The sequence below is a fragment of the Amycolatopsis sp. NPDC058340 genome (assembly GCF_042723975.1).
Classification (GTDB): domain Bacteria; phylum Actinomycetota; class Actinomycetes; order Mycobacteriales; family Pseudonocardiaceae; genus Amycolatopsis.
Genome location: NZ_JBHXIB010000014.1, coordinates 127,944 through 172,864 on the forward strand (window position 1 = coordinate 127,944; position 44,921 = coordinate 172,864).

Annotated in this window: 45 protein-coding genes; 22 read left to right on the forward strand and 23 right to left on the reverse strand. The window is 68.7% G+C overall.

Going from position 1 to position 44,921, the window contains the following annotated elements:
• Positions 1 to 118: 118 nt before the first annotated feature.
• A complete protein-coding gene (locus ACFWIW_RS18855; RefSeq protein ID WP_378369592.1) occupies positions 119 to 928 on the reverse strand; it encodes an SGNH/GDSL hydrolase family protein in 810 nt (269 codons plus the stop codon).
• Positions 929 to 1,079: 151 nt separating this feature from the next.
• Between ACFWIW_RS18855 and ACFWIW_RS18860 the strand changes: the two genes are divergently transcribed.
• Both ACFWIW_RS18860 and ACFWIW_RS18865 read left to right on the forward strand, forming a co-directional pair.
• Positions 1,080 to 1,670, forward strand: coding sequence for a TetR/AcrR family transcriptional regulator (locus ACFWIW_RS18860; RefSeq protein WP_378369593.1), 591 nt, complete (start codon positions 1,080 to 1,082; stop codon positions 1,668 to 1,670).
• 57 nt (positions 1,671 to 1,727) lie between these two features.
• Positions 1,728 to 2,225, forward strand: a complete 498-nt coding sequence (locus ACFWIW_RS18865) for a hypothetical protein (protein ID WP_016337027.1) — start codon at positions 1,728 to 1,730, stop codon at positions 2,223 to 2,225.
• A 36-nt stretch (positions 2,226 to 2,261) separates the two neighbouring features.
• Here ACFWIW_RS18865 and ACFWIW_RS18870 read toward each other — a convergent pair whose 3' ends face one another.
• The 3 genes from ACFWIW_RS18870 to ACFWIW_RS18880 all read right to left on the reverse strand — a co-directional run bounded on the left by ACFWIW_RS18870 (position 2,262) and on the right by ACFWIW_RS18880 (position 5,144).
• Positions 2,262 to 3,368 (reverse strand): homoserine O-acetyltransferase, encoded by a 1,107-nt coding sequence (locus ACFWIW_RS18870; protein WP_378369594.1) that lies wholly within the window; start codon positions 3,366 to 3,368, stop codon positions 2,262 to 2,264.
• Positions 3,365 to 4,666 (reverse strand): bifunctional o-acetylhomoserine/o-acetylserine sulfhydrylase, encoded by a 1,302-nt coding sequence (locus tag ACFWIW_RS18875; RefSeq protein ID WP_378369595.1) that lies wholly within the window; start codon positions 4,664 to 4,666, stop codon positions 3,365 to 3,367. The genes ACFWIW_RS18870 and ACFWIW_RS18875 overlap by 4 nt, the downstream gene beginning before the upstream one ends.
• Before the next feature lie 79 nt (positions 4,667 to 4,745).
• The gene (locus tag ACFWIW_RS18880) at positions 4,746 to 5,144 is read right to left on the reverse strand and encodes a VOC family protein (RefSeq protein ID WP_378369596.1); all 399 of its coding nucleotides are present in this window, start codon (positions 5,142 to 5,144) and stop codon (positions 4,746 to 4,748) included.
• 57 nt (positions 5,145 to 5,201) lie between these two features.
• Here ACFWIW_RS18880 and ACFWIW_RS18885 point away from each other — a divergent pair, with 57 nt between their 5' ends.
• Genes ACFWIW_RS18885 through ACFWIW_RS18895 form a run of 3 tightly spaced genes read left to right on the forward strand, consistent with a single transcriptional unit; the run spans position 5,202 to position 7,576 of the window.
• The gene (locus ACFWIW_RS18885; RefSeq protein ID WP_378369597.1) at positions 5,202 to 5,552 is read left to right on the forward strand and encodes a PadR family transcriptional regulator; all 351 of its coding nucleotides are present in this window, start codon (positions 5,202 to 5,204) and stop codon (positions 5,550 to 5,552) included.
• On the forward strand, positions 5,549 to 5,986 hold the full coding sequence (locus ACFWIW_RS18890; protein ID WP_378369598.1) for a VOC family protein: 438 nt from the start codon (positions 5,549 to 5,551) through the stop codon (positions 5,984 to 5,986). Before ACFWIW_RS18885 ends, ACFWIW_RS18890 begins: the two co-directional genes overlap by 4 nt.
• A 36-nt stretch (positions 5,987 to 6,022) precedes the next feature.
• Positions 6,023 to 7,576, forward strand: coding sequence for a PucR family transcriptional regulator (locus tag ACFWIW_RS18895; protein ID WP_378369599.1), 1,554 nt, complete (start codon positions 6,023 to 6,025; stop codon positions 7,574 to 7,576).
• A gap of 110 nt (positions 7,577 to 7,686) precedes the next feature.
• On the opposite strand, the gene ACFWIW_RS18900 is transcribed toward ACFWIW_RS18895, so the two are convergent.
• The 3 genes from ACFWIW_RS18900 to ACFWIW_RS18910 form a co-directional block, all read right to left on the reverse strand.
• On the reverse strand, positions 7,687 to 7,914 hold the full coding sequence (locus tag ACFWIW_RS18900; protein WP_007033850.1) for a hypothetical protein: 228 nt from the start codon (positions 7,912 to 7,914) through the stop codon (positions 7,687 to 7,689).
• A gap of 117 nt (positions 7,915 to 8,031) precedes the next feature.
• Complete coding sequence (locus ACFWIW_RS18905) at positions 8,032 to 8,451, reverse strand: pyridoxamine 5'-phosphate oxidase family protein (RefSeq protein ID WP_378369600.1); 420 nt, start codon at positions 8,449 to 8,451, stop codon at positions 8,032 to 8,034.
• On the reverse strand, positions 8,451 to 9,392 hold the full coding sequence (locus ACFWIW_RS18910; protein WP_378369601.1) for a zinc-binding dehydrogenase: 942 nt from the start codon (positions 9,390 to 9,392) through the stop codon (positions 8,451 to 8,453). Before ACFWIW_RS18910 ends, ACFWIW_RS18905 begins: the two co-directional genes overlap by 1 nt.
• Positions 9,393 to 9,558: 166 nt before the next feature.
• On the opposite strand from ACFWIW_RS18910, the gene ald reads away from it, so the two are divergent.
• The 4 genes from ald to ACFWIW_RS18930 all read left to right on the forward strand — a co-directional run bounded on the left by ald (position 9,559) and on the right by ACFWIW_RS18930 (position 17,156).
• Positions 9,559 to 10,674, forward strand: coding sequence for an alanine dehydrogenase (ald, locus tag ACFWIW_RS18915; protein WP_378369602.1), 1,116 nt, complete (start codon positions 9,559 to 9,561; stop codon positions 10,672 to 10,674).
• A gap of 587 nt (positions 10,675 to 11,261) precedes the next feature.
• Entirely contained in the window at positions 11,262 to 12,425 is a 1,164-nt protein-coding gene (locus ACFWIW_RS18920; protein WP_378369603.1) for an ABC transporter ATP-binding protein, read from the forward strand.
• A complete protein-coding gene (locus ACFWIW_RS18925) occupies positions 12,425 to 13,309 on the forward strand; it encodes an ABC transporter permease subunit (protein ID WP_005150670.1) in 885 nt (294 codons plus the stop codon). The genes ACFWIW_RS18920 and ACFWIW_RS18925 overlap by 1 nt, the downstream gene beginning before the upstream one ends.
• 181 nt (positions 13,310 to 13,490) lie before the next feature.
• Entirely contained in the window at positions 13,491 to 17,156 is a 3,666-nt protein-coding gene (locus ACFWIW_RS18930; protein ID WP_378369604.1) for an ABC transporter ATP-binding protein, read from the forward strand.
• A 241-nt stretch (positions 17,157 to 17,397) separates the two neighbouring features.
• On the opposite strand, the gene ACFWIW_RS18935 is transcribed toward ACFWIW_RS18930, so the two are convergent.
• Positions 17,398 to 17,709, reverse strand: coding sequence for a hypothetical protein (locus tag ACFWIW_RS18935; RefSeq protein ID WP_378369605.1), 312 nt, complete (start codon positions 17,707 to 17,709; stop codon positions 17,398 to 17,400).
• Between the two features lie 74 nt (positions 17,710 to 17,783).
• On the opposite strand from ACFWIW_RS18935, the gene ACFWIW_RS18940 reads away from it, so the two are divergent.
• Positions 17,784 to 18,353: a DUF4291 domain-containing protein gene (locus tag ACFWIW_RS18940; protein WP_378369606.1), complete on the forward strand. Its 570-nt coding sequence runs from the start codon at positions 17,784 to 17,786 to the stop codon at positions 18,351 to 18,353.
• Here ACFWIW_RS18940 and ACFWIW_RS18945 read toward each other — a convergent pair.
• Positions 18,350 to 18,616, reverse strand: coding sequence for a hypothetical protein (locus tag ACFWIW_RS18945; protein ID WP_378369607.1), 267 nt, complete (start codon positions 18,614 to 18,616; stop codon positions 18,350 to 18,352). The two genes, ACFWIW_RS18940 and ACFWIW_RS18945, sit on opposite strands and share 4 nt — an antisense overlap.
• A gap of 372 nt (positions 18,617 to 18,988) precedes the next feature.
• Here ACFWIW_RS18945 and ACFWIW_RS18950 point away from each other — a divergent pair, with 372 nt between their 5' ends.
• Entirely contained in the window at positions 18,989 to 22,720 is a 3,732-nt protein-coding gene (locus tag ACFWIW_RS18950; protein WP_378369608.1) for a multifunctional oxoglutarate decarboxylase/oxoglutarate dehydrogenase thiamine pyrophosphate-binding subunit/dihydrolipoyllysine-residue succinyltransferase subunit, read from the forward strand.
• Between the two features lie 87 nt (positions 22,721 to 22,807).
• On the opposite strand, the gene ACFWIW_RS18955 is transcribed toward ACFWIW_RS18950, so the two are convergent.
• A complete protein-coding gene (locus ACFWIW_RS18955) occupies positions 22,808 to 23,524 on the reverse strand; it encodes a hypothetical protein (protein WP_378369609.1) in 717 nt (238 codons plus the stop codon).
• Between the two features lie 132 nt (positions 23,525 to 23,656).
• Positions 23,657 to 25,219, reverse strand: a complete 1,563-nt coding sequence (locus tag ACFWIW_RS18960) for a S8 family peptidase (protein WP_378369610.1) — start codon at positions 25,217 to 25,219, stop codon at positions 23,657 to 23,659.
• 393 nt (positions 25,220 to 25,612) lie between these two features.
• Between ACFWIW_RS18960 and ACFWIW_RS18965 the strand changes: the two genes are divergently transcribed.
• Complete coding sequence (locus tag ACFWIW_RS18965) at positions 25,613 to 26,128, forward strand: GNAT family N-acetyltransferase (RefSeq protein ID WP_378369611.1); 516 nt, start codon at positions 25,613 to 25,615, stop codon at positions 26,126 to 26,128.
• Between the two features lie 76 nt (positions 26,129 to 26,204).
• Here the strand turns inward: ACFWIW_RS18965 and ACFWIW_RS18970 are convergent, their stop codons facing one another.
• From ACFWIW_RS18970 to ACFWIW_RS18985, 4 genes are read right to left on the reverse strand one after another with little or no spacing between them, the layout of a single operon-like run.
• Positions 26,205 to 27,104 (reverse strand): ABC transporter substrate-binding protein, encoded by a 900-nt coding sequence (locus ACFWIW_RS18970; protein WP_378369612.1) that lies wholly within the window; start codon positions 27,102 to 27,104, stop codon positions 26,205 to 26,207.
• Positions 27,101 to 27,790 carry an ABC transporter permease gene (locus tag ACFWIW_RS18975; protein WP_038508680.1) on the reverse strand — a complete coding sequence of 230 codons (690 nt, stop codon included), beginning with the start codon at positions 27,788 to 27,790 and terminating at the stop codon, positions 27,101 to 27,103. Before ACFWIW_RS18975 ends, ACFWIW_RS18970 begins: the two co-directional genes overlap by 4 nt.
• The gene (locus ACFWIW_RS18980) at positions 27,787 to 28,470 is read right to left on the reverse strand and encodes an ABC transporter permease (RefSeq protein WP_378369613.1); all 684 of its coding nucleotides are present in this window, start codon (positions 28,468 to 28,470) and stop codon (positions 27,787 to 27,789) included. The genes ACFWIW_RS18975 and ACFWIW_RS18980 overlap by 4 nt, the downstream gene beginning before the upstream one ends.
• Entirely contained in the window at positions 28,470 to 29,558 is a 1,089-nt protein-coding gene (locus ACFWIW_RS18985) for an ABC transporter ATP-binding protein (RefSeq protein ID WP_378369614.1), read from the reverse strand. Before ACFWIW_RS18985 ends, ACFWIW_RS18980 begins: the two co-directional genes overlap by 1 nt.
• Positions 29,559 to 29,649: 91 nt before the next feature.
• Between ACFWIW_RS18985 and ACFWIW_RS18990 the strand changes: the two genes are divergently transcribed.
• Together ACFWIW_RS18990 and ACFWIW_RS18995 are read left to right on the forward strand one after the other, a co-directional pair.
• Positions 29,650 to 31,053 (forward strand): bis-aminopropyl spermidine synthase family protein, encoded by a 1,404-nt coding sequence (locus ACFWIW_RS18990; protein WP_378369615.1) that lies wholly within the window; start codon positions 29,650 to 29,652, stop codon positions 31,051 to 31,053.
• 46 nt (positions 31,054 to 31,099) lie between these two features.
• On the forward strand, positions 31,100 to 31,807 hold the full coding sequence (locus tag ACFWIW_RS18995; RefSeq protein WP_378369616.1) for a septum formation family protein: 708 nt from the start codon (positions 31,100 to 31,102) through the stop codon (positions 31,805 to 31,807).
• A 96-nt stretch (positions 31,808 to 31,903) separates the two neighbouring features.
• On the opposite strand, the gene ACFWIW_RS19000 is transcribed toward ACFWIW_RS18995, so the two are convergent.
• A complete protein-coding gene (locus ACFWIW_RS19000; protein ID WP_378369617.1) occupies positions 31,904 to 33,064 on the reverse strand; it encodes an NADP-dependent malic enzyme in 1,161 nt (386 codons plus the stop codon).
• Between the two features lie 396 nt (positions 33,065 to 33,460).
• Here ACFWIW_RS19000 and ACFWIW_RS19005 point away from each other — a divergent pair, with 396 nt between their 5' ends.
• The gene (locus tag ACFWIW_RS19005; RefSeq protein WP_378369618.1) at positions 33,461 to 34,066 is read left to right on the forward strand and encodes a dTDP-4-dehydrorhamnose 3,5-epimerase family protein; all 606 of its coding nucleotides are present in this window, start codon (positions 33,461 to 33,463) and stop codon (positions 34,064 to 34,066) included.
• 1 nt (position 34,067) lies between these two features.
• Here ACFWIW_RS19005 and ACFWIW_RS19010 read toward each other — a convergent pair whose 3' ends face one another.
• Complete coding sequence (locus tag ACFWIW_RS19010) at positions 34,068 to 35,675, reverse strand: GMC oxidoreductase (RefSeq protein ID WP_378369619.1); 1,608 nt, start codon at positions 35,673 to 35,675, stop codon at positions 34,068 to 34,070.
• Between the two features lie 167 nt (positions 35,676 to 35,842).
• Between ACFWIW_RS19010 and ACFWIW_RS19015 the strand changes: the two genes are divergently transcribed.
• A complete protein-coding gene (locus ACFWIW_RS19015) occupies positions 35,843 to 36,514 on the forward strand; it encodes a hypothetical protein (protein WP_378369620.1) in 672 nt (223 codons plus the stop codon).
• 103 nt (positions 36,515 to 36,617) lie between these two features.
• Here the strand turns inward: ACFWIW_RS19015 and ACFWIW_RS19020 are convergent, their stop codons facing one another.
• Positions 36,618 to 36,923, reverse strand: coding sequence for a hypothetical protein (locus ACFWIW_RS19020; protein ID WP_378369621.1), 306 nt, complete (start codon positions 36,921 to 36,923; stop codon positions 36,618 to 36,620).
• A gap of 34 nt (positions 36,924 to 36,957) precedes the next feature.
• Positions 36,958 to 37,428: a hotdog fold domain-containing protein gene (locus ACFWIW_RS19025; protein ID WP_378369622.1), complete on the reverse strand. Its 471-nt coding sequence runs from the start codon at positions 37,426 to 37,428 to the stop codon at positions 36,958 to 36,960.
• 62 nt (positions 37,429 to 37,490) lie between these two features.
• Here ACFWIW_RS19025 and ACFWIW_RS19030 point away from each other — a divergent pair, with 62 nt between their 5' ends.
• Positions 37,491 to 38,084, forward strand: a complete 594-nt coding sequence (locus ACFWIW_RS19030) for an acid phosphatase (protein WP_378369623.1) — start codon at positions 37,491 to 37,493, stop codon at positions 38,082 to 38,084.
• A complete protein-coding gene (locus ACFWIW_RS19035) occupies positions 38,084 to 38,566 on the forward strand; it encodes a GNAT family N-acetyltransferase (RefSeq protein ID WP_240599857.1) in 483 nt (160 codons plus the stop codon). The genes ACFWIW_RS19030 and ACFWIW_RS19035 overlap by 1 nt, the downstream gene beginning before the upstream one ends.
• Positions 38,567 to 38,681: 115 nt before the next feature.
• Here the strand turns inward: ACFWIW_RS19035 and ACFWIW_RS19040 are convergent, their stop codons facing one another.
• On the reverse strand, positions 38,682 to 39,221 hold the full coding sequence (locus ACFWIW_RS19040; protein WP_016337065.1) for a hypothetical protein: 540 nt from the start codon (positions 39,219 to 39,221) through the stop codon (positions 38,682 to 38,684).
• Positions 39,222 to 39,466: 245 nt separating this feature from the next.
• Between ACFWIW_RS19040 and ACFWIW_RS19045 the strand changes: the two genes are divergently transcribed.
• Positions 39,467 to 40,393 carry a diacylglycerol/lipid kinase family protein gene (locus ACFWIW_RS19045; RefSeq protein WP_378369624.1) on the forward strand — a complete coding sequence of 309 codons (927 nt, stop codon included), beginning with the start codon at positions 39,467 to 39,469 and terminating at the stop codon, positions 40,391 to 40,393.
• 273 nt (positions 40,394 to 40,666) lie between these two features.
• Positions 40,667 to 40,921, forward strand: a complete 255-nt coding sequence (locus ACFWIW_RS19050; RefSeq protein WP_007028999.1) for a WhiB family transcriptional regulator — start codon at positions 40,667 to 40,669, stop codon at positions 40,919 to 40,921.
• Between the two features lie 317 nt (positions 40,922 to 41,238).
• Here the strand turns inward: ACFWIW_RS19050 and ACFWIW_RS19055 are convergent, their stop codons facing one another.
• Positions 41,239 to 42,759 (reverse strand): sensor histidine kinase, encoded by a 1,521-nt coding sequence (locus ACFWIW_RS19055; protein WP_378369625.1) that lies wholly within the window; start codon positions 42,757 to 42,759, stop codon positions 41,239 to 41,241.
• Between the two features lie 106 nt (positions 42,760 to 42,865).
• On the opposite strand from ACFWIW_RS19055, the gene ACFWIW_RS19060 reads away from it, so the two are divergent.
• Entirely contained in the window at positions 42,866 to 42,940 is a 75-nt protein-coding gene (locus ACFWIW_RS19060; protein WP_369299112.1) for a 50S ribosomal protein bL37, read from the forward strand.
• A 66-nt stretch (positions 42,941 to 43,006) separates the two neighbouring features.
• Here ACFWIW_RS19060 and rsrA read toward each other — a convergent pair whose 3' ends face one another.
• Both rsrA and ACFWIW_RS19070 read right to left on the reverse strand, forming a co-directional pair.
• Positions 43,007 to 43,330 (reverse strand): mycothiol system anti-sigma-R factor, encoded by a 324-nt coding sequence (rsrA, locus tag ACFWIW_RS19065; RefSeq protein WP_240599854.1) that lies wholly within the window; start codon positions 43,328 to 43,330, stop codon positions 43,007 to 43,009.
• Entirely contained in the window at positions 43,327 to 43,965 is a 639-nt protein-coding gene (locus ACFWIW_RS19070; RefSeq protein WP_026466946.1) for a sigma-70 family RNA polymerase sigma factor, read from the reverse strand. Before ACFWIW_RS19070 ends, rsrA begins: the two co-directional genes overlap by 4 nt.
• 190 nt (positions 43,966 to 44,155) lie before the next feature.
• Here ACFWIW_RS19070 and ybaK point away from each other — a divergent pair, with 190 nt between their 5' ends.
• On the forward strand, positions 44,156 to 44,632 hold the full coding sequence (gene ybaK, locus ACFWIW_RS19075) for a Cys-tRNA(Pro) deacylase (RefSeq protein WP_378369626.1): 477 nt from the start codon (positions 44,156 to 44,158) through the stop codon (positions 44,630 to 44,632).
• Positions 44,633 to 44,921 lie beyond the last annotated feature (289 nt).

Sequence of the window (44,921 nt, forward strand, 5' to 3'; positions counted from 1 at the left end):
ACTCCGGTGAAAATTTAACCCCCAAATATGGTCGATGGCCCCCCCCCCCCCCTCACGCGGTTCACCCCCCCCTCCCACCGGCTGAACCGAGGGAAGGGGGCCTTCACGCGCGAAACGGTCAGCCGATGGCGGAGACCAGCGGGTTGTAATAGCCGCCCCGCTGGCCGGTGGCGGTCGGGTGGTACGAGTTCACGATCGGCCAGGTGAGGCTGTGCAGGTAGTCGTCGGCCGACGAACAGATGTTGTGCCCGGTGAAGGCACCCCGCACGTCGACGAACTTCGCCCCGTTCGCCGCGGCACGGGCCGAGATCACCGACGCCAGCGCGTCGGAACCCGAGTTGATCGCGGTGCGCTTCGTGTCGCTCAGCCCGACCGAGCACGAACCCGGCACCGTGTAGAAGCGCGGGTACCCGAGCACGACCAGCTTCGCGCTGGGCGCCTTCGCCTTGATCTTGCTGTAGACGTTGTTCAGCAGCCCGGGAAGCGTGTTGTTCACGTAGGTCTTCGCGGTGTTGACCCGGTTGATGCAGGTCTGGTCGCTGCCGGTGGTGCAGGTGGTCATGACGTCGGCGAAACCGGCGTCGTTGCCGCCGACCGAGAGCGTCACCAGCGTGGTGCTGGAGGTGACGTTCGCGATCTGGTTGAGGACGTCGCCGGTGCGCGCCCCCGAGCACGCGACGAATTTGAATGTGGTCCCGGCGTGGGCGTTGGCCCACAGCTGGGGATAGGCGTTGGCACTGCGCATGCAGTCGCCCGAGTTCCCGTAACTGCCGGCACCCACGCCGGACGAGTACGAGTCACCGAGCGCCACGTAGTTGGTCGCCGCTTGGGCGGTGCCCGCGAGACCGAAGGTGGCAAGGACAGCGACCCCCAGGGCCGCACCTAAACGAGTGAAGGAAAGAGCTTTGATCCGAGCAGGGACGGCCATGGTCACTCCTTCGTGACAAGTTGACGAGAGACAGCATTACCAGGTGGTAACCCCACGCAAAAGGGTCATTTCCCCAGGTAGCCCACTTGGCTCAGGCTGGAAGTACGGCCGCGTGTTAGCGCTCGCTAACACGCGGCCTTAATATGGCCAGATGCCGGCGAACCCCACCCCACTCGTGAACGGCGAGAAGGCGAACAGGCGCGAACAGATCATGGCCGCCGCCGCCGAGCTCTTCGCCCACCACGGTTTCCACGGCGTCGGCATCGACGACATCGGCGCGGCCGTCGGCATCTCCGGCCCGGCGCTGTACCGGCATTTCCGCAGCAAGGACGCCATCCTCGGCGAGATGCTGAACTCGATCAGCCGCTACCTCCTCGACGGCGGGACGGCAAGGGCGAGCCAGCGGGACGAGCCGGGCGAGGTTCTCGAAGCACTGGTGAATTTTCACGTCGATTTCGCGCTCACGCATCCCGCGCTGATCACCGTCCAGGAACGCAACCTCGCCAATCTCACCGACAGTGACCGCAAGCAGGTCCGCGCCCTGCAGCGCCAGTACGTCGAGGTCTGGGTGCGCGCGATCAGCGACGCCGTCCCCGGGATCGGCGAGCGGCAGGCGCGCTCGGCGGCGCACGCGGTGTTCGGGTTGATCAACTCGACGCCGTACAACCGCCATCTCGGTGACAGCGAACTGGCCGAAATGCTCTGCCGTCTCGCGCTGGGTGCACTGCACTCCGCCAAGTGACCACGACCGGGTTTCGGCCTATCCCCACTTTTCCGTCCTCTGGTGTTTGATAGGCACGTGGAGCCGGACAGGAGCGAGTACGAGCGGAGGCTCGTCGAAAAGGCGCAGCGTGCGCTCGTGGCGATCAGCCTCGGGGAGGACGCCGAGGCGCTCGACGAGCTCATGCCGACCGCCGCCGAGCCGCAGGCCCGCTCCGACGAGACCAAAGAGCTCGTGATGATGCTGTTCGGCGAATGCAGCGCCATGGTGTCGACGCTGGGTGATGGAGGAAGTGCGCCGGTCAAGGTGCAGGTGTTCGACGAGGACGGCGAAGAGGTCTCGATCGACCAGGCGGACCCGCCCGTGCGGACGGCCGTCCGCACACTGCTGGCCGAGGTGCACGGCAACAGCGAGGCCGCGCAGGAACAGGTCGAGATCGCGCTCGCCAACGCCGCGCCGGACGAGGTCGACAGCCTCGTGCTGCAGGCGCTGCGGTGGACGATCCGGCTGTCGGCGGAATGCCTGGACCGGGACCTGCCGGTGGCGCCCTGGATCTCGGACGCGGTCGCGGACTAGGCCACGCCCTGAGCCTCGTGAGTGGTAAGGACGGTTCTAACCGTCCTTACCACTCACGAGCCCCTTCACCAACCGCGCTATCTGCTCGGTCTCGATCAGGAACGAGTCGTGCCCGTAAGGCGACGCGATGACGGCGAACTCCGCCCCGGCGACCCCGTCCGCGATGGCCCGCGACTGGTACAGCGGGTAGAGCCGGTCACTGTCCACCCCGGCCGCGACGGTGCGCGCGGTGATCCGGCCGAGCGCGTTCGCGACGCCGCCCCGCCCGCGACCGACGTCGTGGGTGTTCATCGATTCGGTGAGCACCACGTAGCTGCCCGCGTCGAACCGGCGTGACAGCTTCCCGGCATGATGGTCCAAATAGGACTCGACGGCGAACCGGCCGCCGCGCAGCGGATCTTCACCGTCCTGATGACGATGGCCGAAACGTTGCGCCAGTTCGGCTTCGCTGCGATACGTCGCGTGCGCGATGCGGCGCGCGATGCCGAGCCCGGCGTCCGGTCCGCCGCCGGGGACGTCGTGGTAGTCGCCGCCGTGCCAGCCCGGATCGGAGCGGATGGCGTGCAGTTGCGGTGCGGCCCAGGCGATCTGGTCGGCCGACGCCTGCGCGGTCGACGCGAGGACGAGCAGCGCCGCGACCCGCTCCGGCTCGCCCACCGCCCATTCCAGCGCACGCATCCCGCCCATGGATCCGCCGATCACCGCGGCCCACCGGCCGATGCCGAGCGTGTCGGCGACCGCGGTCTCGGCGGCCACCTGGTCCCGCACCGTCACGGCGGGAAACCTGCTGCCCCAAGGCTTTCCGTCCGGATGCGGTGAAGACGGGCCGGTCGAGCCCTGGCAGCCGCCGAGCACGTTCGGGACCACCACGAAGAACTCGTCCGTGTCGATCGCCTTGCCCGGCCCGATCAGGCCGTCCCACCAGCCGGGGCTGACGTGACCTTCCTCCGCGGGGCCGACGGCGTGACTGTCCCCGGTCAGGGCATGCTCGACGAGAATCGCGTTGGAGGCGCGGGGATTGAGCGTTCCCCAGGTCTCGTAGGCGAGCGTGAAGGGCAGCGTCCCGCCGGTTTCGAGCGCCTGGACGCCGCTGACGAAGCGGCGGCGCCCAGGTGGCTCTCCTTCTCGCCAAGCACCGGTCACAGAGCGGCCTTGGCCGCCCGGAATCCGGCTTCGAGATCGGCCTTGAGGTCCTCGATCCCTTCCAGCCCGACGGCGAGCCGCACGAGACCCGGCGTGACACCGCTCGACAGCTGCTCCTCCGGCGTGAGCTGGCTGTGCGTCGTCGAGGCGGGGTGCACGATCAGGCTGCGCACGTCGCCGATGTTGACCAGCTGGCTGTGCAGTTCCGTACCGTCCACAAAGGCCCGTCCGGCTTCGACCCCGCCGCGCAGATCGAACGACAGCACCGCGCCGGCCCCCTTCGGCAGGTACTTCTTCGCGGCCTCGTGATACGGGCTCGACGGCAGCCCGGCGTAGTAGACCTTCTCGACCTCGTCGCGCTGCTCCAGCCATTCGGCCAGCGCCTGCGCGTTGGACACATGCCGCTCCAACCGCAGCGAAAGTGTCTCGATCCCTTGCAGGATCAGGAAACTGTTCAGTGGCGCGATCGCGGCGCCGGTGTCGCGCAGGATCTGGACGCGGGCCTTGGCGGCGTACGCGCCCGGGCCGAGCGCCTCCCAGTACTTGAGACCGTGGTAGCTCGGGTCGGCCTCGTTGAACCCGGGGAACCGCGCGGGATCCTTGCCGAAATCGAAGGTGCCGCCGTCGACCAGCACCCCGGCGACCGTGGTGCCGTGCCCGCCGAGGTACTTGGTCGCCGAGTGGACCACGATGTCGGCGCCGTGCTCGATCGGGCGCACGAGGTACGGCGTCGGCACGGTGTTGTCCACGACCAGCGGGACACCGGATTCGTGCGCGGCATCCGCGACCGCGCGGATGTCGAGCACGTTGCTGCCCGGATTGGCCAGCGTCTCGGCGAAGAACAGCTTGGTGTCGGGCCGGACGGCGGCCTTCCACTGCTCGATGTCGTCCTGGTCCTCGACGAACGACACCTCGATGCCGAGTTTCGGCAGCGTGTAGTGGAAAAGGTTGTACGTGCCGCCGTACAGCGCCGGGCTGGAGACGAAATGGTCGCCGGCGTTCGCGAGGTTGAGGATGGCCGCCGTCGTGGCCGCGGTCCCGGAGGCGAACGCCAGTGCCGCGACCCCGCCTTCGAGCGCGGCGAGCCGCTGCTCCAGCACGTCCTGTGTGGGGTTGTTGATCCGGGTGTAGATGTTGCCGGGCTCGGCGAGGCTGAAGAGATCGGCGCCGTGCTGGCTGTCGCGGAAGACGTACGAGGTGGTCTGGTAGATCGGGGTCGCCCGCGCGCCGGTGGCGGTGTCCGGCGCCGCACCCGCGTGGATCTGCTTGGTCTCGAACGACCATCCGTCCGCGCTCATCGCGATTCTCCTAGCGGCTCAAGGGGTTTCGGCTGTTGGCACCGAAGCTAGCTCCGCCGGACGGAGCACCCAACCGCTCTCAGGAGGTGGGATTCCTTTCCTGGAGGGCGAACCTGTTGCCCTCCGAATCGGTGAACATCGCCCACCAGCCCCACGGCTGCTTCTCCGGCCTGGCCGGGAACTCGACGCCTTTCGCCGAAAGCTCCTCATACGTCTTTTCGATGTCGTCGGCGTAGAAGAAGAAATTGCCCGTCGGGAGTTCGTCCCGCACTTCGAAGCGCTTGAGGTCCTCCGGCGCGGTGCTCAGGACGAGCGACGTCACCCCATCGGCTGACGTGACCTCGACCCACCGGTTGCCTTTGTCGTCGTACGGCACGTCGGTGGTGATCTCGAATCCGACGACCTCGGACCAGAACCGCTTCGCCCGCTCTTGGTCCCGCACCCCGACCACGATCTTGTGCACGCCACGAATCGCCACGTCCGGCTCCTTTGTATCCATCATGGATATAACGAGATCGGAGTGTATGCTTCGCGGATGGCCGACGGCAACCCGCAGCTCACCCCCGCGGCGTTCCAGACCCTGCTGGCGCTGACGAAGGGGCGCGCACACGGCTACGCGATCATGGGTTTCGTCGACGAGGTGAGCGGCGGCACCGCCCAGCTCGGGCCGGGCACGCTGTACCGGACCCTCGCCCGGCTCGTCGCCGACGGCCTGGTCGAAGAGGCCCCGGACGCGAGCGAAGACCAGCCGCACGACTCGCGCCGCCGCTACTACCGGCTGACCCGCACCGGCCGGGCCGTCGCCGCCCGCGAGGCGGAGTTCCTGAGCAGGCTCGTCGCGGTCGCCGACCAGGCGGGGCTGCTCAAGCGTGCGGAGTCGGCGTGAGCCGGGCGCTCGGCTTGACGCCGCATCTGTTCGTCAAGGACGTCGACGCGTCGCTTTCCTTCTACGGCAAGGCGTTCGGCGCCGTGGAACTGTTCCGCAACGTCCTGCCGAACGGCGTCGTGCTGTTCGTGGAGGTCGCCGTCGGCGACGCGCGGCTGCTGGTGAGCCAGGAGATCCCGCAGCTCGACGCGCTCGCCCCGTCGACGCTGGGCGGCACGCCGATGCTGCTGACCTTGGAGACCGAGGATCCCGACGACCTCTTGCGGCGCGCGGTGTTCGCGGGTGCCCGGGTGGAGGCGCCGGTCGAGGAGATGTTCTTCGGCGAGCGCTACGGCCGGATCGTCGACCCCGACGGCCACCGGTGGGCACTGACCACCAAACGCGAGCGATTCACGCCCGAGGACATCGACGCGCGGACGCCACGCGAGGTCTGACGTGTGCGGCGGTCCCACCTGCTGGACAATCGCCCTATGGTTTCCGTGCGCAGTGTCGTCGACCGGGTGGGGCCGACGCTGCTGCACGCCCTCCAGATCCCCGAGGAGTCCCCCGCCGTCGGGGACGTCGTCATCGCCGAACCCGGCAACACCCTCGCCGCGGGGGACCTCGTCCTCGGCGTCGCGATCACCGAGACCCCGGACGCCGCCGAACTCGTCAAGCTCAGCGCGGCCAAAGGTGCCGCCGCCGTACTGCTGAAACCCCCGCTCGCGGCGAAACCCTCGGTGAAACGGGCGGCGAAATCGGCCGACATCGCGTTGATCGAGGTGCGGTCGGCGACGTCGTGGGCCCAGCTCGTCTGGCTGCTCAGGACGGTCCTCGACGCGCTGGCCGACGAGTCGGACGCGCTGGAGGACGGCGGTGGCCCCGGTTCCGGTGACCTGTTCCGGCTCGCGGACGCGGTCGCTTCGGTGGTCGACGCGCCCGTGACCATCGAGGACACCAACTCGCGGGTGCTCGCGTACTCGGCCCGGCAGGACCTGACCGACTCCGCGCGCGTGTCGACCATCATGGGCCGCCGCATCCCGGACGACGTGCTCGCGCGGTTCCGGTCGCGAGGGGTGTTCCGCGAGCTTTCCCGCGGGCGGCAGACGATCTTCGTGCCCGCGCAACGCGACGGCACCCTGCCCCGGCTCATCGTGCCGATCCGGATGGGCGGCGAACTGCTGGGCTCGATGTGGGCGGTCGTCGCGGGCCCGGTCTCCGACGAACGCGCGGCCGCTTTCGCCGACGCGGCCCCCGTCGTCGCGCTGCACCTGCTGCGCCGGCGCGCGCACACCGATTCGCAACGCCGCGTCTCGGCCGAACTCCTGCGCGCGGTCCTCGAAGGGAAGGCCAGCCCGCGCAAGGCGATCGCGGAACTCGACCTGTCCGAGGAGCCGCATCGCGTGGTCGTCATCGAGGTCTCCGGCGGCGACGGCCGCGACGACGAGGGCCTGCGGCTCGCGCTCCTCGAACGGATCTCGCAGGGGGTCGGCAGGCGGCCGGTGGCCACCGAACTCGGCGGCGTCCTCTACGCGGTCGTCCCGGACGGCGACGGCTGGGAAGAACTCCGGGCGGCCCTCGAAGCCCTGCCGTCGTCGCGGAAGGGCGGGACACCGCGGGCGGCCGCCGGTTCGGCCTGCGAAATCGGCGAGCTCGCGACTTCACGGCTCCAGGCCGACGAGGCGCTGGGCCTGCTTCGCGCGAAGCTCGTCCCTGGCCGCGTCGTGGTCTTCGACGAAGCGTGGACGGCCCTTTCGCTGCATCGCGGCGCGACGGCGGCGAGCACGTCGAAGGTCGCCGAGCTCGGCCCGCTCGGCCTGCTGCGCGCGCACGACGAAGCCCACGAGAGTGGCTACGTCGACACGCTCTACCAGTGGCTGCGGCATCCGGGAGACCCGCGCGCGGCCGCGAAGGAACTCCGGATCCATCCCAACACCCTGCGATACCGGATGCGACGGCTGCTCGACCTCGTCCCGCTGGATCTCGACGATCCCGACGTCCGGCTGGCGCTGATCACGCAACTCGTTTCCCTGCGCTGGAGTTAATTCCACTACAAACCGCTCGATAACGAAAACTTTGTAGCGCGACAATCCGCGGCCGGACGTCAGGAAAGGGCCTTTCAGTCGGGAAAGGCCCTTTCCTGACATTCGACGGTTCAGTGCGCGCTGGCGCGATATCCGTCCTCAATGGTCTGCCGTACCGCGGCGAGCAGATCGGCACCGGGGTAAAGCGGCAAAAGAACACCGGGGCCACCGTCGACGCGAAGCGCGGCTTCGTAACCGTGCCCGGGGGTTTCGACAAGGCCGACGATGACATCGGCCGGATTGCCTTCGGTGTCGACGGTGCGGACACGCCGCTCCCGCCGCCAGTCCTGATTTGTCATGCGGAACAGAATGGCAGCTTACCGGCCAGTAAGATCAACATCTTGACTCGATCGTGCTGCATTTACCGATCCGCAGGTTGCACGACCGCGCCCACCCCCAGCGAACGCGGCCGTGCGTCATACCCGATAACCGAGGTCTTCGGCGACGAATCTCTTCGGCACCATCCGGACCCAGACGGTCCCTTTCACCTCGGGATCATCGTGCAGGTAAGAACAAAACCGCGCATCCCATTTGTGCTCGTCGGGACCGAGATACCGGCTCAGCAGCCGCCGTCCACGCGGGACGTCGAACGGCAGCACCTCGGCTTCACCGCGCGCGAGCACCTGCCGCACCAGGCCGGTGCCGACATCGCAGACGTCGACGGTCACCGCGATCGACGGCGAATCGCGGACCAGACCGGCCAGCCGCGCCCACGGTCCGGTGAGGAACCAGAAAGCCCGTTTCTCCCAGAGGTACCAGGCCGGGCGCACGGTCGGCCCGGCCGCGGCGACCCTGGCCGTCAGCGGACCGGCGAGGAATTCGTCGACGTCGAACATCAGACCTCGAGCAACGTCTTGCCGAGCGCGCCCCGCGACTGCATGACCGCGTGCGCGTCCGCCGCCCGTTCGAGCGGGAACCGTTGGCCGATCACGGGTTCCAGCCGTCCGGCGGCGGCTTCGGCGAGCGCGGACTCGGTGAACGCCCGCATCTCGGCCGGTCCGCCGAGGCCACGGATCACCGTGACCCCGCGCGCGGCGGCGTCCTCTTCGGACACCTCCGTCCACGAACCACTCGACAGGCCGTAGATCAGCATCCGGCCGCCCGGCTTCAGCAGGCCGAACGACGCCGTCCCGATCTCGCCGCCGACCCCGTCGAACACGACGTCGACCTCGCCCGCCTTCGCCGCCCAGCCCGGCTCGCGGTAGTCGACCGCCAGATCGGCGCCGCGCTCCCGGACGTGCCCGGTTTTCGCCGCACCGCCCGCCGCGCCGACGACCTCGGCACCCGCGGCCTTGGCGAGCTGGACGACCAGCCCGCCGACCCCGCCGGCCGCGGCCTCGACCAGCACTCGCTCCCCCGGCCGGATCCGCGCGGCGGTCACCAACGCGGTCGCCGTGCGGCCGTCGGCGAGGATCGCCACCGCGGCGTCGAGGGCAAGGCCGTCCGGCACCTCGAAGACGGCATCGGCGTCGACCGCGACCCGTTCCGCGTAGCCCCCGGAACCGCCGGTGGAGGTCACGACGCGTTTGCCGACCAGGCCGAGGTCGGCCCCCTCGCCGACCGCGCTGATCACGCCGCCGACGCCATTGCCCGGGATCAGCGGCGGCTCGGCGCGGAACGGCCCGCCACCGCCTGCCCGGAACTGCGTCTCGACGAACGTGATGTTGGCGAACGCCACCTCGATCAGCACCTGGCCCGCTGCGGGTACCGGATCCGGGGCGTCGCCCGCGACGAGCACTTCCGGCCCGCCGAACTCTTTCAACCACACGGCTCTCATGTCACCCAAGGTGCAATCTCCAGTTGACTGGAGGTCAAGCGATTGTGCCGGGAAAACCATGATCGGTTCTCGATCCTGTCGCGGGCGGACGATGACACCGCCGTCCGGGTGGCTCACCGTGAGTGGCAGCACCTTTGTTCGCAGAACCGTCGCCAGGAGGCTTTCCGTGCGTATCGCCGTCCCCCGTGAGATCAAGAAGCACGAATACCGGGTGGCGCTCACCCCGGCGGGCGTGCACGAACTGACCGGGCGCGGGCACGACGTGTTCGTCGAGACCGGTGCCGGCGTCGGCTCGTCCATCTCCGACGACGAGTACGTCGCCGCGGGCGCGAAGATCCTCGCCACCGCGGAGGAGACCTGGTCCGAGGGCGAACTCGTGCTCAAGGTCAAGGAGCCGATCGCCGAGGAGTACCCGCGGCTGCGCGCCGACCAGGTGCTGTTCACCTACCTGCACATCGCCGCGGACCGGCCGCTGACCGACGCGCTGCTGGCCGCGGGCACCACCGCGATCGCCTACGAGACGGTGCAGACCCCGAACCGCGCGCTGCCGCTGCTCGCGCCGATGTCCGAGGTCGCCGGACGGCTGGCGCCGCAGGTGGGCGCGTTCTCCCTGATGAAGCCGAGCGGTGGCCGCGGTGTGCTGCCCGGCGGCATCCCCGGCGTCCACCCGGCGCGTGTGGTCGTGATCGGCGGCGGTGTCGCCGGCCTCAACGCGGCGCGGGTCGCGCTCGGCCTCGGCTCGGACGTCGAGATCCTCGACACCAACGTCGACCGGCTCCGCCAGATCGACAACGACTTCGGCGGCCGCATCCGCACGGTGACCTCGAACGCGCTGTCGGTCGAGCAGTCCGTGCTGGAGGCCGACATGGTCATCGGCGCGGTGCTCGTGCCCGGCGCGAAGGCCCCGAAGCTGGTCTCGAACGACCTCGTCTCGCGGATGCGCCCGGGCAGCGTGCTGGTGGACATCGCGATCGACCAGGGCGGTTGCTTCGCCGACTCGCGGCCGACCACGCACGACGAGCCGACCTACAAGGTCCACGAGTCGGTGTTCTACTGCGTCGCGAACATGCCGGGCGCGGTGCCCCGCACGTCGACCTACGGCCTGACCAACGTGACGCTGCCGTACGCCGTGCAGCTGGCGGAGCACGGCTGGAAGAAGGCGCTGCAGGCCGACGCTTCGCTGGCGAAGGGCCTCAACACGCACGCGGGCGCGCTGACCAACGCCCCGGTCGCGGCCGCGCACGGCCTGGCCGCCACGGATCTGGCCGACGTCCTGGCCTGACCCCCACGCCACACTCCCACGCGAGGGACCTTTGCCAAGAGCAAAGGTCCCTCGCTCCTTTTTTGACAGCTTCACCAACTCTGGCACCGATGGTCACCAGGCCACGGCGCCCCGCGCCGTAGGCCACCCCCTCGCCAACCGGCGCCGACCGCACCGCGGGGGTCCGGGGGGCTCGGCCCCCCGGGTGATACGACGAAGCCCCACCTCCGGAAAGGTGCGCAAGCACCGACCAAGGTGGGGCAAAGGGGCTGAGGGCGGCCCGCTCGACCAGCCTGGGGGTCACTGGGAGCGGGCCGCCTCCTACATCGTAGGTAATAAGTCGCCGTCGCGCTGCATGGGGTTGCCATGTCTTCCGAATTATTTCTTCACAGACCACTGGTGCGGTCGGTGATTTTCCACGCTTTGCGTCGTATATCCGGTAGTCAGCGGCCGTTCGGTGCAGCGGTGGGTGCGCTGGAGGGCGGATTCGTCACCCCATGGGACGTGACGAAGGTCGCTTTCGGCGGATTGACCCCTTCCTCGGGTGCGGGCTCACCCCGTGAGGCAGGATGTCGCGTGATCGGCCTTCGTCAACAAAAGGGGACGGTATGCACGACGGCAGTGGCCGCATCGCGGTGCAGAACCTGAGCAAGCAGTTCGGTGCGGTCAACGCGGTCCAGAATCTGAGCTTCACGGTGGAGCCCGGTTCGGTGACCGGCTTCCTGGGGCCCAACGGGGCCGGGAAGACGACGACGCTGAGGATGCTGCTCGGGCTGGTGACGCCCACGAACGGCACGGCGACCATCAACGGGCGCCCGCACGACCAGCTGGGGAATCCGGCGCGGGTCGTCGGTTCGGTGCTGGAGAACGAGGGTTTCCACCCGGGACGCACGGCGCGGAATCACCTGCGCGTGTACTCGGCGGCCATCGGGATGCCGGATCAGCGGGTGGACGAGGTCCTGGGGCTGGTGGGTCTTTCGTCGGCGGCGGACCGCAAGGCGGGCGGGTTCTCGCTCGGTATGCGGCAGCGGCTGGCGCTGGCGACGGCGTTGCTGGGGAATCCGCAGGTGCTGGTGCTGGACGAGCCGACGAACGGGCTCGACCCCGAAGGCATCCTGTGGCTTCGGAACTTCCTGCGCGCGTACGCGCGTGAGGGGCGCACGGTGCTGGTCTCGAGCCACCTCCTGAACGAGGTGGAGCAGACGATCGACCAGGTCGTGATCATCAGCCAGGGCATGACGCGCTACAACGGCTCGCTGGACCAGTTGCGCAAGAGCAACCAGTCCCGGGTGCTGGTGCAGTCGGCCGACGCGAGCGGCCTCGTCTCCGCGTTGCAGGAGGCGGGGATCACGCAGGTCGCGCCGATGCCGGACGGCCGGGTCGCGGTCTCCGGCGCGACGGTGCAGCAGATCGGTGACGTCTCCGCGAAGGCGAGCATCGCGGTCTACGGCATGCAGGAGGAGACGGCGGATCTGGAGCGCATGTTCTTCCAGCTGACGCAGGGCCAGTACGCGGCGCCGCCGCCCGGTTTCCAGCAGGGCCCGCCGCCGGGCTACCAGGGTCCGCCTCCGGGTTATCAGGGCCCGCCGCCCGGGTATCAGGGGCCGTCTCCCGGCTACGCGCCGCAGAACACGCCGCCGCCCGGTTTCGCGCCGCCGCAGCAGTTCCAGCAGCAGGGTCAGCCGCCGCAGCAACCGCAGTACCAGCAGGCGCCGCCTCAGCAGCAGGCGCAGCAGCAGGGCCAGAACGAGGGCTGGGGAGGCCAGGGCTGATGGGCAACCTGATCAAGGCGGAGTTCCGCAAGACGCTCACGCTCAAGGCGTGGTGGGCGCTGATGATCCCCGCGGTGGTCTTCGCCTTCGCGTTCGCCCTGTTCTGGGGCATGGTCACCAACGACTTCAGCGACTTCCTCGGCCGTTCGGACACCCGCGAGCTGACCGAGGCGCTCGGCATCTCGACCGGTGAGCTGCCCGTCGGCCTGCTCGCCCTCGGGCACGGCATCAACATCGGCACGATGATCCCGATCATCTTCGGGGTCTTCGCCCTCGCCGGCGAGTACACGAAGAAGACGATCACGACGACGTTCCTCACCGCCCCGAACCGGGTTTCGGCGTTGAGCGCGAAGATGATCACCTACATCGCGTGGGGCGCGATCTACGGCGTGATCATCGTGGGCGCGGCGAGCCTCGGCACCGTGATCACGGTCGACAGCCAGCGCCTGCCGACGGCGGGCCAGTGGCTCGGCGTGCTCGGTGCGGGTGTCCTCGCGACGATCCTGGCGACCCTGTTCGGTATCGGGGTCGGCGCGGTCTGGCGCAGCGTGGTCGGCAGCATCATCACCCTGACCATCTGGATGCTGGTGGTCGAGAACGTGCTGGTGTTCGTCATGTTCGGCGCCGCGGACATCACCTGGCTGGGCGGCGTCCTGCCGAACGGCACGGTCAACGGCATCGTGGGCGCCATCGGCGCGGAGGCGTTCGGCGCCGCCGGCGTGAAGGTACCCGGCCTGCAGGACGAGACGGCGTGGGCGCTGCAGTACGCGGCCGGCGCGCCCGGCGCGTTCTCGTGGTGGGCCTCGGCGCTCATCTTCTTCGGCTGGACGATGATCTTCTTCCTCGCCGGCTGGGCCGTGAACCAGAAGAAGGACATCACCTGAGTCACACTCACACGTGACCTGAAAGGCCCCTTCATCGCGAAATCCGCGATGAAGGGGCCTTTCATCGCGTTCGGCCCTGCGCGAACCGGCCGGTCCTGTCGGTGCGGACGCATAGGCTTGCGGAGTGACCACTGCTCCACCTCGTCCCCGTCAAGCCAGTCCGGCACGTGAGACGGCCCCGGTGCCCACCGGAGGCTGGATCCGCCGCCTGGCCGCTTCGTGCTGGAAACATCCTTGGCTCGTCGTGCTCTCGCTGGGCGCTGCGATCATCGGCGTCGGGCTCCAGGCCGCCGGTCCGCTGCTGATCCGCGAGGCGCTGGACGACGCCGTCGCGGGAGACACCTCCCGGCTCGGCCTGCTCGCCGCAGTCATGGCGTTGCTGCAGGTGCTGACATTCGGCAACGCCTTCGCCCGCCGGTACGTCGGCGGGCGGCTGGCCCTCGACGTCCAGCACGACCTGCGCCGCCAGGTGTTCGGCGCGGTCTCGCGGCTCGACGGAGGCAAGCAGGACGCGCTGCGCACCGGCCAGGTCGCCTCGCGTGCGATCTCGGATCTGCAGCTGGTCACGTCGGTCCTGATGCAGGTGCCGCTCTCGGCGGGCTCGGTGATCTTCGCGCTGCTGTCGCTCGGCGCGATGCTGTGGATGTCCCCGACACTGACCCTGATCGCGATGGTGGTCGCCCCGGCGATCGCGATCATCATGGCGGTGAGCCGGAAACGGCTCTTCCCCGCGACCTGGGCGGCCCAGCAGCGGGCGGCCGACGTCGCTCAGCAGGTCGAGGAGACCGTCACCGGCGTACGCGTCGTGAAGGGCTTCGGTCAGGAAGCGCGCGAAGTCGCGAAGCTGGAGAAGACGGCGAGGAAGCTCTTCGCCGAACGCATGCGCGCGGCCCGGCTCTCGTCCTTGCCGACGGCCACCACGGCGGCCCTCCCCGCGGCGGGTCAGGTCGCGGTGCTGGCGGTCGGTGGCATCCTGGCGTTGAAGGGCGAGGTCAGCCTCGGCACCTTCCTGGCGTTCGCGACCTATCTGTCCATCCTGATCGGCCCGGCGCGGATGATCTCGAGCCTCGTCGTCCAGGCGCAGCTGACCAGGGCGGGCGCGGAACGCGTCAACGAACTCATCGACGCTCAGCCCGACGTCGTCGACAGCCCGGACGCGCGACCGTTGCCCGAAGGCCCGCTCGGTGTCCGGCTGGAGGACGTCTCCTTCGGCTACACGCGGTCGGATCCCGTGCTCGACGGGCTCACCCTGGAGGCGCGGCCTGGCGAAACACTCGCGCTGGTCGGCACGGCCGGTTCGGGCAAATCCACGATCTCCTTGCTGCTGCCCCGGTTCTACGACGTGCATAGCGGTTCGGTCCAGGTCGGCGACCTCGACGTCCGCGACGTCCGGCAACACGATCTGCGCAGCGCGATCGGTGTGGTCTTCGAAGAGGCGTTCCTCTTCTCTTCGTCGGTACGCGACAACATCGCCTACGGCAGGCCGGACGCGAGTGACGAGGAGATCCGCGCGGCCGCGCGGGCGGCGGAGGCGGACGAGTTCATCCAGCGCCTGCCCGACGGCTACGACACGCTCGTCGGCGAGCGCGGGCTCACGTTGTCGGGCGGTCAGCGGCAGCGGCTCGGTCTCGCCAGGGCGCTGATGACCGATCCGCGGGTCCTGGTGCTCGACGACGCGACCTCCGCCATCGACACCGTCACCGAGGCGGCGATCCACGACACACTGCGTTCGGTCACCGCGAGCCGGACGACCCTGCTGATCGCGCACCGCCGCTCCACCCTCGCCCTCGCCGACCGGATCGCCGTGCTCGACAAGGGCCGCGTCGTCGACGTCGGCACCGAGGAGGAGCTGCTCGCGCGCTGCCCGCTGTTCCGCGAACTCGTCGCCGGTCCGGGTGACGACGTCGAGGAGCCGCATCGCTGCGAGGGTCTCGACTGCGGTCCCGCCGGGATCACCCCCGCGCTGTGGCCGGAGCAGGACAAGGCCGACGAGCTGGCGGGCGAGCGGAAGGGCTCGGGCGGAGAATGGGATGTCGACCTGCCGCCGAGCGAAGAACTCATCGAAGGCGTCCGGAGACTGCCGCCCGCCACGGACGTCCCGCGTTTGCCGGGCACCGATGTCACCGCGCCCGAACCGAAGTTCCGCCTCGGCCGTCTGCTGAGGCCGGTGCGCGGACCGCTCGCCGTGGTGATCGGGCTGGTCGCGGCCGACGCGCTGGCCACCATCGCGATGCCCGCGCTGTATCAGCACGGCATCGACAACGGTGTACGCGCCGGCGCGGAGGCGGTGATCTGGCTGGCCGCCGGGATCGGCGCGCTGGTGATCCTCACCGACTGGCTGGTGGTGTACCTCCAGACGAGGATGACGGCGCGGGTCGGCGAGACGGTGCTGTACTCGCTGCGCGTGCGCAGTTACGCCCATCTGCAACGGCTCGGGCTCGACTTCTACGAACGCGAACTGTCCGGGAAGATCATGACCCGGATGACCACCGACGTCGACGCGCTCTCGACGTTCCTGCAGACCGGTGTCGCGCAGGCCGTGGTGAGCGCGCTGACGCTGGTCGGGATCGCGGCGGCGCTGATGATCACCGACATCGGGCTCGCGGCGTACGCGCTCGCGGTGCTGCCGATCCTCGTCGTGGCGACGGTGATCTTCCGCCGCGCGTCGTCCAAGGCGTACACCGAAGCCCGGGAACGGGTCAGCGTCGTCAACGCGGACATGCAGGAGAACGTGAACGGGCTGCGGGTCGCGCAGGCGTACACGCGTGAGGAGCGCACTGCCGAGAAGTTCGCGTCCCGAAGCGACGAATACCGGCGTTCACGGCTTCGCGCCCAGCGTCTTGTCGCGACGTACTTCCCTTTCGCGGCAATGCTTTCCGGGCTGGCCGAGGTCGTCGTGCTGATCGTCGGCGCGAACCGGGTCGCGGCGGGCACGCTGTCGGCCGGTGTGCTGGTGGCGTTCCTGTTGTACCTGGGCCAGTTCTTCTCGCCGATCCAGCAACTGTCCTCGGTTTTCGACGGCTACCAGCAGGCGCGGGTCGGCCTGACGCGGATCGGCGATCTCCTGCGCACGCCGACTTCCGTTCCGCAGGCGGAAAACCCGGTCGCGATGCCGGAGCGCCTGCGCGGCGAGGTCTCCTTCAAGGACGTCGATTTCGCTTACACCGCAACGGACGAGCCTGCCCTTTCGCAGCTGTCACTGGAAGTCGCGCCCGGCGAGACCGTCGCCCTGGTCGGGGCGACCGGCGCCGGGAAGTCGACGGCGGTGAAGCTCGTCGCGCGTTTCTACGACGCGACAGGCGGTGTGGTCCGGATCGACGGGACCGACATCCGCGAGTACGACCTGTCCGCCCTGCGCACGCGAATGGGCGTGGTACCGCAGGAAGCGCATCTGTTCTCGGGAACCGTCGCGGACAATGTGCGCTACGGCAGGCCTTCCGCGACGGACGCGGAGGTCGAGGAGGCGGTCCGGTCCGTCGGCGCGCTCGACGGGGTCGCCGCGCTCCCGGCCGGTTTCCACCAGCCCGTCGGTGAACGCGGACGGTCCCTTTCGGCCGGGCAACGGCAACTCGTCGCCCTCGCCCGCGCCGAACTCGTGGACCCGGACGTCCTCCTGCTCGACGAGGCGACCGCGGCGCTCGACCCGTCCACCGAAGCCGCCGTCCTGCGCGCGACCGAACAACTCGCGCGCCGCCGGACGACGTTCGTGGTCGCGCACCGCCTCGCCACCGCCGCCAAGGCGGACCGGATCGTGGTGCTGGACCACGGCCGGATCATCGAACAGGGCACGCACGCGGAACTCGTCGCCGCGGGCGGCCACTACGCACGCCTTTGGTCCCTCGGCTGACCAGCCTCGTGAGTGGCGAGGACGGTTCTAACCGTCCTCGCCACTCACGAGGCATTGCCGCCCCCCGGCCGGGCTGCGCGCCGCGTGCCGTCCGCCCAATCACACGTGCCGTCCGCCCAATCACGTGTGTCACGCCTCCAATCACGCGAGTCGCGCCCCTAATCACGCGTGTCACGCCCCTAATCACGCGTGTCACGCCTTCAATCACGTCAGAACGCCACTCACGACACCACGGCCACGCTCACCCGGCCACGAGATCGAGCTGGAACTGCGCCCCCGGCGCTTCCGGCTCCCACCCGCGCGCCAGCGCCAGCCGGATCGCGCGTTCGACGTCCGAAGGCAGGACCGCCTTCGACGGCACCCCCAGGTAGTTCAACGGATGCGCGTGCTCCGTCCGGACCACCAGCACCGCACCCCGCGCGTCCTCCAATTCCACCCCGTACGAAAGGAAATACCCACCGTCCTGTGCGTAGGTGGGTTTCCGCCGGACGATCCACCGGTAAGCGGTTTCGTCGACCACGATCCGTCGCGATCCCTTGCGCAGCAATGCCATGAAGCCAGCATGCCCAGCGGGGCAAGGGAATTTCGGTCGCGCAAGCCCGCGGCACCTGTCACGCTGAACGGGAAATGAAAGAAGAGATCCCGGCGCGGCAGATCCGCGCCCAGTACACCGAAACCACGATCCGCGTCTATCAGGCGTACGCCCCGGCCATCGCCGATGCCGCGCTGAAGGCGGGCACCTTCGTGCCGCCGTTCAAACGCGAACGCATGACCTGGATCAAGCCGTCCTTCCTCTGGATGGCGTACCGCTGCGGTTGGGCCGCGAAGCCCGGCCAAGAGCGCGTACTCGCCCTCGACATCACTCGCGAGGGTTTCGCCTGGGCGCTCGAACACGCCGCGCTCAGCCACTACGACCCCGACGTCCATCCCGACCGGCAGACGTGGCAGAACGACGTCAAGGCCAGCCCGGTCCGCATCCAGTGGGATCCGGAACGCAGCATCCGGCTCGGCCCCCTGAAGCACCGTTCGCTCCAGATGGGGCTGAGCGGCGAGGCCGTCGATCACTATGTCGACAAATGGATCACGGCGGTCACCGACGTGACCCCGGTCATGCGCGAGATCGGCGCCCTGGTCGCGGCGAACCGCGTCGAAGACGCCGAAGTGCTGCTACCCGCGGAGCGTCCGTACCCCGGCTAAGGCCGCCACTTGAGACCGCCCATCCCGGCGACCTCGAGGTCCTTGACCGAAGCCCACCGGACGGTCCCCGGCCGGACGTGCACGCCTGCCGTCACCGTCCAGTCCGGCTCGTCGGGCTCGACGTGCTCCATCTCCTTGAAGTCGGCGAGCGTCGGCCAGACCGCCGAGCACGAGTCGCACATCAGCACGACCTTGCCGGACTCGGTGACCAGCGGGCGCACGCGCCCCTCGTCCCAGAACGACGGGCACTCGTCCAGCCACATGGGCCGCCACCACCTCGCGGGGACCGGCGGCCGGCACGACACCGGCCGCATCCTCCACCCAGCGAAGCGCCCCGACGTGAACTCCAGGCTGTCCGGGCACGACGACCCAGCCAACCTTGACCGACGAAACGGTGACCTGACCTGCACGGACGGTGAAAGTGGCAGCAAAGGTCCCTTGCTCCCCCGGGCAGCGGCGCGCGAGGGCGACGGGTGGGCCTTTTTCGGTCTCTTGATCGAGACAGTGACCCATCACCTAGTGCGCCACGCCTCACACAGGCCAGTTCCATCACACGGCTGCGACCGAGGGGGTTAGCCTGGTAGGCGCATCAGCGGTGTTCAAGATCTCGAGACGGATAGAGGCGAGTCCAAGCCGTGTCCAGCAGCAGCCCTGCGTCACAATTCGGCCCCAACGAGTGGGTCGTCGAGGAAATGTACGACCAGTTCCTTGCCGACCCCAGCTCAGTCGATGCCGCCTGGCACGACTTCTTCGCGGACTTCAAGCCAACGCAGGACGCGCAGAACAAGGCTGACGACGCACGTCAGAACTCCGGAGACCCCGGCAACGAGGGCCCTGGCGCCAACGGCCAGACCGCCGCCACCCCGTCGCCGCAGACAGTCCGCAACGCCGAGTCCACCGCGAAGCAGACCGCTCCGAAGAACGCTCCCGCCAAGGCCGCCCCCAAGACCGAGGCGAAGCCCGCCCCGAAGGCGGCGGCACCCAAGGCCGCGGAGAAGGCCCCCGCCAAGCCCGCCGAGAAGGACGCCGAGCCGGAGTCGAAGCAGCTCCGCGGCGCCGCGGCGGCGATCGCGAAGAACATGGACGCCTCGCTGTCCGTGCCGACGGCCACGAGTGTGCGCGCCGTCCCGGCGAAGCTGATGGCGGACAACCGCATCGTCATCAACAACCACCTCAAGCGCACGCGCGGCGGCAAGATCTCCTTCACGCACCTCATCGGGTACGCGATGGTCCGGGCGCTGAAGAACTTCCCGAACATGAACCGGCACTACCAGCTGATCGACGGGAAGCCGTTCGCGGTCACGCCGGAGCACGTGAACTTCGGTCTCGCGATCGACATGAAGGGCAAGGAAGGCGCCCGCACGCTCGTCGTGGCCTCCATCAAGGCCACCGAGAACATGACCTTCATGCAGTTCTGGCAGGCCTACGAGGAGATCGTCAAGAAGGCCCGCAACGGCAAGCTGACCGCCGACGACTTCGCCGGCACCACGATCTCGCTGACCAACCCCGGCGGTATCGGCACCAACCACTCGGTGCCGCGCCTGCAGGCGGGCCAGGGCGCGATCATCGGCGTCGGCGCCATGCAGTACCCGGCGCATTTCGAGGGCACCAGCGAGAAGGCGCTGGTCGACCTCGGCGTCTCGAAGATCATGACGCTGACCTCGACCTACGACCACCGCATCATCCAGGGCGCGGAGTCGGGCGAGTTCCTCAAGCGCATCCACGAGCTGCTGCTCGGCGAGGACGGCTTCTACGACGACGTCTTCACCAGCCTGCGCCTGCCGTACGAGCCGATCCGCTGGGTCGCCGACATCCCGGACGGCCCGGTCGACAAGACCGCGCGCGTGATCGAGCTGATCGACGCCTTCCGCATGCGTGGTCACCTGATGGCCGACACCGACCCGCTGAACTACCGGCAGCGCAGCCACGCCGACCTCGACGTCCTCTCCCACGGCCTGACCCTGTGGGACCTGGACCGCGAGTTCCCGGTCGGCGGCTTCGCCGGCCAGGAGCGGATGAAGCTGCGCGACATCCTCGGCGTGCTGCGCAACTCCTACTGCCGCACCGTCGGCATCGAGTACACGCACATCCTCGACCCCGAGGAGCGCCGCTGGATCCAGGACCGCGTCGAGATCCCGCACGAGAAGCCGGACCCCGCCGTCCAGAAGTACGTGCTCTCGAAGCTCAACGCCGCCGAGGCGTTCGAGACCTTCCTGCAGACCAAGTACGTCGGCCAGAAGCGGTTCTCCCTCGAAGGCGGCGAGACGGCGATCCCGCTGCTCGACACGCTGCTGGACAAGGCCGCCGAGCACGAGCTCGACGAGGTCGTCATCGGCATGCCGCACCGCGGCCGCCTGAACGTGCTCGCGAATATCGTCGGCAAGCCGATCGCGCAGATCTTCCAGGAGTTCGAGGGCAACCTCGACCCGGGCCAGGCGCACGGTTCCGGTGACGTGAAGTACCACCTCGGCGCCGAGGGCAAGTACTTCCGCATGTTCGGCGACGGCGAGACCAAGGTGTCGCTGACCGCGAACCCGTCGCACCTGGAAACCGTCGACCCGGTCCTCGAAGGCATCGTCCGCGCGAAGCAGGACATCCTCGACAAGGGTGGCGAGGGCTTCACCGTCCTGCCTGTCCTCATGCACGGCGACGCGGCCTTCGCGGGCCAGGGCGTCGTGGCCGAGACCCTGAACCTGGCGCTGCTGCGCGGGTACCGCACCGGCGGCACCGTGCACGTCATCGTCAACAACCAGGTCGGCTTCACCACCGCGCCCGAGCACTCGCGGTCGAGCCAGTACGCCACCGACGTCGCGAAGATGATCGGCTCCCCGATCTTCCACGTGAACGGCGACGACCCCGAGGCCGCGCACTGGGTGGCCAAGCTGGCCGTCGACTACCGCCAGGCGTTCCACAAGGACGTCGTGATCGACCTGATCTGCTACCGCCGCCGCGGCCACAACGAGGGCGACGACCCCTCGATGACGCAGCCGGCGATGTACGACATCATCGACACGAAGCGTTCGGTCCGGAAGACCTACACCGAATCGCTGATCGGCCGCGGCGACATCTCCGTCGAAGAGGCCGAAGCCGCGTTGCGCGACTTCTCCAGCCAGCTGGAGCACGTGTTCAACGAGGTCCGCGAGCTGGAGAAGCACCCGGCGAAGGCCAGCCCCTCGGTCGAGGAGGAGCAGCAGGTCCCGGCCAAGGTGCCCACGGCGACCACCACCGAGGTCATCGAGCACATCGGCGACGCGTTCCTCAACGTGCCGGAGGGCTTCACCCCGCACCCGCGGGTCAAGCCGGTCATGGAACGCCGTCACAAGATGTCCCGCGAAGGCGGTATCGACTGGGCGTTCGGTGAGCTGCTCGCCTTCGGTTCGCTGGCCATGGAAGGCCGTCTCGTGCGGCTGTCCGGCCAGGACTCCCGCCGCGGCACCTTCACCCAGCGCCACTCGGTGCTGATCGACCGCAAGACCGGCCAGGAGTACTCGCCGCTGGCCAGCCTCGCCGAGAACCAGGGCCGCGTGATGATCTACGACTCGGCGCTGTCCGAGTACGCGGCGGTCGGCTTCGAGTACGGCTACTCCGTGGCCAACTCCGAAGCGCTGGTGATGTGGGAAGCGCAGTTCGGTGACTTCGTCAACGGCGCGCAGACCGTCATCGACGAGTACATCTCCTCGGGTGAGGCCAAGTGGGGCCAGCTCTCCGACGTCGTGCTGCTGCTGCCGCACGGCCACGAGGGCCAGGGCCCGGACCACACGTCCGGCCGTATCGAGCGTTTCCTCTCGCTGTGCGCCGAAGGCTCGATGACCGTCGCGGTCCCGTCGACCCCGGCGAACTACTTCCACCTGCTCCGCCGTCACGCCCTCGACGGGGTCAACCGCCCGCTGGTGGTCTTCACCCCCAAGTCGATGCTGCGCAACAAGGCCGCGACCTCGCAGGTCGAGGACTTCACCGGCCAGACGAAGTTCATGTCGGTCATCGACGACGCCGTTGTCGACCCGTCGAAGGTCCGCAAGGTCCTGCTGACCTCGGGCAAGCTGTACTGGGAGCTGGTGGCCGAGCGCGCGAAGCGCGAGGCGAACGACGTCGCGATCGTGCGCGTCGAGCAGTACTACCCGCTGCCGAAGAAGAAGCTGCTGGCGGCGCTGGAGCGCTACAACGGCGCTCCCGCGGTCTGGGTCCAGGAGGAGCCGGAGAACCAGGGTGCGTGGCCGTTCTTCGGCCTGAACCTGCCGCGGAAGCTCCCGGAGGTGTTCTCCGGCCTGGACGTCGTGTCGCGTCGTCCGATGGCCGCGCCGTCGGCCGGTTCGTCCAAGGTGCACGAGGTCGAGCAGAAGGCGCTGATCGCGCGGGCCTTCGACTGATCGCCTGACGTGAGCCGAAAGGGCCCTTCACCACATCCCATGCGGTGAAGGGCCCTTTCGCTGCGTCTGATGCGGGGAAGGCCTCCTTCAGCCGATCGCCTCGGAGGTCGCCCTCGCCATCTTCAGGGCGTTCTCCTTGCACACCGTCTGGTTGACCGTCCCGGACGGGTCGGGGCCGGTCACGATGATCTCGCCCTCGACGTTGCCCTGGTAGAACTTGATCTGGCACTGGCTCGGCGAATCGAGCTTGGTGTGCACGGCTTTGGTGGACTTCGCCATGCTGGGGATGAGCACACCGCCGTCGGTCACGGCGTTCTCGACCCCGGCCTTGGCCCAGGCCTCCCCCGCGCCCGACCCCGGCTCCTTCGACTTCGACAGGTACATCGAAACGGTCGCCGACGGCGCGTTCGGTTCACGCCAGGAGCAGGACGAACGGGTGTAGGTGATCTCGTCGTTCGACGTGCTCGCCGGCTCCTCGCCCTTCGGCGTTTCGAGCGGCGGCAGGTTCCGCACCTTGCTCCCGATCCGCTCGCAGGCGGGCATGGAGGTGTACTTGTCCGGCGGCCCGCTCTTCTTCGACGAAGTCGGTGCCGCGGTCGACGAAGAACCGGAGTCGGACAGCAAGAGGAAGGCCGCGACCCCGCCACCGCCGAGCAGCACCACCGCGCCGATGACGAGCCCGACGATGAGTCCGGTGTTCGATTTCTTGGGCGGCGGCCCGTATCCGGGCTGCGGGTAGCCGGGATAACCCTGCGGTGGATACGGCTGCTGAGGTCCCTGCTGATAGGGCGGTCCGGGCTGCATGCGGAGAGGTTAAAGCCTCACGAAGGTCCTTAGTGGACGAACGCCGCAACTGGGCGCCGAATCACTCTCCGGAGACGGGAAGGCCCCCTTCCCAGCAGGAGGAAGGGGGCCTTCACGTACTCCAGGGGTGGATCAGACGGTCAACGACCAGCTGTTGAGCGAGCCGGTGTCGATCCGGTAGACGTCCTGGACCTTCAGCTTCCACGCGCCGTTCGCGGCCTCGGCCGAGGCGTTGACGGTGTAGGTGGTGTTGATGTTGTCGGACGAGTCGTTGCTCGAACCCTTCAGGCGGTACGAGGTGCCGTCGGGCGCGACCAGGTCGATGACCAGGTCACCGACGTAGGTGTGCGTGATGTTCACCGCGACCTTGGTGCTGCTCGAAGCGTTGCGGGCGCAGTTGGCGACCGTGATCGTGCTGGTCACCGCGGCACCGGCGTCGGGGATGGCGACGACGCCGTTGTTGGTCTGCGTGCCGCACGGGGTCGGCTCGGGGCCGGGGCCGCCCGCGCCGGTGTAGAGCAGCACGTTCGGCGAACCGGTGCCCGGGTTGGTCACCTTGTCCTTGGTGCCGTTGGCGACCAGGGCGTCACGGACCTGCTTCGGCGTGGCCGACGGGTTGGCGGAGGCGTAGAGGGCCGCCGCGCCGACGACGTGCGGGGTCGCCATCGAGGTACCGCTGATGGTGTTGGTGCCGTTGTTCAGCCACGTCGACGTGATACCGCTGCCCGGCGCGAAGATGTCGAGGCAGGTGCCGATGTTGGAGAAGCTCGACCGCGCGTCCGTGTTCGTCGTCGAGCCGACCGTGATCGCCTCCGGCGTACGGGCGGGCGAGGTGTTGCAGGCGTTGGCACCGTTGTCGTTGCCGGCCGCGACGCCGTAGGTGACACCCGACGCGATCGACCGCTGGACGGCCTGGTCGAGGGTCGTCGACGCGCCGCCACCGAGGCTCATGTTCGCGACGGCGGGCTTGACGGCGTTGGCGGTCACCCAGTCGACACCGGCGATGACGCCGGCGGTCGTGCCCGAACCGGAGCAGTTCAGCACGCGGACGGCGACGAGTTTGACGCCCTTGGCCAGACCGTGGGCGGTGCCGCCGATGGTGCCGGCGACGTGGGTGCCGTGGCCCTGGCAGTCCGTGGCGTCGTTGTCGTTGTCGACGGTGTCACGGCCGTGGGTCGCGCGCCCGCCGAAGTCGGGGTGGGTGGTGAGGATGCCGGTGTCGACGACGTACGCGGTGACGTTCGACGCCGTGGTGCTGTAGCTGTACTTCTGGTTCAGCGGAAGGCTCTGCTGGTCGACCCGGTCCAGGCCCCACGACGGCGGGTTCAGCTGGTCCGCCGAGATCGAGACGGTCTGGTTCTGCTCCACGTAGGCGACGGCGGGGTCGGCGGCGACGCGCTTCGCCTGCTTTTCGGTCAGCGCACCGGAGAAGCCGCGGACCGAAGACGCGAAGGTCTTCTCGACCGTGCCGCCGTGGCGCTGGGTCACGCTCTTCGCGGTGGCTTCGACCGACGAGCCGTCCTTCAGCACGACGATGTAGCTGTCCTTGATCGCCTTGTCGCTGCCGGCGTTGACGATCGAACCCTCGGCCGCCGACGCGACGGTGGTTCCGCCCAGCGCCGTCAGCACGGCGACGGCCGCGGCCACACCGAAGGCGGGCAGTCGTCTCTTCAAGGTTCCCAGGGAATTGTTCAAGATATTCCTCCCAGGCAGGGTCGACCCACGGGCATGAAGAAGCCCGCCGGATCGTTGGGGTGACTCAGAGGTGAAGCGCGTTCCACTTAGGAGCGCAGGCTGAGACTAAGTGGCGATTTCACCCTAAGGAAGACCTTGCATTACGGACATCCCGGTAGTAATGGACGTCGCGTCGGCGCAGCTCGGGCACCGTTCAGCCCCCGCCTTTAGTCGCGTTTTGCGCCCGTACGGCCCACGAAGAATTGGGGATCCGCACATCTGGTGGTCGTTTTCCCGTCCTCCCGGCGTTTCACGCCCGTGGAAGTACACACGGATGGCCGCCTACGAAAGTCGTGACGTCGGACGGCGGAAAACGATTTCCATCCTACCTTCGGATGGAGCACACTCGGGCGCATGCTGCTCCGACAGGAAATCCCGGCCGATCGCGAGGCGATCCACGCCGTGCATCTGGCCGCGTTCGCGAAACTCAGTGTCCCGGTGGTCGAGGCGAAACTCGTCGACGAGCTACGAGAGGACGGCGACCTGATCGGCGCACTGTCCATCGTGGCCGAACGCGATGGAAAGGTCGTCGGGCACGTCTGCTGCAGCCCGGCGAAGCTCGGCGGCGACGAGAAGTCGGCGGTCGGTCTCGGTCCGCTCGGTGTCCTGCCCGAGTACCACGCCTCCGGCGTCGGCTCCGCGCTCGTACACGCCGTGCTCGGCGCGGCGGACGCGCTCGGGTACGGCGCGGTGGTCCTGCTGGGCGACCCGAACTACTACTCCCGCTTCGGTTTCGTGCTCGCCGCACAGCACGGGATCACGCCGCCGGTCGCGGAATGGGCGCCGCACTTCCAGGTCCGCACCCTCCGCGCGTACACACCGGAGCTCCAGGGCGAGTTCCGCTACTCGGCCGCCTTCGACCGCCTCTAGCCCCTCCCGCGTTTAGTCCTCTGGATGCGGTCCTTGCGCGTGCAACCACCGCGTTCAGAGGACTAAACGCATGGGGTCAGGCGGGTGCGAGGAGGTTGTTCCGGCGCAGGAACTCCTCGGCGACGTCGAGCGGGTTGCGTTTCTCTTCGCTGAACTGGACGTTCAGCTCGGTCAATTGGTCGGTCGTGAGCGCCGCCGAAACCCGGTTCAGCGCGTCGACCTCCTTCGGTGACAGCGTGCCCTTCGCCGCGAGCGGCACGATGTTCTGCGCGGGGAACATGTTCTTGTCGTCCACCAGCGGCACGAACCCGTTGGCGGCGATCGACGACGACGTGCTGAACAGGTCGGCGACCTGGATGTCGCCGGATTTCAGCGCCGCGACCGTCACCGGGCCGCCGGTGTCGGTCGTGCGGATCTCGGCGAACTCACAGCCGTAGAGCGCCTTGATCTTGTCCTTCCAGCGGCTGCTCCATTGCCCGGGACCGCCGAACACGAGTTCCTTGCAGCGCTTGCCAAGATCCGAGAAGGTCCGGATCCCGGAATCGGCGAGCTCCTTGCGCACCACCAGCAGATCCTTGTCCTCCGCGGGCGCCTGTTCGAGGACTTCGAATCCCGGCGGCAACTTCTTCTTCAGCTGCGCGTAGACGTCCTGCGGCGTGGTCGCCTGCGTGTCCTTGTCGAAGTAGCGCAACAGGTTTCCGCTGTAGTCCGGCACCACCGAGAGCGATTTGTCCTGCAGCGCCTTGACGACGACCTCGCGGCTGCCGACCGGTGGGCGCACGGTCACGTTCTCCGCGCCCGCGTTGCGCAGCGCACCCGCGTAGATCTGGGCCAGCAGAAGGCTTTCCCCGACATCGGACGCGCCGATGATGATGTCCCCGGACGCACCGCCCTCGGCCCCGCCGGCGAGCGGGTTGCCACAACTCGCCGTCAGCAAAGCGATCCCGGCGAACAGCGCCGCCACCCGCCGCCTCATACCTTCGCCTTCTTCCCGCTCGCGGCCTGCGCCAGCCGAACTCCCTTGGGCACCAGAAGCCGTTGAACGCCCGCAAGCGCGAGGTCCAGCACGACGGCGAGCAACGTCGTCAGCAACGCGCCCGCGACCACCTGCGGATAGTCCAAAATGGCCAGTCCGTCGAGCAGGAACCGGCCGAGCCCGCCGAGCCCGACGTAGGCGGCGACGGCCGCCGTCGCCACCAGCTGCAGCACCGAGTTCCGCACCCCGCCGAGCACGAGCGGCAGCGAGATGGGCACCTCCACCTTCCACAACCGTTGCCAGCCGGTCATTCCGATGCCCTGCGCCGCGTCGACCACGCCGTGGTCGGTCGCCTGCAGGCCCGCGTACGTCCCGGCGAGGATCGGCGGGATGGCGAGCACCACGAGCCCGATGATCGTCGAGAGCTCGCTTTCGGTGAAGAGCAGGAACAGGAAGGTCACCAGCCCCAGCGTCGGCAGCGCGCGGATCGCGTTGCCGCCGCTCACCAGCAGCACCGCCCCGCGACCGGTGTGCCCGACGTAGAGGCCGAGCGGGATCGCGATGATCAGCGCGAAGACCAGCGCCAGCGCCGTGTAGCCGAGATGCTGCAGCAGCCGGGCGGGGACGCCGTCCGGCCCCTGCCAGTGGGCCGGGTCGCCGAACCAGTTCAGCACGTCGCCGATCATTTCGCCCCCGCCGTGGTCGCCACCCGGTCCCAGGGTGTGAGGACATTACGCAGGAGGACCAGCAGCAGGTCCACGATCAGCGCGAGCAGCAGCGTCGCGACGATCCCGACGACGATCGGCGAGAAGTACTCCCGCTGGAAGCCGTCGGTGAACAGCACGCCGAGCCCGCCGGTGCCGATCAGCGCGCCGACGCTGACCAGGCTGATGTTGCTGACCGAGGCCACCCGGACGCCCGCCGCGAGCACCGGCACCGAAAGCGGCAGTTCCACGGTGAGGAACCGGCGCGCGGGTTTGTAGCCGATCGCCGTGGCCGCGGCGACGACGTGCGGCGGGACCGCGTCGAGCGCGTCCAGCACCGGGCGCACGAGCAGGGCGGCGGTGTAGATCGTGAGCGCCACGATGACGTTGACGCTGTCGAGGATCTTCGAGCCGATGATGCCGGGGATCACCACGAACAAGGCGAGCGACGGGATCGTGTACAGCAGGTTCGACACGACGAGGAGTACGGAGCACACGGACCGGAACCGGTGGCCGAGCCAGCCCGCCAGCACCGCGATCACCAGGCCCAGCGCCAGCGGGACCAGCGAGAGATAGATGTGGTCGAGCAGATCGCCGAAGAACTGCGACCTGTTGTTGGCACTGCCCAGGTAGCGGCCGAGCTCCGCGAAGAAGTCCCCCATCAGGAACTCAGCGACGGCGCTTCGATCACTTCGAGGACTTGCTGTGCTCTGACCACGCCGAGGACCTTCTGGTCGGCGTCCACCACGACACCGAGGCTCGCGGGCGACGAAAGCGCCGCGTCGAGCGCGCCCCGGATCGGCGACCCCCGGAGGTACAGCGAACCACCGGCGACGAGATCGGTCTCCGCGAGTTCTCCGTCCACAGTGGACCCGGGCCGCAGCCAGCCGCGCGGCTGCCCTTCGGCGTTGACCGCGACCTGCCAGTCGTCGGAGGGGCCGGGGACGGGCTTGCCGACCTCGACCCGATTGACCTCTTCGACGACGATCCCTTCCGCCGAAAGGAAGGAGAGCCCGCGGTAGCCGCGGTCCTTGCCCACGAACGACGCGACGAAATCGTCGACGGGATGCCGCAACACCTCCGACGGCGTGCCGTACTGGGCGAGCACCCCGCCGACGCGGAGCACCGCGATCTTGTCGCCGAGCCGCACGGCCTCGTCGATGTCGTGGGTGACGAACACGATCGTCTTGCCCAGTTGCGACTGCAGGCGCAGCAGTTCGTCCTGCAGTTCCTCGCGGACGATCGGGTCGACGGCGGAGAACGGCTCGTCCATCAGCAGCACCGGCGAATCCGCCGCGAGCGCCCGCGCGACACCGACGCGCTGCTGCTGGCCACCGGAAAGCTGGGCCGGGTACCGCTTGCCGAGTTCCGCGGGCAGGCCGACGGTCTCGAGCAGTTCCGCCGCGCGTTTGCGCGCCTTGCCCTTGTCCCAGCCGGACAGCAGCGGCACGGTGGCGACGTTGTCCAGGACCGTCCTGTGTGGAAAGAGGCCGGCGTGCTGGATGACGTAACCGATGCCGCGGCGCAGCAGGGCCGGGTCGCCGTCGCTGACGTCCTTGCCGTCGAGCAGCACCGTGCCCGAAGTCGGCTCGACCATCCGGTTGATCATCCGCAGCGACGTGGTCTTGCCGCAGCCGGACGGCCCGACGAAGACGGTGATGGTGCCGTCCTCGACGGTGAGGTTCAGGTCGTCGACCGCGACCGTCCCGTCCGGATACCGCTTGGTCACGCCACGGAACTCGATAGTCACGTGTCTCTCCCCATGTCTGGTCGAAAAACCGTAGCCCAGATCCTGCCTGTTGGCACGGTGTCCCAGGAGGCGGGTCACTAGGCTGCAGGCCGTGAGTCTTTCCGTCGATGACGTCCTCGCGGCGCACGGTGTCCACGTGCGACCGCTCCATCAGGTGATTTCCCTGCTCCGGACGGATTGGCGTGACCTCGGCGAGCTGGTCCGCGTCAGCACCGCGCCACGCCGGAGTGTCGAAGACGTCCTGAACGCGCTCGGCGACGACTTGGAGCGGAACGAGTCCCGCTTCCGGCTGGCCCCCGCCGCACGGGAGAAGTACGCGCGCTTCGGGGCACGGGACCGGAAATCCGATCCCGACCTGCTGAAGACCATCACCAGCTACGTCGAAAACGTGCCCGCGCCGCTGGCCGCGCTCGATCACGTGCAGGCGACGCCGGAGACGGTGCTGAACCGGGCGCTGTGGCTGGACGAGCGCTACGACCTCGGCACAGCGAAGCTGCTGTTCCTCGGCGACCACGACCTCACTTCCCTGGCCGTGCGCGCGTTGCGGCCCGACGCGGACCTAACCGTCGTCGATCTCGACGATCGCGTGCTCTCCTACATCGACGAACTCAGTGAGCGGTCCGTCCGCACGCTGCACACGGATCTGCGCGTCGGCCTGCCGCCCTCGGTGACCGGGCGGATGGACCTCGTGTTCAGTGATCCGCCTTACACCCCCGAAGGAATGGGCCTGTTCGCGGCGCGCGGGGTGCAGGCGCTCGCCGAACCCTCGGACGGGCGGTTGCTGCTCGCCTACGGTTACAGCCCGCGCCACCCCGCGCTGGGCGCGCAGGTGCAGCGGGCGCTCGCGACGCTCGGGCTGACCTTCGAAGCGATCCTGCCCGGCTTCAACCGGTACTTCGGCGCGCAGGCGATCGGGAGCGCGGCGGACCTCTACGTCTGCCAGCCGACCGCGAAATCGAAGAAGAACCGCGGTGGCAAGGGGAAGGCCGCGATCTACACGCACGGCCCGCAATCGGTGGAGTCCGCCGGCGCGGCCAAGCCGTCGCTGCTGGAGAAGCTGCACGAGATCGCCACCGAGGGCGGGCTGGCCTTGGAGTCACGGCCGGTGGACTGGTCCGTTTCCGGGCCGGAAGGCGACGCGGTCGCGATGGACCTCTCGGCCGACCCCGGCCCGTGGCTGCTGCGGACCCTGCTGGGCACCAACGCGCGGCGGCTGGCACTGCTGGTCCCGAACTCGCATCCCGATCTGACGAACGCCGAGGCGCAGGGCGCGCTTAACCGGCTGGTCGGGGCGAAGTACAAGCTGCGGTTGCTGCGGAGCACCCCGGACAACCGGCACGCCGTCGTCGTCGCGGACGCCGTCGAGCACCAGGAGGAGCTGCTGACCAGGGCGCACGCCCGGCTGGCGAACGTCTCGCTGGACGTCCCGCCGGAGCTGACGGACGCACGGCTGATCGACCTGCCGCGGCACCGGCTGGCGGAACTGCTCGCCTGAGGCGCGTGTCATCGGAACTTCATGGGCCGTGCCTAGTTTCGGTTCCATGAACCAGCCGTACGGGTTCGCCGATCCACCCGGGTACCCGCCGCACCGCCCCAAGACCAGCGGCCTCGCGATCGCCACGCTCGTACTGGGCCTGGCCGGTTGCTTGGCGCTGCCGTTGCTCCCCGCGATCATCCTGGGCATCATCGCGCTCACTCAGACCGGTCCGGGGAAACAGTCCGGCCGGGGCCTGGCGATCGGTGGCCTCGCGGCCGCCGGATTCTGGGCTGTCGGCTGGGTCGCCCTGCTCGGGAACACCATGGGGAGCCCGGACCTCGACACCGCGAGCCCACCGAGCGCGAGTTGCGCGACCCCGCCGCCCGGCCACGCCAACATCTGCACGTTGAAGCCGGGAGATTGCCTGCAGCAGCCCGTGGCCTCCGTCACGAGCGTCGAACTCGCCGCGTGCGGGAACCCGCACGCCACCGAAGTGATCGGAGCCTTCACCGCGTCGGACGGTCCCTGGCCCGACCGCGCGGAACTGAAAGCCGAAGCCTTGACCCACTGTCAGCGGATCATGGCGAAGAACGTGGACAGTCCTCGGCTCAACTCGGAAGGCGTCTACACCGACCTGGGCTACCTGAAGCCGGATCGCGAGCCCTGGAAGCACGGTGTGCGCACCGTCTTCTGCACGCTCAACTCGCCCGGCTCACAGCTGACCGGTTCCACCCTCGTCCCCGGCGCCGACCTCGCCGTCCCGACCGGCTGACGTGCGCAACCCCCGGACGCCAGGAACGGTCCTTTCCTTGCGAATTTCGCAAGGAAAGGACCGTTCATAGCGCTTGAGCGAGCGTGAAAGGGACCGTCACACCACGCCGTCGGCCTCAGCGGCCTTCGCGACCGCGGCCGCCACCTCGGGCGCGACACGCGGGTCCAGCGGGCTCGGGACGATCCGGTCCGGGCCGAGGTCGTCCTGCGCGACGGCGAAGATCGCTTCGGCCGCCGCCAGCTTCATGTTCTCCGTGATCGCCCGCGCGCCGGAGTCCAGCGCGCCGCGGAAGACGCCGGGGAACGCCAGCACGTTGTTGATCTGGTTCGGGAAGTCGCTGCGCCCGGTCGCCACGATCTTGGCGTACCGCGACGCCACGACCGGGTGAACCTCCGGGTCGGGGTTGGACAGCGCGAACACGATCGCGTCGTCGGCCATCCCGGCCAGCAGGGTCTCGTCGATGGTCGCCCCGGACAGGCCGAGGAAGACGTCGGCGCCCTTCAGCGCCTCACCGAGGCCGCCGCGCAGACCGGCCGTGTTCGTGGTCTCGGCGAGCTTCTGCTTGATCGGGTTCAGGCCCTCGCGGCCGGAGTGGATGATGCCGCGCGAGTCGAGCACGGTGACGTCCGCGACGCCGGCGTTCTGCAGGATCCTGGCGCAGGCCACACCCGCCGCGCCCGCTCCCGAGACGACCACGCGCTGGCCGGAGATGTCCTTGCCGAGGACCTGGTTCGCCCCGCGCAGCGCGGCCAGCGTGACGATCGCCGTCCCGTGCTGGTCGTCGTGCATGACAGGGCAGTCGAGGGCCTCCTTGAGCCGGTCCTCCAGCTCGAAGCAGCGCGGCGCCGAGATGTCCTCCAGGTTCACCGCGCCGAACGACGGGCGCAGCCGGACCAGGGTCTCGATGATCTCGTCGACGTCGGTGGTGTCGAGCACCAGCGGGATCGAGTCGAGCCCGCCGAAGGTCTTGAACAGGACCGACTTGCCCTCCATGACCGGCAGCGAAGCGCTCGCGCCGATGTCACCGAGGCCGAGCACCGCCGTACCGTCGCTGACCACCACGACCAGCCGGTCCGCCCACGTGTACCGCTTCGCCTTGGCCGCGTCCTCGGCGATCGCCCGGCTCACCTTCGCCACCCCAGGCGTGTACGCGACCGAAAGGTCACGGGGCGAGGAGATCGGTCGCGTGGCGGCGACGGAGAGCTTGCCGCCCTCGTGCCCCTCGAAGATCTCGGTGTCCGTCACTGGCGTGGTCATCGTGGTGGTTCCCGTCATTGCATCCGCCGTGTCTAAGGACGGCGAAGTCTCGATTCGAGCGAAGGTCATTGGAATTCTCCTGGGACTGCGAGCGGGGGAACTGGCCGGTGAGCAGGCCAAAACTGGGCATGGCCCGGCCACCTGGGGTAACTCGTCCTCCGACACGGCAGCCCAGCGCGGTAGCGCCGGCCTGTCGGCGAAGCGTCCAATCGGCCATCGGTGCCGTGGGTGTGGCGACGGCCGCGGACGCAGCGGTCGGATCATTGTGACAGGCGTGCGGACCAGTGTGCCCCTCTGGTGCGGTTGATGTCACAAACCGGCCCGTCTTTCCGCAGTTCAAAGGAGGTTTCGCAAGACGTCCATCCGGTTTGGGAAGGGCTCGTTAGCATTGGGGACATGCAAGCCAGGCGCCTCAGCATCCCCGACTGTTTCGAGTTCACCCCGCGGGTTTTCCCCGATCACCGCGGCCTGTTCGTGGCGCCGTTCCAGGAAGAAGCGTTCGTCGAAGCGGTCGGGCACCGGCTCCGGCTCGGGCAGACCAACACCAGCGTCTCCCGCCGCGGGTCCATCCGCGGCGTGCACTTCGCGGACACCCCGCCCGGGCAGGCGAAATACGTGTACTGCCCGAGCGGTTCGCTGCTCGACGTCATCGTGGACCTCCGGGTCGGCTCGCCCACTTTCGGTGAATGGACGTCCGTGCTGCTCGACAGCTCCGAGTACAAAGCGGTCTACATCGCCGAAGGCCTCGGCCACGCCTTCATGGCGCTCGAAGACGAAACCGTCATGGCGTACCTCTGCTCCGAGCCGTACAACCCGGCGGGCGAGCACGGCGTCAACCCGATGGACGCCGACCTCGCGCTGCCCTGGCCCCAGGACATCGAACCCGTCGTGTCCGAAAAGGACACCGCGGCGCCCTATCTGAAAGAGGCCAGGGAGCAGGGGCTGCTGCCGCGCTACGACGACTGTGTGGCGTACTACGAGAAGCTGCGCGCGGCGAACTGAGCTAGCGCGCCACGTCCTCCGCCAGTACCCGGTCCACGTTCCGTTCCGCCAGCGCGGTGATCGTGACGAAGGGGTTCACCCCGGTGCTGCCCGGGATCAGCGATCCGTCGGTGACGTAGAGGTTCGGGTAGCCCTTCACCCGGCCGTACAGGTCGGTGGCCTCACCGAGCACCAGACCACCCAGCGGGTGATAGGTGAACCGGTTCTCGAACGACCGCGTATCCCCGAACAGGTCACTGCGGTAGATCGTGCGATTCGCCCGGTTGACCTTGTCGAACAACGACTTCGCCGCGTCGATCGACGGCTTTCCCTGCGAAGCGCGCCACTGGAGCCGCGCGGAGTCACTCGCGGCGTCGTAGGTGAAGTGGCCGCGTTCGGGGTTCTTCGTGATCGCGAGGTACAGGCTCAACCAGGTCTCGACCCCGGCGGGCACCGGCGCGACCTCGGCGAAGACCGGGTTCACCGGGTCGTCCCACGCGTCGATGCCGAGCGCGGGCATCCCCGACTGCAGCGATCCGCCGAGATCCCACGCGTGGTTGGCGCGGCCCAGCATCACGTTGCCGTTGGTGCCCCAGCCGCGCCCGACCGCGTCGTTCAGTCCGGGCAGCGTCCCGGTTTCCCGTGCCCGCACGAGCAGTTCCGTCGAACCGAGGCTGCCGGCGCCGAGGAACAGGTACTTCGCGCCGAGCTGCTTCCTCGCCACGATCGCGCCGTCTTCGGCGGTCTCGTGCACGGTGAGGACATACGTGCCGTCGGTCTGCCGGGTGATCCCGCGGACCTCGTGCAGCGTCTTGATGGTCACCTTCCCGGTGCCCAGCGCGGCCGCGAGATAGGTCTTGTCGAGGGACCGTTTGCCGTGGTTGTTTCCGTAGATGACCTCGGACGCGAGCGCCGACCTCGGCACCGTGCCCGCTTCTTCCCGTTTCATGTACTCGAAGTCGTAAACGCTGGGCACGAAAACCGTCTTGAGTCCCGCGCGCGCCGCGGCCTTCCGTGACACCCTCGCGTAGCGATAGGAACGGCAGGTTTCGAACCAGTGCGGGTCGATGTGGTTCACGCCGAGGGCCTGGTTGGCCCGCGGAAAGTACTTCCCGTACATCTCGTCCGCGTCGACGGCGGGCAGGATCTCCTCGAAGTACGACCGCTTCGGTGTCACGGCCATCGCGCCGTTGACCAGCGAACCGCCGCCGACGCCGCGTCCGACGTAGACGGACATGTCGCCGTGGCTCACCCGGTCGAGGACGCCGGGATACCGCCCGATGTCCCGGTTCGCCAGGTCCATCCAGAGAAACGACGCGAGCGGGGCCTGCGTGCGGTTCTTGAACCATGCGGCGCGGCGGTCCGGCCGGAGCATGTCGCAGAAGACCTTGCCGTCCGGCCCGGGGTCGGCCCACAGTTTGCCCATTTCGAGCATGACCGTGGGGATCCCCGCTTCGCCAAGGCGGAGCGCGGTGACCGCGGCGCCGTAGCCGGTGCCGACGACCACGGCGGTCGAGAAACCCTGGGACGTTTCTTCGGCCTGTGCGGTGGAAATCGTGGTCAGCCCGAGAGCGGCGGCGGAGTTGAGCGCGGTGTACCCGAGGAACTTGCGGCGCGACAGTGGGGACATGGGCCGATGATCGCCCGCTGTCCGAGCCGCCTTCAAGAGCGAATCCGAAGCCGATTCGCGTCAGCTGGGTAAACACCGTTTATTTTCACTCGAACGTGGTGATTCAGGGGTCCCTTGGGTGGTGTCCCCGATGTGGCCCAAACCGGCACAGACCACTCTTTCGAGGCATGAGACGTCTTCTCGCCGCGACCGCGGCCGCACTGTCCGCAGCCGCCCTCTTCGCCTTCCCCGCCCACGCCTCCGCGACGGCGTTGCCCGGCTTCGACTTCTCCGCCTGCCCCGCTCCGCCCGCCGACGCCGACCCCGGCACATGGCGTTGCGAAGCCTTTGTCGCCCAAGGAGCCCTGACCATCGGCGATCGCGAGATCCCGCTCGGGGAGATGCGGCTGACGTTCTCCGAAGGCGAAGTGGACGGGAAATACGCGCAGGTGTTCGGGGAACTGCGGCACGCTCCGGCCCGGATCCGCGGCACTTTCGGCGCGACCTTGCAGCTGAAGTACGGCGGCTACTCGGACTTCCAGTCGAACGACGAGCGCCGCGGCGAGCTGGACCTCTACGCCTCCCTGCGGCATCCCTTGCTGCCCAAGGAATGCGCGATCGGCACCTTCGGCGCGCCGCTGCATTCGGTGGTCAAGGATGATCCCGCGGTGCCGTTCGAGGTGATCTCCAGGAACCCGACGACGGTGAGGTTCGGCGTCGTCGACTCGCAGCTCGCCCTGCCGCGCACGACCGGCTGCGGCCCGCTGGCGCGAGTGGCCGACGAACTGCTCGGCCTACCGTCGGCGAGCGGGCGGAACACCTTCAAGATGGCGACCTACGTGCAGTTCAAACCCCTCTGACCCCCGCATTTCGTCCTCTGAATGCGGATGGCCGCGATCGGCAAGTCGCGTTCCGATGCCGCTGGTGGAGCCGACGTCGGCGAGCGGGGAAGATTCCGGACGTTCAGCGTCCCGAATCTTCCCCGCCCACGACTTTGTCAAGGTGTTCGGTGACGCGATCGAGGAATACCCTTAGCGAGCTCAAGGTGACCACCTCGTCGGGCGCGAAGTAGACACACGGGGGCTTTTCCACTTCGGGGTCGTAGGCCATCACTGTGACCAGCGCGTCACCCGGCAAGCCCGCTCCGGCCCACGAAGTCGGAGCCGGGCGCACCTCACTCAACTCGTAGACCCAAGCCTCGTCGCCGTCCAGACGGGTCGCCTGAAAACAAAGCGTTTCGTCGCCGTCCTCGAACACTTCGATCGCCATGCCGGAAGCTTGTCACCGATCGGCGGGGACGCGCCTACTTCTTCTTGGTCACCCAGATGGTGATGGTCGCGGTCACGACGGGTTTCCCGTTCGTGTCCGTGATCGTCACCGGCACGGGGAGCTCGAAACCCTCGTCGCCGAATTCCGGCAACTCCGGCAGCTCGGCGACGGCACGCAGGCTCGTCTCGGCCTTCGCGACGTACGCGACCGTCATGCCCTTGGGCAGCCACCGATGCGTCGTCGGCACGGTCGCCTCGGCGAGCATGCCCATCGCGATCTCGGCGAGGTTGCAGGCCGCGATCGCGTGAAAGGTCTTGATGTGGTTGTAAACACCCCACCACTTCGGGGCCGTCACCTCGCACCGGCCGGGACGCAGGTCGCGCACCGACGGGAGCACCGTCCGGAAGTACGGCACACGCAGGCACATCGCCGCCGAGAACAGCTGTTTGCCGACCGGCTTGCCCGCCAGCCGGTTCCACATCGCGTAGGTCGGATTCTGCGCCATCACGGTCTCCTCATCATGTTACTCACCAGTAGCATAACCGGACGGCAGGCTATATTCGCAACGTGGCACATCGGCTCTTCCTCCTCCGGCATGGTCAGACCGAGTGGTCCGTCAACGGACGGCACACCGGACGCACCGACATCCCGCTCACGGCCGCCGGCGAGGGCCAGGCCCGCGCGGCGGGTGGCACCCTGCGCGCGGTTCTCGGCGGCAGCCCGGCACTCGTCCTCTCCAGCCCCCGCGCCCGCGCGCTGCGGACGGCCGAACTGGCCGGCCTGCGCGTCGACGAGGTCACCGAAGAGCTGTCCGAATGGGACTACGGCGACTACGAAGGCGTCACGACGCCGACGATCCGCGAGACCGTTCCCGGCTGGACGGTCTGGACGCATCCGATTCCCGGCGGCGAGAGCGCGGAAGACGTCAACGCCCGCGCGGACAAGCTGATCGAACGCGTCCGCGAACCGCTCGGCGAAGGTGACGTGATCCTGGTCGGCCACGGGCATTTCAGCCGCGTCCTGGTCGCGCGCTGGATCGGCCTCCCGTCGACGGCGGGCGTCCACTTCGGACTCGACCCGGCCGGCGTCGCGGTACTCGGCGACGAACGCGGCGAGCCGCAGATCGAACACCTCAACCTGCTCCCCACGACGGAGGACTAGTGGCCGACGACCGTATCCGGCGTATCCGCGAAGAAGACGTCGACGCCGTCGTCCGGCTCGTCTACGACCTCGCCGAGTTCGAGCGCGCCCCGGACGAGTGCCACCTCACGCCCGAGCAGCTGCGCGCCGCGCTGTTCGGCGAGGCGCCGGCCCTGTTCGGGCACGTCGCCGAGGTCGGCGGCGAGATCGTCGGCTACGCGCTCTGGTTCCTCAACTTCTCCACCTGGCGCGGCGTGCACGGCATCTACCTGGAGGACCTCTACGTCCGCCCCGAACAGCGCGGCTCCGGCCTCGGCAAGGCGCTACTGGCCACCCTCGCGGCGGTCTGCGTCGAGCGCGGCTACGCCCGGCTCGAATGGTCGGTGCTCAACTGGAACCCGGCGCAGGGGTTCTACAAGTCACTCGGCGCGGTGCCGATGGACGAATGGACCGTCGACCGCCTCACCGACGAACCCCTGAAGGCGCTCGCCGCCCAGATCTAGCGTGATCAGAGCCGGATCTCGCGTGATCAGACACGTGACTCGCGTGATCGGGCGCCGCACTCGAAGATCCGGCTCCAATCACGCGAGTTCCGGCTCTGATCACGCGAGTGCGGAGTCAGGAGTCGCGCTCTTCGCGCTCACGACGGGCCGCACGACCCGCGGCACCGTCCCGCTCGGCGGCTTCCTCTTCGGTCTCGCCTTCCTGCATCCCGAGCGCCCACGCGCGGGAAGGGCGGCGGAACAGCAGCACGATGACGGCGACACCGACCAGCCCCAGCGGCACTCCCCACAACGGCTGCCCGGACGGGCCCGCGCCGTACCAGCCGACGCCCACCAGGATCAGCGCGACGACCACGCCGGGCGACCTCGCCCACGTCTTCCCCATCATCAGCCCGGCCGCGCAGGCCAGCGTCCCGGCGGCGAGGACGAGGTAGTAGGCGACTTCGGCCAGGAGGTTCTCCGGTCCGGCCCGGCCGTTGACCAGGAGCAGGATCGCGAACACGATCAGGGCGAGCCCCGGCAGCGCGGTGACGGCGCCGGCGAGGCGGACTTCACGGGGCGCGGGCGAGAGCTTGTCGGCGATGGACACGGCGAAACAGCCTTCCAGGCTTCCGGACACGGCGCCCCACCAGGGCGGGTCACCGTACGTGAGCACTTTCGATCGTATGCCACCCGGTCGGCCGGTTTCCCCTCGCCGCCGCATGGGAAGAATTGGAAGTGTCGTCGATGAGCGGGCGGTCGGCCCGGGTGCACTTGTCACGACGCGCGAGAGCCGCCGGCGATGAGGAGGAACGCCCGCCACAGGGGTCATACGGTGCTGCTTCGAGGACGCACGGGCCACTGAGCTTCGCGTCACCTGACGCTCCCCTCTTCGGGCCGAAGGGGCTTACCCTGCGGTATGTGCGTGCCATCCTCGTCGTGAATCCCCAGGCCACCTCGACCACCGCCGGTGGCCGTGACGTGCTGGCGCACGCACTGGCCAGCCAGGTCAAACTCGACGTGGTGGAGACCGACTACCGCGGCCACGCGATGGCCGTGGCGCGGTCCGCCGCCCGCGACGGGATCGACCTGGTGGTCGCCCACGGCGGCGACGGCACGGTCAACGAGGTCGTCAACGGTCTCCTCGCGGACTCCGACGGCGATCCGGCGCGGGTCGGCGACGTCCCCATGCTCGGTGTCGTACCGGGCGGCTCGGCGAACGTCTTCGCCCGCGCGCTCGGGATCGCGCACGATCCCGTGGAAGCCACCCATCAGCTCCTCAACGCCATCGAGAACGACCGAAGCCGCAAAGTCGGCCTCGGGATCGCCGACGGCCACTGGTTCACCTTCAACGCCGGCATGGGCTGGGACGCCGACGTCGTCGGCCGCGTGGCCAAGCGCCGGGGCAAGCAGACCACCGCGGGGCTCTACCTGAGGGCCGCGGTCGCGTCGCATCTGCGGCCGCCGCTCGGCCGTCCGCCCCTCACGGTCCGCATCCCGGGTGAAGAGCCCACCGAAGTGCTGACCGCTTTCGTGTCGAACACCGATCCGTGGAGCTACCTGGGCGACCGCCCCGTCCATCTGAACCCGGACAGCTCGTTCGACACCGGACTGGGCCTTTTCGCGTTGAGCGGTCTGGGATTGCCCACCGTGTTCAAGCATGTACGGCAGGCATTGCTCACTAAGAGCGATCAATGCGGGCGACGTCTCCTTCGTCACGATGACCTGCCGATGATCCGCATAGACGCTGCTGAACCGGTAAACTTCCAGGTGGACGGCGACCTCGTCGGCCAGCGGAAGAGGGTGGAGTTCTTCAGCGTCCCGGAAGCACTGACGGTAATCGTCTGACGACCGGACCGCTGATCGCCTGCGGCAAAGTACGAACTGCCGCTCATCGACGCAGAACCTCCGCTCACCGCATCGGCCTTCCCATCGGAAGGCCGTTTCGGAACGAAACCGCAGGTCAGAAGCGTCGCTCGGCCGGGTGAGCTGACTCACCGATCTTCAGAAAACCCTTGTCGAAACGGGTGCTTCGTGAAAGCATTCACAAGCACCCAAAAAAACGACCGCCATGACGACTATGGCGCGGAGTACCGCGCCGTTATGAAGGAGCTCAGAAACATGGACTGGCGCCACGACGCGGCCTGCCGAGACGAGGACCCCGAGCTGTTCTTCCCCGTGGGAACCAGCGGTCCTGCTCTGTCGCAGGTAGCGCAGGCGAAGGCCGTGTGCCACCGCTGCACCGTCGCTTCCGACTGCTTGGCCTGGGCATTGGCCAGCGGGCAGGACGCAGGCGTCTGGGGCGGGATGAGCGAGGACGAGCGACGGGCCCTGAAGCGCCGTCGTACGCACATCGGCACGCGTACCTCCGCCTGAGTCTTTCGGACTCAGCACGCTTCATCGCATTACTCACAACTGAGCAAGACCCCAAGCTTCGGGAAACTCCCGCGGCGCAGTGGCCGTATGGCCGTGCGCTGCGAGGTGACACGTACCCGACTTGAGCTTAACAAGCGAGGCCGACACGCCCCCACGGGGGTACGGCTTCAGCGGACTTTTCCCAAGTCCTCCCGCGGAACCGTTACAGGGCCGGCGCCACTTCTCTTCGGGCGCCGGCCCTAAAACGTGTCCGGGTGGGACTGTCCTTTGAGGACGATCAAAAGGGACAGTCCACTCCAGACCCGTGACACCGGAATTCACAGACGTCGGGACAACGGGATCCGCAGCGCCGCTTCGGTGCCCACCCGGCGGGCGCCTTCTTCGGAATCCCCGCGCAGTCCCCGGATCGACAGCGATCCGCGCAGTTCCGACTCCACGAGGGTCCGCACGATCTGGAGCCCGAGGCCGTCGCTGCGTTCCAGCGAGAACCCCGACGGCAGCCCGCGCCCGTTGTCGCGGATGACGACGTCGAGCCAGCGCGCCGAGCGCTCCACCTCGAGTTCGACCTTGCCCGGCCGTCCGTCGGGGAAGGCGTGCTCGATGGCGTTCTGGACCAGCTCGGCGAGCACCATCACCAACGGCGTCGCGATCTCGGCGACGACGACGCCGAACGAGCCCGTGCGCGAAAGCCCGACCTGCGATTCGGCGGTCGCGACCTCGCCGACCATCGGGAGGACGTTGTCGAGCAGCTTGTCGAGATCGACCCGTTCGTCCACCGAGATGGACAGCGCCTCGTGCACCATCGCGATCGACGAGACCCGGCGCACGGATTCGCCGAGCGCGAGCCGCGCCTCCTCGCTGGACGTGCGGCGCGACTGGAGCCGCAGCAACGCGGCGACGGTCTGCAGGTTGTTCTTCACCCGGTGATGGATCTCGCGGATGGTCGCGTCCTTCGACAGGAGGGCACGGTCACGGCGCTTCACCTCGGTGACGTCGCGCACCAGCACCAGCGCGCCCGCGGGCTGCCCGGCGGGCCGCAGCGGCAGCGCACGGAACAGCACGACGGCGCCGCGCCGCGAGTCCGCTTCCGTCCGGCTGCTGGGCTTGCCGTCGAGCGCCTCGATGATCCGGTGCGACACCTCGGTCGCGTCGAACGGGTCGCGGATGAGCGACCTGGTCAACGGCGCGAGACGCTGGCCGACGAGGTCGGATTCGTGCCCCATCCGGTGATAGGCCGACAACCCGTTCGGGCTGGCGAAGACCACGGTGCCGGTCGGGTCGAGGCGGATGAGACCGTCGCCGACCCGCGGACTGGTGTGCGTGTCCGTCTGGTTCCCCGGGCTGGGGAAGGTGCCGTCGACGATCATCTGGCACAGGTCGCCCGCGCTGCCGAGATAGGCGATCTCGAGCGGGCTCGGCACCCGCGAGGCGGCCAGGTTGGTCTCGCGGCTGAGGACGGCGATCACCGTGCCGCCGAACACCACCGGGATGGCCTCGCGCCGCATCGGCAGGTCGCGGTACCAATGCGGGTCCTCTTCGCGGCAGATCCGCACCTCGCGGCTCGCCTTGGCCAGCTGCGGATGCTCGGCCTCGGTGAACCGGGAGCCGACGACGTCCTCCGGATGGGCCGTCGGCGCCGTCGTCGGGCGCGCGTGCGCGACACACACGTAGTCGCCGCCGTCGGGCTGCAGCTCCTCCGACACGGCGACCCAGAGCAGGAAGTCGGCGAAGGACAGGTCGGCGAGCAGCTGCCATTCGGCGACCACGGTCTGGAGATGGTCCGCGGCTTGACCGGACAGGCCGGTGTTCTCCGCGAGCAGATCGGAAAGGGTGGACACGTCCCCATCCAAGCAGGGTGAGGGCCGCATGACACACTGGAGAGGTTGACCCTGGCCCAGCGGTGTCGTATCACCCCGCGCGGGCCACTCGGACGAGGAGTGAAACATGTCGAAGCGCGCCCGCAAGCGTCGCGACCGTAAGAAGAACGGCGCGAACCACGGCAAGAAGCCCAACTCCTGATCATCGATCAGACGACGAAGGCCCCCGTACCGATCCGGTACGGGGGCCTTCGTGTGTCCTTGGGCACTACTCGAACGTCTGCTCGATCTTGACCTCGGTGCGCTCGATGGTGATCGAGCCCTTGGCCTGCACGGTCTGGCGGATCGAGGCCCGCAGCCGGGACTTGAGGTCGTCCGGCGCGTGGTCGCCACCGCATTTGCGGGCGAGCAGCTGCTTGATGTGCTCGTCGATGCCGTATTCCTCGAGGCACGGCGGGCAGTCCTCGATGTGCTTGCGCAGGGCGGCGTCGCGCTCGGCGCTGCACTCCTTGTCCAGCAGCAGGTAGATGTCGGCGAGGGCTTCCTCGCACCTGACCTTGTCGTCCGCTCCGGCGCAGTAGTCCTCGTTCATCGCCCCGCCACCTCCTGCTGTTTGCCCGCGCGGATGAAGCCGCGCTCACGCGCGACGTCGGCGAGCAGGTCGCGGAGCTGGGCGCGGCCGCGGTGCAGCCGGGACATCACGGTGCCGATGGGCGTGTCCATGATCTCGGCGATCTCCTTGTACGCGAAACCTTCGACATCGGCGAGGTAGACCGCGAGGCGGAACTCCTCGGGCAGCTTCTGCAGCGCTTCCTTGACGTCGGCGTCGGGCAGGTTGTCCATCGCCTCGACCTCGGCCGAGCGCAGCCCGCTGGAGGTGTGGCTCTCCGCCTTGGCGATCTGCCAGTCGGTGATCTCCTCGGTGGGCTGCTGCACCGGCTGGCGCTGACGCTTGCGATAGCCGTTGATGTAGGTGTTGGTGAGGATGCGGTACATCCACGCCTTGAGGTTCGTACCCGCCTTGAAGGACGCGAAGGCCGCGTACGCCTTCAGGTACGTCTCCTGGACGAGGTCCTCGGCATCGGCGGGATTCCGGGTCATCCGCATGGCGGCCGAGTACAGCTGGTCGAGCAGGGGCATCGCGTCCCGCTCGAAGCGCTCGGCCCGCGCGGCCGCCTCTTCGGCGTCCGTGCCCGTGTCCGGCGCGGGATTCTGCGTGCTCGGCAAACCGTTCCCTTCCCGATCGGCGTCGATGCGCTTGTGCGCATGAGACGCCGACGAGTTTACGCGCGGACGGATCACCTGGCCGCCCGGCGTGCGCGGGATCAGGATTCGGGGAGCTTCGAGTGTGGTGGACACGTGCCTTCCAACAGTGAGGCCCGGCCGGGCATTCCCGGCACGCTCGTAGACTCCGCCCATGGCAGGCAAGGGAACCCCGGCGACGGCGCTGCTGGCGAAGCAGAAGGTGGCGCATGCTCTGCACGCCTACGACCACGATCCGCGGGCCGAGTCGTACGGCCTCGAAGCCGTCGAAGCGCTGGGGCTCGACCCCGCGCGCGTGTTCAAGACACTCGTCGCCGAGGTCGACGGGAAACTGACCGTCGGTGTGGTCCCGGTCACCGGCCAGCTGGATCTGAAGGCACTGGCGGCCGCCGCGGGCGGGAAGAAGGCGAAGATGGCCGACCCCGCCGCCGCGCAGCGCGCGACGGGATACGTGCTCGGCGGGATCTCGCCGCTCGGGCACCGGAGCAGGCTTCCGGTGGTGGTCGACTCGTCGGCGGAGAAGTTCGAGACCGTGCACTGCTCGGCCGGCAGGCGGGGGCTGGAGGTCGAACTCGCGCCCGGCGATCTGGTGCGGCTCACCGGTGCCGTGGTCGCCCCCATCGCGGGCTGACCCCTCCCGCGTTTCGTCCTCTGAATGCGGTAGGTCGCGTGACCGCCGGGACGGCACACGTGATCAGACGGACGACACGCGTGACTGGACGGACGACACGCGCCTGCGGCCGGTCTGCCGCGTGTCGTCCGCCTGGACACAGGTGACGTCCGTCCGATCACGTGTGACGTCCGTCCGATCACGCGAAACCGCCCGATCGCGGACCCGAATCGCCACTCACGACCACCCTGTCCTCCCGCGTTTCGTCCTCTGAATGCGGTAGTTGCACGCGCAAGGACCGCATTCAGAG

What these genes read in the sequence shown, in the direction of transcription:
- ACFWIW_RS18940 (WP_378369606.1), top strand. Translation starts at nt 17,784, where the DNA reads ATGAAAGAAGAGATCCCGGCGCGGCAGATCCGCGCCCAGTACACCGAA.
- ACFWIW_RS18860 (WP_378369593.1), top strand. Translation starts at nt 1,080, where the DNA reads ATGCCGGCGAACCCCACCCCACTCGTGAACGGCGAGAAGGCGAACAGG.
- ACFWIW_RS19000 (WP_378369617.1), bottom strand. Translation starts at nt 33,064, where the DNA reads ATGACCACGCCAGTGACGGACACCGAGATCTTCGAGGGGCACGAGGGC.
- ACFWIW_RS19010 (WP_378369619.1), bottom strand. Translation starts at nt 35,675, where the DNA reads ATGTCCCCACTGTCGCGCCGCAAGTTCCTCGGGTACACCGCGCTCAAC.
- ACFWIW_RS18970 (WP_378369612.1), bottom strand. Translation starts at nt 27,104, where the DNA reads ATGAGGCGGCGGGTGGCGGCGCTGTTCGCCGGGATCGCTTTGCTGACG.
- ACFWIW_RS18965 (WP_378369611.1), top strand. Translation starts at nt 25,613, where the DNA reads ATGCTGCTCCGACAGGAAATCCCGGCCGATCGCGAGGCGATCCACGCC.
- ACFWIW_RS19005 (WP_378369618.1), top strand. Translation starts at nt 33,461, where the DNA reads ATGCAAGCCAGGCGCCTCAGCATCCCCGACTGTTTCGAGTTCACCCCG.
- ACFWIW_RS18925 (WP_005150670.1), top strand. Translation starts at nt 12,425, where the DNA reads ATGGGCAACCTGATCAAGGCGGAGTTCCGCAAGACGCTCACGCTCAAG.
- rsrA (WP_240599854.1), bottom strand. Translation starts at nt 43,330, where the DNA reads ATGAACGAGGACTACTGCGCCGGAGCGGACGACAAGGTCAGGTGCGAG.
- ACFWIW_RS19015 (WP_378369620.1), top strand. Translation starts at nt 35,843, where the DNA reads ATGAGACGTCTTCTCGCCGCGACCGCGGCCGCACTGTCCGCAGCCGCC.
- ACFWIW_RS18955 (WP_378369609.1), bottom strand. Translation starts at nt 23,524, where the DNA reads ATGCAGCCCGGACCGCCCTATCAGCAGGGACCTCAGCAGCCGTATCCA.
- ACFWIW_RS18920 (WP_378369603.1), top strand. Translation starts at nt 11,262, where the DNA reads ATGCACGACGGCAGTGGCCGCATCGCGGTGCAGAACCTGAGCAAGCAG.
- ACFWIW_RS18995 (WP_378369616.1), top strand. Translation starts at nt 31,100, where the DNA reads ATGAACCAGCCGTACGGGTTCGCCGATCCACCCGGGTACCCGCCGCAC.
- ACFWIW_RS18885 (WP_378369597.1), top strand. Translation starts at nt 5,202, where the DNA reads ATGGCCGACGGCAACCCGCAGCTCACCCCCGCGGCGTTCCAGACCCTG.
- ACFWIW_RS19025 (WP_378369622.1), bottom strand. Translation starts at nt 37,428, where the DNA reads ATGGCGCAGAATCCGACCTACGCGATGTGGAACCGGCTGGCGGGCAAG.
- ACFWIW_RS18945 (WP_378369607.1), bottom strand. Translation starts at nt 18,616, where the DNA reads ATGTGGCTGGACGAGTGCCCGTCGTTCTGGGACGAGGGGCGCGTGCGC.
- ACFWIW_RS18895 (WP_378369599.1), top strand. Translation starts at nt 6,023, where the DNA reads ATGGTTTCCGTGCGCAGTGTCGTCGACCGGGTGGGGCCGACGCTGCTG.
- ACFWIW_RS18875 (WP_378369595.1), bottom strand. Translation starts at nt 4,666, where the DNA reads ATGAGCGCGGACGGATGGTCGTTCGAGACCAAGCAGATCCACGCGGGT.
- ACFWIW_RS18900 (WP_007033850.1), bottom strand. Translation starts at nt 7,914, where the DNA reads ATGACAAATCAGGACTGGCGGCGGGAGCGGCGTGTCCGCACCGTCGAC.
- ACFWIW_RS18910 (WP_378369601.1), bottom strand. Translation starts at nt 9,392, where the DNA reads ATGAGAGCCGTGTGGTTGAAAGAGTTCGGCGGGCCGGAAGTGCTCGTC.
- ACFWIW_RS18975 (WP_038508680.1), bottom strand. Translation starts at nt 27,790, where the DNA reads ATGATCGGCGACGTGCTGAACTGGTTCGGCGACCCGGCCCACTGGCAG.
- ACFWIW_RS18855 (WP_378369592.1), bottom strand. Translation starts at nt 928, where the DNA reads ATGGCCGTCCCTGCTCGGATCAAAGCTCTTTCCTTCACTCGTTTAGGT.
- ACFWIW_RS18935 (WP_378369605.1), bottom strand. Translation starts at nt 17,709, where the DNA reads ATGGCATTGCTGCGCAAGGGATCGCGACGGATCGTGGTCGACGAAACC.
- ACFWIW_RS19050 (WP_007028999.1), top strand. Translation starts at nt 40,667, where the DNA reads ATGGACTGGCGCCACGACGCGGCCTGCCGAGACGAGGACCCCGAGCTG.
- ACFWIW_RS18905 (WP_378369600.1), bottom strand. Translation starts at nt 8,451, where the DNA reads ATGTTCGACGTCGACGAATTCCTCGCCGGTCCGCTGACGGCCAGGGTC.
- ybaK (WP_378369626.1), top strand. Translation starts at nt 44,156, where the DNA reads ATGGCAGGCAAGGGAACCCCGGCGACGGCGCTGCTGGCGAAGCAGAAG.
- ACFWIW_RS19020 (WP_378369621.1), bottom strand. Translation starts at nt 36,923, where the DNA reads ATGGCGATCGAAGTGTTCGAGGACGGCGACGAAACGCTTTGTTTTCAG.
- ACFWIW_RS18980 (WP_378369613.1), bottom strand. Translation starts at nt 28,470, where the DNA reads ATGGGGGACTTCTTCGCGGAGCTCGGCCGCTACCTGGGCAGTGCCAAC.